Origin of the sequence: Bacillus sp. hwrm1, assembly GCF_040207805.1 — a bacterium.
GTDB classification, from domain to species: domain Bacteria; phylum Bacillota; class Bacilli; order Bacillales; family Bacillaceae; genus Bacillus; species Bacillus velezensis.
Window position 1 is genome coordinate 1,439,156 of sequence record NZ_CP157943.1, and the last position, 53,496, is coordinate 1,492,651.

The 53,496-nt window shown below is 45.5% G+C and carries 70 protein-coding genes, 1 tRNA gene and 1 riboswitch (2 of these 72 only partly in view); of the genes, 51 read left to right on the forward strand and 20 right to left on the reverse strand.

Features of this window, described 5'->3' with window-relative positions; all coding sequences use genetic code 11:
- Positions 1-114: the final stretch of a deoxyribonuclease IV gene (locus ABK447_RS07450; RefSeq protein ID WP_012118004.1), read on the forward strand. 780 nt of this gene lie to the left of the window's left edge; only the last 114 of its 894 coding nucleotides appear in the window; its start codon lies beyond the left edge, outside the window; its stop codon occupies positions 112-114.
- Between the two features lie 32 nt (positions 115-146).
- On the opposite strand, the gene ABK447_RS07455 is transcribed toward ABK447_RS07450, so the two are convergent.
- Positions 147-401 (reverse strand): DUF2624 domain-containing protein, encoded by a 255-nt coding sequence (locus ABK447_RS07455; RefSeq protein WP_003153013.1) that lies wholly within the window; start codon positions 399-401, stop codon positions 147-149.
- A gap of 118 nt (positions 402-519) precedes the next feature.
- Here ABK447_RS07455 and ABK447_RS07460 point away from each other — a divergent pair, with 118 nt between their 5' ends.
- Positions 520-1,401, forward strand: a complete 882-nt coding sequence (locus ABK447_RS07460) for a YitT family protein (protein WP_007408296.1) — start codon at positions 520-522, stop codon at positions 1,399-1,401.
- A gap of 123 nt (positions 1,402-1,524) precedes the next feature.
- Positions 1,525-1,935, forward strand: coding sequence for a Fur family transcriptional regulator (locus ABK447_RS07465; RefSeq protein WP_003153018.1), 411 nt, complete (start codon positions 1,525-1,527; stop codon positions 1,933-1,935).
- Between the two features lie 30 nt (positions 1,936-1,965).
- Here ABK447_RS07465 and ABK447_RS07470 read toward each other — a convergent pair whose 3' ends face one another.
- A complete protein-coding gene (locus tag ABK447_RS07470; RefSeq protein ID WP_007408297.1) occupies positions 1,966-2,547 on the reverse strand; it encodes a nucleotidase in 582 nt (193 codons plus the stop codon).
- Between the two features lie 133 nt (positions 2,548-2,680).
- Here ABK447_RS07470 and ABK447_RS07475 point away from each other — a divergent pair, with 133 nt between their 5' ends.
- Positions 2,681-3,058 (forward strand): DUF308 domain-containing protein, encoded by a 378-nt coding sequence (locus ABK447_RS07475; RefSeq protein WP_087920773.1) that lies wholly within the window; start codon positions 2,681-2,683, stop codon positions 3,056-3,058.
- Positions 3,059-3,091: 33 nt separating this feature from the next.
- On the opposite strand, the gene ispG is transcribed toward ABK447_RS07475, so the two are convergent.
- From ispG to ABK447_RS07490, 3 genes are all read right to left on the reverse strand, one after another.
- Complete coding sequence (ispG, locus tag ABK447_RS07480) at positions 3,092-4,210, reverse strand: flavodoxin-dependent (E)-4-hydroxy-3-methylbut-2-enyl-diphosphate synthase (protein ID WP_169510269.1); 1,119 nt, start codon at positions 4,208-4,210, stop codon at positions 3,092-3,094.
- A gap of 132 nt (positions 4,211-4,342) precedes the next feature.
- Positions 4,343-4,645: a LysM domain-containing protein gene (locus tag ABK447_RS07485; RefSeq protein ID WP_007408299.1), complete on the reverse strand. Its 303-nt coding sequence runs from the start codon at positions 4,643-4,645 to the stop codon at positions 4,343-4,345.
- Positions 4,646-4,736: 91 nt separating this feature from the next.
- Complete coding sequence (locus ABK447_RS07490) at positions 4,737-5,501, reverse strand: DUF1189 domain-containing protein (RefSeq protein WP_014418394.1); 765 nt, start codon at positions 5,499-5,501, stop codon at positions 4,737-4,739.
- A 158-nt stretch (positions 5,502-5,659) separates the two neighbouring features.
- Here ABK447_RS07490 and ABK447_RS07495 point away from each other — a divergent pair, with 158 nt between their 5' ends.
- The 9 genes from ABK447_RS07495 to pstB (ABK447_RS07535) all read left to right on the forward strand — a co-directional run bounded on the left by ABK447_RS07495 (position 5,660) and on the right by pstB (ABK447_RS07535) (position 15,111).
- Positions 5,660-6,142 carry a DUF456 domain-containing protein gene (locus ABK447_RS07495; protein WP_007408301.1) on the forward strand — a complete coding sequence of 161 codons (483 nt, stop codon included), beginning with the start codon at positions 5,660-5,662 and terminating at the stop codon, positions 6,140-6,142.
- 165 nt (positions 6,143-6,307) lie between these two features.
- Positions 6,308-6,913: a superoxide dismutase SodA gene (gene sodA / locus ABK447_RS07500; RefSeq protein WP_003153025.1), complete on the forward strand. Its 606-nt coding sequence runs from the start codon at positions 6,308-6,310 to the stop codon at positions 6,911-6,913.
- Between the two features lie 119 nt (positions 6,914-7,032).
- A complete protein-coding gene (locus tag ABK447_RS07505; protein WP_007612614.1) occupies positions 7,033-8,322 on the forward strand; it encodes an MFS transporter in 1,290 nt (429 codons plus the stop codon).
- Between the two features lie 101 nt (positions 8,323-8,423).
- Positions 8,424-10,571: a penicillin-binding protein 2A gene (gene pbpA / locus ABK447_RS07510; protein ID WP_099320057.1), complete on the forward strand. Its 2,148-nt coding sequence runs from the start codon at positions 8,424-8,426 to the stop codon at positions 10,569-10,571.
- A gap of 156 nt (positions 10,572-10,727) precedes the next feature.
- Positions 10,728-11,630: a phosphate ABC transporter substrate-binding protein gene (locus ABK447_RS07515; protein ID WP_007408304.1), complete on the forward strand. Its 903-nt coding sequence runs from the start codon at positions 10,728-10,730 to the stop codon at positions 11,628-11,630.
- Positions 11,631-11,678: 48 nt separating this feature from the next.
- Positions 11,679-12,608, forward strand: coding sequence for a phosphate ABC transporter permease subunit PstC (gene pstC / locus ABK447_RS07520; RefSeq protein ID WP_012117997.1), 930 nt, complete (start codon positions 11,679-11,681; stop codon positions 12,606-12,608).
- Entirely contained in the window at positions 12,608-13,492 is an 885-nt protein-coding gene (pstA, locus tag ABK447_RS07525; protein WP_015240223.1) for a phosphate ABC transporter permease PstA, read from the forward strand. The genes pstC and pstA overlap by 1 nt, the downstream gene beginning before the upstream one ends.
- Positions 13,493-13,510: 18 nt before the next feature.
- Positions 13,511-14,317, forward strand: coding sequence for a phosphate ABC transporter ATP-binding protein PstB (pstB, locus tag ABK447_RS07530; RefSeq protein WP_007408307.1), 807 nt, complete (start codon positions 13,511-13,513; stop codon positions 14,315-14,317).
- An 11-nt stretch (positions 14,318-14,328) separates the two neighbouring features.
- Complete coding sequence (gene pstB / locus ABK447_RS07535; protein ID WP_003153040.1) at positions 14,329-15,111, forward strand: phosphate ABC transporter ATP-binding protein PstB; 783 nt, start codon at positions 14,329-14,331, stop codon at positions 15,109-15,111.
- Between the two features lie 98 nt (positions 15,112-15,209).
- On the opposite strand, the gene ABK447_RS07540 is transcribed toward pstB (ABK447_RS07535), so the two are convergent.
- Positions 15,210-15,674, reverse strand: a complete 465-nt coding sequence (locus tag ABK447_RS07540; RefSeq protein WP_007408308.1) for an endolytic transglycosylase MltG — start codon at positions 15,672-15,674, stop codon at positions 15,210-15,212.
- Positions 15,671-16,024, reverse strand: a complete 354-nt coding sequence (locus ABK447_RS07545) for a hypothetical protein (RefSeq protein ID WP_003153047.1) — start codon at positions 16,022-16,024, stop codon at positions 15,671-15,673. The genes ABK447_RS07540 and ABK447_RS07545 overlap by 4 nt, the downstream gene beginning before the upstream one ends.
- A gap of 346 nt (positions 16,025-16,370) precedes the next feature.
- On the opposite strand from ABK447_RS07545, the gene rpmG reads away from it, so the two are divergent.
- From rpmG to ABK447_RS07560, 3 genes are all read left to right on the forward strand, one after another.
- On the forward strand, positions 16,371-16,520 hold the full coding sequence (rpmG, locus tag ABK447_RS07550) for a 50S ribosomal protein L33 (protein ID WP_003153056.1): 150 nt from the start codon (positions 16,371-16,373) through the stop codon (positions 16,518-16,520).
- A 78-nt stretch (positions 16,521-16,598) separates the two neighbouring features.
- A complete protein-coding gene (locus tag ABK447_RS07555) occupies positions 16,599-17,153 on the forward strand; it encodes a 5-formyltetrahydrofolate cyclo-ligase (protein WP_094031839.1) in 555 nt (184 codons plus the stop codon).
- A gap of 70 nt (positions 17,154-17,223) precedes the next feature.
- Entirely contained in the window at positions 17,224-17,397 is a 174-nt protein-coding gene (locus tag ABK447_RS07560) for a hypothetical protein (RefSeq protein ID WP_007408311.1), read from the forward strand.
- Between the two features lie 75 nt (positions 17,398-17,472).
- Here the strand turns inward: ABK447_RS07560 and nhaC are convergent, their stop codons facing one another.
- Positions 17,473-18,783, reverse strand: coding sequence for a Na+/H+ antiporter NhaC (nhaC, locus tag ABK447_RS07565; protein ID WP_373431976.1), 1,311 nt, complete (start codon positions 18,781-18,783; stop codon positions 17,473-17,475).
- A gap of 251 nt (positions 18,784-19,034) precedes the next feature.
- On the opposite strand from nhaC, the gene ABK447_RS07570 reads away from it, so the two are divergent.
- The 5 genes from ABK447_RS07570 (at position 19,035) to ABK447_RS07590 (ending at position 22,881) form a co-directional block, all read left to right on the forward strand.
- Positions 19,035-19,244: a YqgQ family protein gene (locus tag ABK447_RS07570; RefSeq protein ID WP_007612586.1), complete on the forward strand. Its 210-nt coding sequence runs from the start codon at positions 19,035-19,037 to the stop codon at positions 19,242-19,244.
- A 34-nt stretch (positions 19,245-19,278) separates the two neighbouring features.
- Positions 19,279-20,241 carry a glucose kinase GlcK gene (gene glcK, locus ABK447_RS07575; protein WP_060562623.1) on the forward strand — a complete coding sequence of 321 codons (963 nt, stop codon included), beginning with the start codon at positions 19,279-19,281 and terminating at the stop codon, positions 20,239-20,241.
- A gap of 82 nt (positions 20,242-20,323) precedes the next feature.
- Positions 20,324-21,451, forward strand: a complete 1,128-nt coding sequence (locus ABK447_RS07580) for a M14 family metallocarboxypeptidase (RefSeq protein WP_094031837.1) — start codon at positions 20,324-20,326, stop codon at positions 21,449-21,451.
- A gap of 72 nt (positions 21,452-21,523) precedes the next feature.
- On the forward strand, positions 21,524-22,561 hold the full coding sequence (locus ABK447_RS07585; RefSeq protein WP_094031836.1) for a hypothetical protein: 1,038 nt from the start codon (positions 21,524-21,526) through the stop codon (positions 22,559-22,561).
- A gap of 5 nt (positions 22,562-22,566) precedes the next feature.
- A complete protein-coding gene (locus ABK447_RS07590; protein WP_003153073.1) occupies positions 22,567-22,881 on the forward strand; it encodes an MTH1187 family thiamine-binding protein in 315 nt (104 codons plus the stop codon).
- 32 nt (positions 22,882-22,913) lie between these two features.
- Here the strand turns inward: ABK447_RS07590 and ABK447_RS07595 are convergent, their stop codons facing one another.
- Positions 22,914-23,087 (reverse strand): DUF2759 domain-containing protein, encoded by a 174-nt coding sequence (locus ABK447_RS07595; protein WP_003153076.1) that lies wholly within the window; start codon positions 23,085-23,087, stop codon positions 22,914-22,916.
- Between the two features lie 154 nt (positions 23,088-23,241).
- On the opposite strand from ABK447_RS07595, the gene ABK447_RS07600 reads away from it, so the two are divergent.
- A complete protein-coding gene (locus ABK447_RS07600) occupies positions 23,242-23,880 on the forward strand; it encodes an MBL fold metallo-hydrolase (RefSeq protein ID WP_015240215.1) in 639 nt (212 codons plus the stop codon).
- A 38-nt stretch (positions 23,881-23,918) separates the two neighbouring features.
- Here ABK447_RS07600 and ABK447_RS07605 read toward each other — a convergent pair whose 3' ends face one another.
- Positions 23,919-24,164, reverse strand: a complete 246-nt coding sequence (locus ABK447_RS07605; RefSeq protein WP_003153078.1) for a DUF2626 domain-containing protein — start codon at positions 24,162-24,164, stop codon at positions 23,919-23,921.
- A 237-nt stretch (positions 24,165-24,401) separates the two neighbouring features.
- Between ABK447_RS07605 and ABK447_RS07610 the strand changes: the two genes are divergently transcribed.
- On the forward strand, positions 24,402-24,782 hold the full coding sequence (locus tag ABK447_RS07610; protein WP_003153079.1) for a Spx/MgsR family RNA polymerase-binding regulatory protein: 381 nt from the start codon (positions 24,402-24,404) through the stop codon (positions 24,780-24,782).
- Positions 24,783-24,846: 64 nt separating this feature from the next.
- Here the strand turns inward: ABK447_RS07610 and ABK447_RS07615 are convergent.
- Positions 24,847-24,917: transfer RNA gene (locus tag ABK447_RS07615), tRNA-Gln, on the reverse strand.
- A gap of 71 nt (positions 24,918-24,988) precedes the next feature.
- Between ABK447_RS07615 and ABK447_RS07620 the strand changes: the two genes are divergently transcribed.
- Positions 24,989-25,819, forward strand: coding sequence for an STAS domain-containing protein (locus ABK447_RS07620; protein WP_007408317.1), 831 nt, complete (start codon positions 24,989-24,991; stop codon positions 25,817-25,819).
- 37 nt (positions 25,820-25,856) lie between these two features.
- Here the strand turns inward: ABK447_RS07620 and ABK447_RS07625 are convergent, their stop codons facing one another.
- Positions 25,857-27,158 carry a hemolysin family protein gene (locus tag ABK447_RS07625; RefSeq protein WP_021494315.1) on the reverse strand — a complete coding sequence of 434 codons (1,302 nt, stop codon included), beginning with the start codon at positions 27,156-27,158 and terminating at the stop codon, positions 25,857-25,859.
- Between the two features lie 145 nt (positions 27,159-27,303).
- Here ABK447_RS07625 and ABK447_RS07630 point away from each other — a divergent pair, with 145 nt between their 5' ends.
- The 9 genes from ABK447_RS07630 to ABK447_RS07670 all read left to right on the forward strand — a co-directional run bounded on the left by ABK447_RS07630 (position 27,304) and on the right by ABK447_RS07670 (position 32,603).
- Positions 27,304-28,254 (forward strand): magnesium transporter CorA family protein, encoded by a 951-nt coding sequence (locus ABK447_RS07630; RefSeq protein WP_007408319.1) that lies wholly within the window; start codon positions 27,304-27,306, stop codon positions 28,252-28,254.
- A gap of 193 nt (positions 28,255-28,447) precedes the next feature.
- The gene (gene comGA / locus ABK447_RS07635) at positions 28,448-29,518 is read left to right on the forward strand and encodes a competence type IV pilus ATPase ComGA (RefSeq protein ID WP_003153083.1); all 1,071 of its coding nucleotides are present in this window, start codon (positions 28,448-28,450) and stop codon (positions 29,516-29,518) included.
- Complete coding sequence (comGB, locus tag ABK447_RS07640; protein ID WP_094031834.1) at positions 29,505-30,542, forward strand: competence type IV pilus assembly protein ComGB; 1,038 nt, start codon at positions 29,505-29,507, stop codon at positions 30,540-30,542. The genes comGA and comGB overlap by 14 nt, the downstream gene beginning before the upstream one ends.
- A gap of 46 nt (positions 30,543-30,588) precedes the next feature.
- Positions 30,589-30,855: a competence type IV pilus major pilin ComGC gene (gene comGC, locus ABK447_RS07645; RefSeq protein WP_042635730.1), complete on the forward strand. Its 267-nt coding sequence runs from the start codon at positions 30,589-30,591 to the stop codon at positions 30,853-30,855.
- Positions 30,845-31,282, forward strand: coding sequence for a competence type IV pilus minor pilin ComGD (comGD, locus tag ABK447_RS07650; protein WP_043020787.1), 438 nt, complete (start codon positions 30,845-30,847; stop codon positions 31,280-31,282). The genes comGC and comGD overlap by 11 nt, the downstream gene beginning before the upstream one ends.
- Positions 31,266-31,580, forward strand: coding sequence for a competence type IV pilus minor pilin ComGE (comGE, locus tag ABK447_RS07655; protein ID WP_012117982.1), 315 nt, complete (start codon positions 31,266-31,268; stop codon positions 31,578-31,580). Before comGD ends, comGE begins: the two co-directional genes overlap by 17 nt.
- Positions 31,489-31,989, forward strand: coding sequence for a competence type IV pilus minor pilin ComGF (comGF, locus tag ABK447_RS07660; RefSeq protein ID WP_257899725.1), 501 nt, complete (start codon positions 31,489-31,491; stop codon positions 31,987-31,989). Before comGE ends, comGF begins: the two co-directional genes overlap by 92 nt.
- Positions 31,990-32,367, forward strand: a complete 378-nt coding sequence (comGG, locus tag ABK447_RS07665; protein ID WP_012117980.1) for a competence type IV pilus minor pilin ComGG — start codon at positions 31,990-31,992, stop codon at positions 32,365-32,367.
- Positions 32,368-32,423: 56 nt separating this feature from the next.
- A complete protein-coding gene (locus ABK447_RS07670) occupies positions 32,424-32,603 on the forward strand; it encodes a YqzE family protein (protein ID WP_003153093.1) in 180 nt (59 codons plus the stop codon).
- Between the two features lie 39 nt (positions 32,604-32,642).
- Here the strand turns inward: ABK447_RS07670 and ABK447_RS07675 are convergent, their stop codons facing one another.
- Positions 32,643-32,972, reverse strand: a complete 330-nt coding sequence (locus ABK447_RS07675; protein WP_012117979.1) for a DUF3889 domain-containing protein — start codon at positions 32,970-32,972, stop codon at positions 32,643-32,645.
- Between the two features lie 258 nt (positions 32,973-33,230).
- On the opposite strand from ABK447_RS07675, the gene tapA reads away from it, so the two are divergent.
- The 3 genes from tapA (at position 33,231) to tasA (ending at position 35,308) form a co-directional block, all read left to right on the forward strand.
- Positions 33,231-33,902 carry an amyloid fiber anchoring/assembly protein TapA gene (gene tapA, locus ABK447_RS07680; RefSeq protein WP_124934997.1) on the forward strand — a complete coding sequence of 224 codons (672 nt, stop codon included), beginning with the start codon at positions 33,231-33,233 and terminating at the stop codon, positions 33,900-33,902.
- On the forward strand, positions 33,874-34,458 hold the full coding sequence (sipW, locus tag ABK447_RS07685; RefSeq protein ID WP_015240205.1) for a signal peptidase I SipW: 585 nt from the start codon (positions 33,874-33,876) through the stop codon (positions 34,456-34,458). Before tapA ends, sipW begins: the two co-directional genes overlap by 29 nt.
- Positions 34,459-34,522: 64 nt before the next feature.
- Entirely contained in the window at positions 34,523-35,308 is a 786-nt protein-coding gene (tasA, locus tag ABK447_RS07690) for a biofilm matrix protein TasA (RefSeq protein ID WP_007408329.1), read from the forward strand.
- A gap of 47 nt (positions 35,309-35,355) precedes the next feature.
- Here the strand turns inward: tasA and sinR are convergent, their stop codons facing one another.
- From sinR to ABK447_RS07710, 4 genes are all read right to left on the reverse strand, one after another.
- Complete coding sequence (gene sinR / locus ABK447_RS07695) at positions 35,356-35,691, reverse strand: transcriptional regulator SinR (protein ID WP_003153104.1); 336 nt, start codon at positions 35,689-35,691, stop codon at positions 35,356-35,358.
- Positions 35,692-35,724: 33 nt separating this feature from the next.
- On the reverse strand, positions 35,725-35,898 hold the full coding sequence (gene sinI / locus ABK447_RS07700; protein WP_003153105.1) for an anti-repressor SinI: 174 nt from the start codon (positions 35,896-35,898) through the stop codon (positions 35,725-35,727).
- 176 nt (positions 35,899-36,074) lie between these two features.
- Complete coding sequence (locus ABK447_RS07705) at positions 36,075-36,869, reverse strand: YqhG family protein (RefSeq protein ID WP_076424968.1); 795 nt, start codon at positions 36,867-36,869, stop codon at positions 36,075-36,077.
- A gap of 21 nt (positions 36,870-36,890) precedes the next feature.
- Positions 36,891-38,561 carry a DEAD/DEAH box helicase gene (locus ABK447_RS07710; protein ID WP_124934996.1) on the reverse strand — a complete coding sequence of 557 codons (1,671 nt, stop codon included), beginning with the start codon at positions 38,559-38,561 and terminating at the stop codon, positions 36,891-36,893.
- Positions 38,562-38,705: 144 nt separating this feature from the next.
- A riboswitch (glycine riboswitch) is annotated at positions 38,706-38,806 on the forward strand.
- A 178-nt stretch (positions 38,807-38,984) separates the two neighbouring features.
- On the opposite strand from ABK447_RS07710, the gene gcvT reads away from it, so the two are divergent.
- Genes gcvT through gcvPB form a run of 3 tightly spaced genes read left to right on the forward strand, consistent with a single transcriptional unit; the run spans position 38,985 to position 42,914 of the window.
- Positions 38,985-40,085: a glycine cleavage system aminomethyltransferase GcvT gene (gene gcvT, locus ABK447_RS07715; RefSeq protein WP_032866432.1), complete on the forward strand. Its 1,101-nt coding sequence runs from the start codon at positions 38,985-38,987 to the stop codon at positions 40,083-40,085.
- 14 nt (positions 40,086-40,099) lie between these two features.
- On the forward strand, positions 40,100-41,446 hold the full coding sequence (gene gcvPA / locus ABK447_RS07720; protein ID WP_059368121.1) for an aminomethyl-transferring glycine dehydrogenase subunit GcvPA: 1,347 nt from the start codon (positions 40,100-40,102) through the stop codon (positions 41,444-41,446).
- Complete coding sequence (gene gcvPB, locus ABK447_RS07725; RefSeq protein ID WP_094031832.1) at positions 41,439-42,914, forward strand: aminomethyl-transferring glycine dehydrogenase subunit GcvPB; 1,476 nt, start codon at positions 41,439-41,441, stop codon at positions 42,912-42,914. Before gcvPA ends, gcvPB begins: the two co-directional genes overlap by 8 nt.
- Before the next feature lie 52 nt (positions 42,915-42,966).
- Here the strand turns inward: gcvPB and ABK447_RS07730 are convergent, their stop codons facing one another.
- Positions 42,967-43,347, reverse strand: coding sequence for a rhodanese-like domain-containing protein (locus ABK447_RS07730; protein WP_007408335.1), 381 nt, complete (start codon positions 43,345-43,347; stop codon positions 42,967-42,969).
- Positions 43,348-43,540: 193 nt separating this feature from the next.
- Here ABK447_RS07730 and ABK447_RS07735 point away from each other — a divergent pair, with 193 nt between their 5' ends.
- The 3 genes from ABK447_RS07735 (at position 43,541) to ABK447_RS07745 (ending at position 45,895) form a co-directional block, all read left to right on the forward strand.
- A complete protein-coding gene (locus ABK447_RS07735) occupies positions 43,541-44,377 on the forward strand; it encodes a biotin/lipoate A/B protein ligase family protein (RefSeq protein ID WP_094031831.1) in 837 nt (278 codons plus the stop codon).
- A gap of 99 nt (positions 44,378-44,476) precedes the next feature.
- Positions 44,477-44,905: a transcriptional regulator MntR gene (gene mntR, locus ABK447_RS07740; protein ID WP_007408338.1), complete on the forward strand. Its 429-nt coding sequence runs from the start codon at positions 44,477-44,479 to the stop codon at positions 44,903-44,905.
- A 114-nt stretch (positions 44,906-45,019) separates the two neighbouring features.
- Complete coding sequence (locus ABK447_RS07745) at positions 45,020-45,895, forward strand: patatin-like phospholipase family protein (protein ID WP_094031830.1); 876 nt, start codon at positions 45,020-45,022, stop codon at positions 45,893-45,895.
- Here ABK447_RS07745 and ABK447_RS07750 read toward each other — a convergent pair.
- Both ABK447_RS07750 and ABK447_RS07755 read right to left on the reverse strand, forming a co-directional pair.
- Complete coding sequence (locus ABK447_RS07750) at positions 45,892-46,287, reverse strand: SA1362 family protein (RefSeq protein ID WP_007408340.1); 396 nt, start codon at positions 46,285-46,287, stop codon at positions 45,892-45,894. The two genes, ABK447_RS07745 and ABK447_RS07750, sit on opposite strands and share 4 nt — an antisense overlap.
- Before the next feature lie 34 nt (positions 46,288-46,321).
- Positions 46,322-47,278, reverse strand: a complete 957-nt coding sequence (locus tag ABK447_RS07755) for a DUF1385 domain-containing protein (RefSeq protein WP_007408341.1) — start codon at positions 47,276-47,278, stop codon at positions 46,322-46,324.
- A 221-nt stretch (positions 47,279-47,499) separates the two neighbouring features.
- Here ABK447_RS07755 and ABK447_RS07760 point away from each other — a divergent pair, with 221 nt between their 5' ends.
- From ABK447_RS07760 to spoIIIAE, 9 genes are all read left to right on the forward strand, one after another.
- Positions 47,500-48,030 (forward strand): YqhR family membrane protein, encoded by a 531-nt coding sequence (locus ABK447_RS07760; RefSeq protein ID WP_003153121.1) that lies wholly within the window; start codon positions 47,500-47,502, stop codon positions 48,028-48,030.
- A 131-nt stretch (positions 48,031-48,161) separates the two neighbouring features.
- Entirely contained in the window at positions 48,162-49,223 is a 1,062-nt protein-coding gene (locus tag ABK447_RS07765) for a Xaa-Pro peptidase family protein (protein WP_003153122.1), read from the forward strand.
- A gap of 24 nt (positions 49,224-49,247) precedes the next feature.
- Complete coding sequence (efp, locus tag ABK447_RS07770) at positions 49,248-49,805, forward strand: elongation factor P (RefSeq protein ID WP_003153123.1); 558 nt, start codon at positions 49,248-49,250, stop codon at positions 49,803-49,805.
- A 145-nt stretch (positions 49,806-49,950) separates the two neighbouring features.
- Positions 49,951-50,232, forward strand: coding sequence for a YqhV family protein (locus ABK447_RS07775; RefSeq protein WP_003153124.1), 282 nt, complete (start codon positions 49,951-49,953; stop codon positions 50,230-50,232).
- Between the two features lie 77 nt (positions 50,233-50,309).
- Positions 50,310-51,233 (forward strand): stage III sporulation protein AA, encoded by a 924-nt coding sequence (gene spoIIIAA, locus ABK447_RS07780; protein WP_007408342.1) that lies wholly within the window; start codon positions 50,310-50,312, stop codon positions 51,231-51,233.
- A complete protein-coding gene (gene spoIIIAB, locus ABK447_RS07785; RefSeq protein ID WP_007408343.1) occupies positions 51,227-51,742 on the forward strand; it encodes a stage III sporulation protein SpoIIIAB in 516 nt (171 codons plus the stop codon). Before spoIIIAA ends, spoIIIAB begins: the two co-directional genes overlap by 7 nt.
- A 22-nt stretch (positions 51,743-51,764) precedes the next feature.
- Complete coding sequence (spoIIIAC, locus tag ABK447_RS07790) at positions 51,765-51,971, forward strand: stage III sporulation protein AC (protein WP_003153142.1); 207 nt, start codon at positions 51,765-51,767, stop codon at positions 51,969-51,971.
- A gap of 12 nt (positions 51,972-51,983) precedes the next feature.
- Positions 51,984-52,373, forward strand: a complete 390-nt coding sequence (gene spoIIIAD, locus ABK447_RS07795) for a stage III sporulation protein AD (protein ID WP_071392571.1) — start codon at positions 51,984-51,986, stop codon at positions 52,371-52,373.
- A 26-nt stretch (positions 52,374-52,399) separates the two neighbouring features.
- Positions 52,400-53,496, forward strand: partial view of a stage III sporulation protein AE gene (spoIIIAE, locus tag ABK447_RS07800; RefSeq protein ID WP_052827643.1) — the 5' portion only. 112 nt of this gene lie beyond the right edge of the window; only the first 1,097 of its 1,209 coding nucleotides appear in the window; it begins with the start codon at positions 52,400-52,402; its stop codon lies off the right edge, out of view.

Here is a 53,496-nt window from a genome sequence, read left to right on the forward strand (position 1 = left end):
CCGTATGTAGGCGAAGACAAGAAAAATAAGAAGCCGCCGTACCGTTTTGAAATCGAAATGCTGAAAGAAAAACAGTTTGATAAGGAGCTTCTTGAAAAAATATCAGCTCAATAAGAAAGAAAGGAGGGGCGGGTGTCCCTCCTTTCTTACCCTGAGAATTGATTGAAAAGTTCGTCAACTTTCCGCGCCGTTTCTTTTGAGGTTATCGTTTCCACTTTTTTCAGCAGGCGCAGCCGCTCCTGTTCATCAAAAATATTGATGTTTTTTCCGTGCATCAGAGCCGCTACCTCAGCCGCTTGACTTCTTGTAATGCTGATCCCGTATTGCTTGGAATATTTCAGCAGATCGTCCGCAGTGACTTGATTGAGCCGCTGCAAAATAATTCTTTGTATTAAAATCATCGATACTTTCACCTCTTTAGACATAATGTATTGAGCAGATCATTAAAATGTTACAGCTTTTAATGGTAAAATAAAGTTGCTTACTGTTTAAAATAGTTATTATAGGAAAGGAGATTTTATGACCCCAAATAAACAGCATAAAAGAGAATCATTTTTACACTTTATCTTCAGGGTCATTATGATTCTGATCGGGGCGGGTTCAGCCGCCGTAAGTATTGAATTGTTTCTGGTCCCTAATAATTTTATCGACGGAGGCATTATCGGTGTTTCATTAATTTTAGACCACCTCTTTATGTCCAATCCCCTCCTCAATTTTGCCTTATTCGTTGTGTTACTCAACATTCCATTTATGATTTTCGGATATAAATATATCGGAAAAACATTTCTCATCTCTACTGTTATCGGAATCGTCGGTTTAGCGCTGATTGAATCCTCATTGCACCATGTGGAGGCCATTACGACCCAGCCTATTTTGGCGACGGTATTCGGGGGGCTTTTGCTCGGTTTCGGGGTAGGCCTTGTCATCCGAAACGGAGGCTCGATGGACGGTACTGAAATCCTCGGTATCCTTCTCACGAAAAAGCTGCCCTTTTCAGTCGGGGAATTCGTTATGCTCATCAATGTGTTTATTTTCATTTGGGCCGGTTTTGTGTTCGGTCCGGAGCAGGCAATGTATTCTTTCATGACTTATTATATTGCCATGAAAACGATTGACGCCGTCATCCAGGGGCTTGATGAAACAAAAGCGGTCATTATTGTTGCAGAGCAATATGCTGAGATCTCAGATGCTATATTGCACCGGCTTGGGCGGGGAACCACCAAACTTCAGGGTAAAGGCGGATATACGGATGAAACCAAAGAAGTCATTTACGCGGTCGTGACAAGGCTTGAAGTGACTAAATTGAAATCCATTGTGTTTGAAATTGATAAAAACGCCTTTATTACGATCATGAATACCCATGAAACGAGGGGCGGTAAGTTCAAAACCGCGATTCACTAGGCTTTCATTTACTTTTCATCATTTTATAGGTATAATTTGATACATCATAAGAAAATGGCCTGCTGTTCAGACAGCTGCCATTTTCTTTTTGGAGCGATACCGTGTTGTAAAGGGGAGGTCCTCATGAACGTACAAGAAGCGTTGAACCTGCTGAAAGAAAAAGGGTATAAATATACGAGTAAGCGAGAAGACATGCTGCAGCTTTTTGCTGATTCTGATAAATATCTGACCGCCAAAAACGTGCTTGCCGCATTAAATGACGACTATCCGGGTCTGAGCTTTGATACCATATACAGAAATCTTTCGTTATATGAAGAACTCGGCATTTTGGAAACGACGGAGCTTTCCGGAGAAAAACTGTTCCGTTTTACATGCTCTTATACCCATCATCATCACCATTTTATCTGTTTAACCTGCGGGAAAACGAAGGAAATTGAGTCCTGTCCGATGGATAAGCTGCACGATGATTTGGAAGGGTATGAAATCAGCGGCCATAAGTTTGAAATTTACGGCACCTGTCCGGCGTGCCGATAAAAAACCTCCTGCTTATACAGGAGGTTTTTTTCAGCTTTTGACATGCTGAAAGCTATGTTTGTTTTTATTAATCCAGGCGACGGCTTCAAGCCAATTCTGCACCCTGATAATATTGGAATCGATGGGGAGCTGATTATATGGGGAGTTAAAAAGGATAACCGGAATGCCTGCTTCTTTTGCGATCATTGTCGCATTGCCGTGGTGATCTTCGAAAAATAAATCAATGCCGTGTTTTTTGACGGCTTCCACTTTGTGATGGCCTCCGACAAGCTCAATGTGATCGTAATGAATGTCCCGGTTTGCAAACCAGTCCAGCGTAACATCTTCTAAGTGGCCGCGTCTTGCCGTAATGTAGATCAGACGGTGCTCTTCTTTCAGTCCGTCCAGTGCCTGCTTGGCAAATTCCGCGAGCTTCGCTTCTTTATATATGGCTGCTTCATGAACGTTCATCCATTCCCAAAATTCCTCGTCTGTAATGTTCAAAAGCTTCGTCAGATCATAATCAGTCATATCATCCAAGGTAATGGAAAGATGAAATGAGCGGTTTAAATAAGGGACAAATGTATCCTGTGCCGTAACTGTGCCGTCAATATCTATACCTAACCGTAACATGTCCACACTCCTATAAATTCATCCCTTCAAGTGTAACATAAACAATTAACAATACCAGAAAAGTTTAGCAAACATGAATCCGTAAAAAACGCGGAAACTAAAAAAGCTCCTTTCATAAAAGAAAAAGGGGGAATTGAAGGTGGCATACGATTACGAAAATCGAAAAGGCAACGACTACTATGTGGATCATGGATCGGAAGGAACCGATATCACGCGTGATGTTTATTCAGAAGAAACAGCGGCCGAAATTTCAGAGCCATATCGTGCTTCTGACCGGGCAGCAGACCGTGATGATAACCGGGACGGAGTAAGTGAAGGCCGGGGGATAGGGTATGCAGCATTGGCTATTTCTATCATTTCCCTGTTTGTGCTCCCTGTTTTATTAGGGGCATGCGGCATTATCGTCGGCTATATCGCCAGAAGAAGAGGAGCAGGCGCTTTAGGCGGATGGGCGATGGGAATCGGTATTGTTTCCCTTGTCCTCGGCATCTTCATTACACCGTTTTTTTAACACAACGCAAAAAAAAGCTTGGCGGAATATCCGTCAAGCTTTTTGTGTTTCTTGTTCTGCTTTTGCTTTTTCCGCTTCAAGCTTTGCGTAGTGTTCTTCTGCCAGCTTGTCGATTTCTTTTTTCAGCTCTTCGACCATGGTTTCTTCAGGGACTTTGCGGACGATTTGGCCTTTGCGGAAAAGAAGTCCTTCGCCGCGCGCGCCGGCAATCCCGATATCAGCTTCTCTTGCTTCGCCCGGTCCGTTAACGGCACATCCGAGAACGGCTACTTTAATCGGCGCTTTGACTTTAGAAATGTATTCTTCCACTTCATTTGCGATGCTGATGAGATCAATTTCGATCCGTCCGCATGTCGGGCATGAAATAAGCGTAGCCGCGTTTGAAGCAAGACCGAATGATTTCAGCAGTTCTCTGGCTACTTTTACTTCTTCAACCGGGTCGGCGCTCAGAGAGATCCGGAGCGTGTTTCCGATTCCTTTGCTTAAAATCGCTCCGAGTCCGGCCGCGCTTTTTACCGTTCCGGCAAACAGCGTGCCCGATTCTGTAATTCCGAGGTGGAGCGGATAATCAAATGCTTTTGATGCTTTTTCGTATGCTTCTATGGCTAGATTGACGTCAGACGCTTTCATGCTGACGATGATGTCGTGAAAGTCAAGGTCTTCCAGGATTTTGATATGATGAAGCGCACTCTCAACCATCCCGTCAGCAGTCGGATAGCCGTATTTTTCTAAAATGCGTTTTTCCAAAGAACCCGCGTTTACGCCGATCCGGATCGGAATTCCTTTTTCCTTCGCTGCTTTTACGACGGCTTCCACTTTTTCGCGGCGGCCGATGTTTCCCGGGTTGATTCTGATTTTGTCGGCCCCGCCCTCAATTGCTTTTAATGCAAGCTTGTAGTCAAAATGAATATCGACAACGAGAGGGATGGAAATTTGTTTTTTGATGTCGGCAATCGCGTTAGCGGCGCGTTCGTCCGGACATGCCACCCGGACAATTTGGCAGCCGGCTTCGGCTAAACGGTTGATTTCCGCAACTGTTGCTTCTACGTCGTGTGTTTTGGTCGTCGTCATACTCTGAATGACGACTTCGTTATTTCCGCCTATTGTTAAAGGTCCCACTTTGACGGGACGCGTTTTTGTACGATGTGTGATTTCACTCACTTGTCAATCGCTCCTTAATTGTAGTTACCGCTTTTGCAGGCTGAGCCTTTTACATGTCAGGCAACTTCTATTTACATGTTATATTGTAACAGTGTATTTGCCGAACTGACAAGAAATTAACGTTTAATTGCGGTAGACGGGGAATTTATAAGCGGTGCCTGCCTGAATTGCGTTTGCTTTTACATTCGGATTCAGCGCTTCAAAATCTTGCGCAATATCATCTGGCGCTTTATGTGCGCCGACTATCGACATCACCGTATCGCCTTTTTTGACCGTAACCGTTCTGTATGAAGATTCCTGTCGGGCTGGCTGTGCCGCCGCTGCGTATGCTGGAAGGTCTTGAGAAGGGATCGTGCCGATTTTAAGATCGTAAAAGATAATGAATATCACAAATAAACTGCCGAATACAAAAGTAAGCCGCTTCATTCCAACCGCCTCCCGCATACATTTTTACTTCATTGTATGCTTGTCCCATTTTGTTCATGACAAAAAAGAAGACCGCCGGGGGCAGTCTTTGTTACACAGCTGTTTTTCTTGGCGGTATCTCTTTTAAGACGAGGAAAAGGATGATAAAGTTTACAAACCAATTCACTAAAAATTCACTCGGCACTGTAATAACAAGCGCGCGCATGATCGTAAAGAATATGGTCGAAAGTGTAATGGAATAAGCCGAAAGCTTCCAGAGCTGCTGGTAATTCAATGTCTTTCTTTGCGCATTTTTCAATATCAGTCCGATGACGGCGAGAAATGATACTTCAATGAATTTTCCGGCCGCTGTCATGATGAACAGCAGAACGGACAGGACGGTGACGATCATTGTTTTATTTTGGTTTAATGCTGATATGATTTCTTTTTTTGTGATATCAGCAGGCATCAGCGAATAATTCATTTCTGTCGCCTGTCCGTCTACAGCAAGCACCATTTTATTTTTCAAAATGCCGATCGCATTTTGTTTGGCCGCTATTTGTTTCGCGCCGTAAGCATCTGTCGGATCAAACACGATGACGAACCCGTTCGCTTCCGTTTCCTTAGAGGCGGACGCTTTCGTCTGCAATTCTCCGTTTGAAATGCTGAAATCAGGGAAATCTTTCTTTAACACGGTTTTGAAACCGTTCATTGAGTTTACGGTGCCGGAGCAAAGGTAATAAGCGCTTGGCAGCGTAAAAAGGACAGACAGCAAAAATACATAAAGGATCGCTTTTCCTATCCCCTGAAACCGTGTTTTTGCAATATCTGCCGGAGAGTATGTACTTTTCAATAAAGCCGTAAATATGTTCAACATCTTCACTTCCTAGCCTAAACTGGTATATGTTGCTTATTGTATCGTTCACAGGGGATGAACACAAGTGAGAGTATTTAAAGCGGTGATAAGGAATCATACATAATAAGATAAAGCGGGAAGCGGTGATCGCCCGCAAAACAAAGGAGGGTGTTTTTGTTATGAGTGTTTTGTATTGGCTGATGATCATTGCGGTCTTCGTCATTGCTTTTATCGGGCTTGTATATCCGGTGATTCCAAGCGTTATTTTTATTGTGGCCGGTTTTCTTCTCTACGGATTTTTGTTTTCCTTCAGTCCTTATTCTTACCTGTTTTGGCTCATTGAGGCGGTATTTGCCGCCGTTTTATTCGCAGCTGACTATGTGTCAAATTTACTTGGCGTTAAAAGGTACGGAGGAAGCAGGGCGGCAATCTGGGGAAGCACGATCGGATTATTGATCGGGCCCTTCGTTATTCCCGTGGCGGGCATTATATTAGGCCCGTTTATCGGTGCTCTCTGCGCTGAGGTGTTTGTTCATCAAAAGGATATCAAGTCTGCGGCAAAAGTGGGGCTCGGCTCGTTAATCGGCTTTTTAACAAGCGTGGCGGCAAAAGGCGTCATTCAGCTCTTTATGATCGGGTATTTCTTATGGACGGTGCTTTAGAAAGGTTTAATTTCGGCCGTGAACGGATAAAGTGTAATATGTCTGCTGGAATCGCCGGATTGTGAGCTTTTTCATTGATTACCACGCTTTCTTTTGTTACATTGAGATTAGAAAAGTTCGCGTTAAGCGGCATTTCAGTACATATATTTAAAGGAGGAAAAAATTATGGCTTACAAACTTCCAGAATTGCCTTACGCTTATGATGCTTTAGAACCTCATATCGATAAGGAAACGATGACGATTCACCATACGAAGCACCATAACACATACGTGACAAACCTCAACAAAGCGATCGAAGGATCAGCGCTTGCAGAGAAATCTGTAGATGAGCTTGTTGCTGATTTGAACGCAGTGCCGGAGGACATCCGCACGGCAGTCCGCAACAATGGCGGCGGACATGCAAACCACTCTTTATTCTGGACTCTTTTATCTCCGAACGGCGGAGGCGAACCGACTGGTGAGCTTGCTGAAGAGATCAAAAGCACGTTCGGAAGCTTCGATCAATTTAAAGAAAAATTCGCGGCAGCAGCTGCAGGCCGTTTCGGTTCAGGCTGGGCTTGGCTCGTTGTAAACAACGGCAAACTTGAAATTACAAGCACGCCAAACCAAGATTCACCGCTTTCAGAAGGTAAAACACCTGTTCTCGGCCTTGATGTTTGGGAGCACGCGTACTACCTGAACTACCAAAACCGCCGTCCTGATTACATTTCAGCTTTCTGGAATGTTGTGAACTGGGATGAAGTTGCCCGTCTTTACAGCGAAGCAAAATAATTGAGTTGAATGATCACAAGGTCTCCCGCGGGAGGCCTTGTTTTTTTATTGACTTTGATTCCTTTTACATATCTCAGTTTGAGTGAGACAAACTAATGTGTAGTAAAGGGGAGTCAATGATGAGCAAAATAAAAAAAATTATCGGCGACATCGAAATAAATAAAGGGCTGCTGCTGTTATTGACGATTGGCGGCCTTTACTCATTGGGCATCGCGCTGTCAAATACATTTGTCAACGTGTATTTGTGGAAGCAGTCGGGAAAATTTATTGATTTGGCCATATACAATTTGTCGGTCGTGACGATGCAGCCGATTACCTTTCTGCTGGCTGGCCGGCTGGCTAAAAAAATTGACAGGGTGTTTATTCTAAGGTTCGGCGTTATCTTTTTGGCCGCTTTTTATTTAAGTGTGCTGCTTGCCGGAGAAACTGCGGCTTCCCGTCTCGTTTTGATAGGGGCCGTGCTCGGAGTTGGATACGGCTTTTACTGGCTGGCTTTTAATGTGCTGACTTTCGAAATCACGGAACCGGAAACGAGAGATTTTTTTAACGGGTTTTTAGGCATTTTGTCTTCATCGGCGGGTATGATCGGTCCGATTGTGGCCGGATATGTCATTTCAAGACTTGAAAACAATACGGGTTATACAATCATTTTCAGCCTGTCGCTCGGCTTATTTGCCCTTGCCGTGGTCATGAGCTTTTTCCTGAAGCGGAGGGAGTCGAAAGGCCGGTTTATGCTGAAAAAAGTTTTTGATGAGCGCCACACGAATCTGAATTGGCGCCGGATTACCAACGCGCACTTTTTTCAAGGCTTGAGAGAAGGGATTTTTGTTTTTTTAATCAGCGTATTTGTATTCATTGCGACAAACAGTGAGCTGGCGCTCGGAACATTCGGTCTCGTCAATTCCGCGGTTTCTTTTTTTGCCTATTATTTTGCATCAAGGCTCATCAAAAAAAGAGCGCGGAAAAAGGCGATTCTTATCGGCGGATTGATCTTGTACGGCGCCCTGTTTCTCATAATTTTTAAAATGAGCTTCACGACGCTCCTTTTGTACGGAGTGTTTATTGCGATCGGCTATCCAGTTCTGCTCGTGCCGTATGTCTCGCTTACATATGATGTGATAGGCCGGGCGCGGCTTGCCAGAAAAGCCAGAATTGAATACATTGTGCTCAGGGAGTTATTTTTAAATGCGGGCCGGATCGTTTCCATCCTTTGTTTCCTTGTCATCGTTACATTGTTCAAGGAAAAAGTGGGAATACCGGCGGCGCTCGTGCTGCTCGGAGCCGGGCATCCGCTGATTTATTACTTTATAAAAGACATCAAACTGGATACGGAAACTTCGGATGAAACAGTAGAAGAAGACCGACAAAAACAGGCGGCGGAACCGAATTTTATAAAAGGAGAAAGATAAAAGGGTTATCTGTAGAAAAATATCGAAAAAACCTTTAGAATGAAAAATGGCACCTGAACAGAAGGTGTCATTTCTTTCTGTAAATAAGAAAAGGTGATGTCATGAGGAGAAATAAAAAGAAAATAGCTGTAAACAAAGAAAAGAAAAAATCACTGCCGATCCGGCTTAATTTTTTGTTTTTGGCCGCGTTTCTTATTTTCACTTGGATTATCGTCGAGCTTGGCATCAAGCAGATCGTTCAGGGTGATGATTATAAAAACGCCGCTAATAAGCAGGAGGAGTCTGATGTCAGCACGGCGGTTCCGAGAGGGAAAATTTACGACCGGAACCTAAATCCCATCGTAACGAATAAAGCATTAAATGCGATTACATATACACGTTCAGCCTCAACCACCCAGGCGCAGCGTTTGAAAATCGCAAAAAAACTGTCGGGTATGATTAAGGTAAGCACCAAAAAGGTGACTGAGCGGGATAAAAAAGACTATTGGATGTTAACGAGGCCTGGTGAAGCGAAAAAACTGATTACGGCCGAAGAAAAGCAAAAAGCTGAAGACAAAAAACTGTCTGACGATGATTTATATCAGCTTCAGCTGAAACGCATCACAGACAAACAGCTGAATGAGCTCACTTCAAAAGACATGCAGATCCTTGCGATCAAAAGGCAGATGGATTCAGGCTACTCCCTGACGCCTCAATACATCAAAAATGAAGGGGTGTCGGCAAAAGAAATGGCCGTCGTCAGCGAACATTTAGATGAACTGCCGGGAGTTGACGTGACGTCTGACTGGGAACGGTCTTATCCTTATAAAAGCCTGATCCGGACATTGCTCGGCAGTGTATCCAGTTCGAACGAAGGTCTTCCGTCCAACCTGCTGGATCACTATCTGTCACTCGGCTACAGCCGGAATGACAGGGTCGGAAAAAGCTATTTAGAATATCAATATGAAAGCCTGCTGCAGGGTCAAAAAGAGAAAGTGCAGAACTTAACCGACTCATCCGGAAATGTCACGGGCAGCAAAGTGATTTCAAAAGGACAGGCCGGCAAAGACCTTGTTTTATCCATTGATATGGACCTGCAGAAATCCGTTGAAAAAATCATTGAGAAAAATTTAAGATCGGCAAAAGCGAGACCGAGCACGAAGCTTCTTGATCGGGCCTTCGTCGTCATGATGAACCCGAAAAACGGAGAAGTGCTGACGATGGCCGGCAAACAGATTACGAATGACCATGGAAAGTACAAAATTAATGATTATGCCCTCGGCGCAATGACTTCCTCCTACGCAATGGGATCGGCGGTCAAAGGAGCGACGGTGTTGACCGGACTGCAGACGGGCGCGATTAATTTGAACACCGTTTTCCAGGATGAACCTATGTATTTCAAGGGAAGCAAAAACCCGAAAAAATCATGGACGAATTTAGGTCCCGTAGATATCCAAAAAGCGCTTCAGGAATCGTCAAACGTGTTCATGTTCAAAACGGCGATTGCCGTCGGTAAAGGGGAATACAAAAAAGGCCAGTCCCTGCCGCTTGATATGAAGGCATTCGATACTTTCAGATACTACTTCAATCAGTTCGGACTCGGAGTTAAGACGGGAATTGATCTCCCGAATGAAGCGACCGGGTACCAAGGGTCACAGCGAATTTCCGGTCTTCTGTTAGACTTTGCCATCGGACAGTATGATACGTTTACACCGCTGCAAATGGCGCAGTATGTATCTACAATCGCCAATGGAGGCTATCGTTTGAAGCCTCAGCTTGTAAAAGAGGTCAGGCAGCCTGATTCGAAAAAAGGAATCGGAGCCGTTGTAGAGTCTGTTCAGCCCCAAGTACTGAACAAGATTGATATGAATAATGCAGATATTAAAGAAGTGCAGGCAGGTTTCAGACGTGTCATGACAAAAGGGACAGCCGCAACTGATTTTGCGACGGCGACATACAGTCCTGCCGGTAAAACGGGTACGGCGCAATCTTTCTATGACGGTCCGGACAAATCAGAGACGGGTGAAGGAACGTATAATACGACTCTTGTCGCTTATGCACCTGCGGATAATCCGGAAGTGGCTATTTCTGTAGTCGTTCCTTGGGCCTATATTGATTACAGCGATCGATATTCGATTACGAATGATATAGGAAGAGCAGCTCTGGACAAATACTTTGAGCTGAAAAAGAAACAAGAAGATAATAATACGAAGCAGAAAAACGAAGATAAAATTCAGGAAGACGCTGAAAACGGCAATACAAATCACTAACAGAAAAACGCTCACAACTTGTGAGCGTTTTTTTTTATACAAAAAAACATCCGGATTTACAAAACCTTAACACTTGATTTATACGCATTTTACAAGAACCCTTTACTCTAGACCTGTAGGACAAATTACACATTAAATGCAGGGGGAATTCAGGAAATGAAAAAAAACAAATGGATGCTTATGCTTCTGATGGCTGCTGTTATGATTGTTGCTGCAGCATGCGGAAATGCAAAGGAAAGCGGCAAGACAGACAGTCAATCTGCAAGTGAGGATAAAAAAGCATCAGGTTCTTTAACCATTTCTGGTTCATCAGCCATGCAGCCGTTAGTACTGGCAGCGGCGGAAAAGTTTATGGAAAAACATCCGGATGCTGATGTGCAGGTGCAAGCGGGAGGTTCAGGAACAGGTCTTTCGCAAGTGTCTGAAGGGGCAGTGCAAATCGGCAACTCAGATGTCTTTGCTGAAGAAAAAGAAGGCATTGATGCAAAAGCCCTAAAAGACCACCGAGTAGCGGTAGTGGCGATGGCGGCTGCGGTCAACCCCGGTGCGGGCGTAAAGGATATAACCAAAAAACAGCTGACAGACGTCTTTACAGGAAAAATTAAAAACTGGAAAGAGCTTGGCGGTAAAGATCAAAAAATTACACTCGTGAACCGTCCTGATTCATCAGGAACACGCGCTACGTTCGTCAAATACGCGCTTGACGGAGCAGATCCTGCTGAGGGCATTACAGAGGATTCCTCCAATACAGTCAAAAAAATCATTGCGGAAACGCCGGGAGCTATCGGTTATCTGGCATTCTCTTATATAAACGATGACAAAGTAACGCCTTTATCGATCGGAGGCATCAAACCGGAAGAGAAAAACGTCGTCACAGGCGAGTATCCGATTTGGGCTTACGAGCACTCTTATACGAAAGGTGAAGCGTCAGGCCTTACAAAAACGTTTCTTGACTATATGAACAGCGATGAAGTACAGAAAAGTATCGTAAAAGATCAGGGCTACATCCCGATCTCTGATATGAAAGTCACACGTGACGCAAACGGCAAGCAAAGCTGAGGGGAGGGCGGGCTCCCCGCCTCTTCTTCCTTATAGGAGTGTAAACAAATGATAAATCACAGAGAAAAAGAGTCTGTAAGCGAACGCTTAATAAGCTCAAAACAAAACAGGCAAATGGATGAAGTCCGCGGAAGGGTGATTGTGTCTGTGTGTGCCGCGATTATCATTGCGGCATCAGCGGCGATCACAATTTTTCTCGGCATTAAGGGGCTGCAATCTTTTTTTGTAAATGGTGTAAGCCCGATTGAGTTCTTAACAAGTCTGAATTGGAATCCAACCCAGGCAAAACCTGAGTTCGGCGCGCTGCCTTTTATTTTCGGATCATTTGCGGTCACGGTTCTGTCCGCTCTGATCGCAGCGCCCCTCGGAATTGCGGGTGCCGTGTTTATGACGGAAATTGCGCCGACTTGGGGAAAAAAGGTGCTGCAGCCGGTAATTGAGCTGCTTGTCGGCATTCCGTCCGTCGTTTATGGATTCATAGGTCTTACAGTATTGGTTCCGTTTATCGGCTCATTTAAATCAAGCGGAACGGGTCACAGCCTTCTGGCGGGGACGATCGTACTCTCGGTAATGATTCTGCCGACTGTTACATCGATTTCCGCTGATGCGCTTGCGTCACTTCCGAAACATCTTCGCGACGGTTCATACGCGCTTGGTGCGACGAGGTGGCAGACAATCAGAAAGGTGCTTATCCCGGCGGCGTTTCCGACATTGCTGACCGCCGTCGTGCTCGGGATGGCAAGAGCGTTCGGAGAAGCACTCGCCGTACAGATGGTTATCGGAAATACAAAGCTTCTGCCGGAAAGCCTGCTTGATACGGCGGGAACATTAACGACGATTATTACGTTAAACATGGGCCATACCACATACGGCAGTATTGAAAATAATACGTTATGGTCTATGGGGCTCGTTCTTCTCATCATGTCGTTTCTGTTTATATTGCTCATACGCTACTTGTCGTCTAGGAGGAAAGTGTAATGAACCGGAAAATAACGGATAAATTGGCCACCGGTGTATTCGGGTTATGCGCCGCTGTAATTGCGGCGATTTTGGCAGGATTGTTTTTGTACATTCTTATTCACGGCGTCTCTGAAATCTCCTTGCATTTTCTTACGTCAAAATCGAGCGCCATTGCGTCAGGCGGCGGAATACGGGATCAGCTTTTTAACTCCTTTTACATTCTGTTTATCACCATGCTGATCACGATACCGCTTGGAGTGGGGGGCGGCGTCTTTATGGCTGAATATGCGCCCCAAAATAAAATCACTGATTTTATCAGAACGTGTATTGAGGTGCTGTCTTCGCTTCCGTCCATTGTCATCGGGATGTTCGGCATGCTGATGTTTGTAAACCTGACCGGATGGGGTTACACGATTATCGGGGGCGCGCTCGCATTAACGGTCTTTAACCTTCCCGTTATGGTCCGGGTGACGGAAGGCGCGCTCACTGCAGTTCCTAAGGAGCTGAAAGAAGCTTCTCTCGCTTTAGGCGTATCGAGATGGCATACCGTCAAAACGGTGCTGGTTCCGAGTGCGATTCCTTCGATTTTAACCGGTGCCATTCTCGCATCCGGAAGAGTATTCGGAGAAGCGGCCGCATTGTTATTTACAGCGGGACTGACAACGCCGCGGCTGAACTTTACGGATTTGAACCCGTTTTCTGAATCATCTCCTTTCAACATTTTCAGGCCGGCTGAGACGCTGGCGGTTCATATATGGAGTGTCAATACGCAGGGAATCATCCCTGACGCCGAAGCGATTGCAAACGGCGGCTCGGCGGTGCTGGTGATTTCGGTGCTCTTGTTTAACCTTTGTGCAAGATGGCTCGGATCTGTCATTTATAAAAAGCTTACGGCAAATTAATCGGAAAGAGGCGAAAACATGATTGATCACATCATCAGGGAACAAGCGGAACAGACAAAGCGTTCGCCGGAGTCTTCAATTTTGGAAGTGAAGCATTTATCAATTTATTACGGTGACAAACAAGCGGTTAAAGATGTAAACATGGATATTGAAAAACATGCGGTGACGGCTCTGATCGGTCCCTCCGGCTGCGGGAAATCAACATTTTTGAGACAGATTAACAGAATGAACGATGCCATTCCTTTTGCAAGAAGCGAGGGAGAGATCCTTTATGAAGGGCTGAATATTTTGGGGGAAGCGATTAATGTCGTGTCTCTCAGACGGGAGATCGGTATGGTGTTTCAAAAACCGAATCCGTTCCCGAAATCCATTTACAATAACATCACACATGCGCTGAAGTATGCGGGGGAACGCAGGAAAGCCGTTTTGGATGATGCGGTCGAGGAAAGCTTAACGAAGGCGGCGCTTTGGGATGAAGTCAAAGACCGGCTTCATTCATCGGCTCTTTCGTTATCTGGCGGCCAGCAGCAGCGTCTTTGTATCGCCCGTACGCTTGCGATGAAACCTGCCGTGCTACTTTTAGATGAACCGGCCTCAGCTCTGGACCCTATTTCAAACGCCAGAATCGAGACGCTTTTGACAGAACTGAAAAAAGATTATTCGATTATTATCGTTACGCATAACATGCAGCAGGCGCTGAGGGTGTCTGACCGAACGGCTTTCTTTTTAAACGGGGAAGTGGTGGAATACGGGCAGACAGAACAAATTTTCACGAGTCCTAAAGCGCAAAAGACAGATGACTACATTAACGGAAAGTTCGGATAGGGGGAAGGACTGTGAGCCTTGTGAAGGAAGCGGTGCACACACAGAATTTATTTGATATTCACGGCATGAACGTATGGTACGGAGCCCATCAGGCTTTAAAGGACATTACGATCGGTTTTGAGGAGCGGAAGGTAACTGCGATCATCGGTCCGTCCGGCTGCGGGAAATCCACTTTTATTAAAACATTAAACTTAATGCTGCAAATGGCCCCGAATGTCAAAGTGACAGGCGACATGATCTATAACGGGCGCAATCTGCTGAAAGAAAAGACGGATGCGGCAGAATTAAGAAAACAGATCGGTATGGTGTTTCAAAAAGGCAATCCGTTTCCCCAGTCAATATTTGAGAATGTCGTGTACGGTCCGAGAATTCACGGCGAAAAAAATAAAAAGAAACTGCTTGAAATCGCCGAGGAATCTTTAAAGGCAGCTGCGCTCTGGGATGAAGTGAAAGATCGCCTTCACCAGCAGGCGCTTTCACTGTCAGGCGGTCAGCAGCAGCGGCTGTGCATCGCAAGGGCGCTCGCCACAAAACCGGACGTCCTTCTGATGGATGAACCGACGTCTGCTCTTGATCCCGTGTCCACGCGGAAAATAGAAGAGCTGATTTTGACATTGAAAGAAAAGTATACAATCGTCATTGTGACGCACAACATGCAGCAGGCTGCGAGGGTCTCTGATCAAACCGCGTTTTTCTATATGGGCGAACTGGTAGAGTGGGGCGATACGGGCAAAATATTTTCTCAGCCGGATCATCAAAAAACACATGATTATATCACCGGAAAATTTGGATAAAAAAACGGGCCCGGCCATTGACCGGGTCCGTTTTATACTGCCTATTAAAAAAGCCTGCCGGCCGTATCCATCTGAATGGACGATGCCTGCAAGCTTTTTTAGCGGGTTAATGTTTTGACGATTTTTTTAAAGCTCATATCTGAGTCGACTTTGAAATGGCCGGCGCGGATTTCTTTATGGTAGCCTGCGTCAATGACGTAATCATTAAAGTCCTTCGCTGAAGGAATAATCCCTTCTTTTTCAAGAATGGATGACACATCAGCAGTGCTCATTCCGTCTTTAATCGTCAGTTTGTATGTTACTTTTTTCTTTTTGGCGTCTGTGTTTTGGTCGTTGTTTAACGATTTTTCTTTAGAATCAAGCAGTTTTTGATAGTCATCCCGGTTGACGGAGACTTTTTGCTGATCGTCGAGGTAGCTGTTTACTTCTTTTTCTGTCAATGCTGTTTTTTCGGTTTTAACGGCGGCTGCCTGGTCATGGTCAGTCAAATAGAAGACAGCGGCGAGAACGGCCGTCGCTAAAATCATGCCTGCTGCAAAAGCCTGAATGCCCCGTTTTGTCATACGAGCACCTTCTCATTATCTTTAATAATGGTATTGACGTCCTCGACAGACACGTGCTCCGCTTTTGCGATGGCTTCCGCAGACATTCCGTTGTTATATTTTGAAATGATTTGTTTGGCGATTTTTTGGTTAATGCCGCTGCTTTTGGCTTTGCGGATCACGAGGTTGGTTTCCAGCAATTCTTCTTCAAGCACCGTCATTTTCTTTTTCAGCTTGTAAATTTCCTGCATGGCGGAAAGCTGAAGCGTTTCAAGCTCCTGTTCCACGTCTTTCATCGGATCTCTTTGAGAATATGAGAATGCAATAAGCGCTATACTGACGATAAACAACGCAATAATAGCAATTTCCACGTTTCATCACCTTCTATTATTAATTTGCCCTTCTTTTTTATACCATAAAACGCCGCCATTCTAAAGGAAATAGAGAAAAAAACGGAATTTTGTCGGGAAATCTTTTTTATTCGGGGAGCAAACGGTTATTTCTCTATAGATTTCGTATCAGAAAGTCCTTTTTTGTCCTGTTTCGTCATATTTTCCCTTCATCTGACGCAAGCTCATTCAGAGGATCAGAAGCATAAACTGATGTTTTCTGCACTTAAACAACATTTCATGTAAATCACTCTAGCATTCCGTCCATTATAGTGGTATTATATATAAGTCTGAATAAGTAAATGATATTTAGTTTGGAGGGAAAATAATGCGCGTTAATATTACTTTGGCTTGCACTGAATGTGGTGAGCGTAACTATATTTCTAAAAAGAACAAACGCAACAATCCGGACCGCGTTGAATTTAAAAAATATTGCCCACGTGATAAAAAATCTACGTTACACCGTGAAACAAAATAAGCTGTTTAAAACAGCGGAAAAAGCTGGAGCTTTCAATAAAGTTCTGGCTTTTTTGTCTTTCAGGGAGGTTTGAGAAACGTGAAAGCACAAATCAGAACCGCTATAAAAGCAAAGCTTTCTGACATGACAGAAAGTGAATGGGAAAAAAAATGCCGCAGCATGCGTGAAACGCTGTTTTCTTTAAAAGAATGGAAACAGGCCCGCGTGATCGCCGTTACCATCTCGACACGCCTGGAAATTCCGACACGGCCGATTATTGAACAGGCCTGGAAAGAGAAAAAACAAGTCTGTATCCCAAAATGCTTTCCGCAGACGGGAGCGATGGAGTTCCGTACATTTTCTGCGTATGATCAGCTGGAAACCGTATATGCGGGCCTCAGTGAACCGATCGAGAGCCAGACGGAAAAAGCCGCCCAAAATGACATTGACCTTGTGATTGTGCCCGGCGTGGCTTTTGACCGGGAAGGCTTCAGAATCGGATACGGCGGAGGATATTATGATCGGTACCTCTCCGGTTATAAAGGCCGTACCGTGTCGCTTCTCTTTGACTGCCAGCTGACAGACCGCATTCCCCGCATGCCCCACGATATTCCGGTCGATATGATCGTGACTGAATCTGAAACCATCGCTTAATCGCATAAAAAACTTCTTGCACCGGAATAATTCTCGCTGTTTGACAAACGATAGGGGCAGGAGGGATAAGATGAAAAAATTGTTGATCTACTCATTATGCGCCGTATCTGTTTTAGCCGTTTACCAAAACCGCTACCGTCTGATGAACAGCGTGCTCAGCCAGCCGGGGATCAGACGGTCATTCATTCATTTCTTTTTAAAAATACCGTTTATCAGAAACAAATTCATTCAGCAGGCATTTTAAACAAATCCCGTTTTTCAGCGGGATTTTTTGCATAAGAAAACCTGCCGGTAAAAAACGGCAGGTTTTCTCGTATTGTCAGCTTTTTTTCAGGAAACCGAGCAGAATTGAGATCATAGGAGAAATGTACAGGAAAAAGGTAAACGGCAGGTAGTCGATGACGGGAACCCCTAATGCGCTTGCCATAAAAGCGCCGCTTACTCCCCAGGGAATCAGCGGGTTGATCAATGTTCCGCCGTCCTCAAGCGACCGCGCAAGGTGAATTCGCTTAATGCTGAGCTTGTCATATAAAGGTTTATAAGATTGACCCGGAATTAAGATCGACAAATACTGCTCACCTGTCGCAAGGTTTACGCCTATACTTGAGAAGACGGTCGCCATGACAAGACGTCCTTTCGTATGCACGCCTTTTATCAATCCTTGAAGCAGCGCCGCGATCAGGCCCGTTTTTTCCATCAGGCCGCCGAGCGCAAAGGCGATCATGATCAGAGAGACTGATCCCATCATCGATTGGAGCCCGCCTCTGTTGATAATGCTGGCCACAGCCTGGTCGCCGGTTTTAAACGCCGTCCCGCTTTGCAGGGCGGATATAAATCCTTGAATGCTGCTGTCAGGAATAAAAACAGCAGTCAGAAGCCCTGCGGAAATAATACCGGCGGTAAGCACCGGAATCACGGAAATCCGTCTCACAGCTAAAATGATCACCAACAGAGGTGAAAGAAGCGACCAAGGCGTAATGTGCACGGCCTCTTTCATTCCGGAAATGACCGCCTCAATATTTTGCGTTGAAGCGGCATTTATTGAAACCGATGAACCGAGAATATAAAAAAGAACAATCGTGATCAGCAGTGCCGGAACGGTAGTGCCCATCATATGGCGAATATGCTTAAAAATCGGAATTTCGCCGATTCCGGCGGCAAAATTCGTCGTGTCGGACATCGGTGACATTTTATCACCGAAACAAGCCCCGCAAATGACTGCTCCCGCCGTCCATTCGAGCGGAACTCCCGCCGCGCTTGCTACCCCTAACAGCGCGACGCCGATTGTACTGACAGTTGTCAGACTTGAGCCGACAAGCGTGCTGATAATCATGCAGGAAAATAATGCGGTCAAAAGCAGCTGACTCGGCTGTATAATTGACAAAGCGTAAACGGTGACGGTGGGAATGGCGCCGCTGTACATCCAGGCGCCGATCAGCATACCGATCAAAGCCAGTACGATAATCGGCTGCACACCGTTTTTCAATCCGCTGACAATTCCTTTTTCAAGACTCTCCCACGAGAAACCGAGCCACAAACCTGCCAGAGACAGAATAATGACGCAAAAGAACAGCGGCATATGCGGCTCTGTATGAAAGAAAAACAGGCAGGACATAATGACTGCTAACATCAAGACAAATAAACTGATGGCTGAGATGAACGTCAGCCTTTTTTCTTGTTTCAAAACAACACCCCATCAAACTTTAATCCTTTTGTGCTTTTGGGCACGAAAGTATTGTAACAGAAAAACGCATAAATGAGTGTTTTTTTACAATTGTGAATATACAATTTATGAAAATAATACAAGGATATTTTCTCCAATCGTTTTTTGCTTGACGCCCGGATCAGTGATGAAATACGCTTATACTAAGAAGAATAGAAATGGTGAAGCAGATGAATTCATTTTATGACGTGCAGCAGCTGTTTAAGTCATTCGGACATATCGTTTATTTCGGTGACAGACAAGCCGAAATTGACTTTATGAAAGATGAATTAAAGGAAATGTACTTGTCAAACGTGATTGAAAGAGAATTATGGCAAAAAGCCGCCGGTGTTCTTCAGAGAGAATCGGAGCGGATCAAAGGCAGATAACAAAGCAGGATTTTAATAAGAAAAGGAGATTATTATGGAAGATACATGGTTTGCGGGGATTGATCTTGGCGGGACAACCATCAAGCTGGCCTTCATCAACATGTACGGTGAAATTCAGCATAAATGGGAAGTTCCGACCGATAAATCAGGAAACACAATTACGGTCACGATCGCCAAAGCGCTTGACCAGAAGCTGGAAGAACTGAACAAGCCGAAACGGATCGTAAAATGGATCGGAATGGGAGCGCCCGGACCCGTGGAAATGGCGACGGGAGTGGTCTATGAGACGACAAATATGGGGTGGAAAAACTATCCGCTGAAAGACCATCTCGAGGCGGAAACGGGTATTCCGGCCGTCATTGAAAACGATGCCAATATCGCGGCGCTCGGAGAAATGTGGAAGGGTGCAGGTGACGGGGCCAAAGATGTCATTTTAGTGACGCTCGGAACCGGAGTCGGCGGAGGCATCATCGTCAACGGAGAAATCGTTCACGGTAAAAACGGGGCCGGCGGAGAAATCGGTCATATTTGCAGTATTCCGGAAGGAGGAGCTCCGTGCAACTGCGGAAAATCCGGCTGCATCGAAACGATTGCGTCCGCAACCGGCATCGTCCGCATCGCGAAAGAAAAGCTTGCGGCTGTTTCCGACTCTTCGCTCTTACAAGTGCGCGATCTGACGGCACGTGACGTGTTCGAAGCGGCTAAACAGCAGGATAAGACAGCGCTTGAAGTCGTCGATTATGTCGCAAAACATTTAGGCCTCGTGCTCGGAAATCTGGCAAGCGCCATGAATCCGACGAAAATCGTGCTCGGCGGAGGCGTGTCCAAAGCGGGTGAAATCCTGCGGTCAAAAGTGGAAGAGACTTTCAAAATCACCGCATTCCCGCGTTCTGCGGAAGCGGCGGATATTTCGATTGCGGCACTTGGAAATGACGCCGGAGTCATCGGCGGGGCGTGGATTGCCAAAAATGAATGGCTCAAACATCAAAACTGCTGAAGAAAGTCTGCCTGCCCATATCGCGGGCGGCTTTCTTTTTTTATCTCCCCTGTCATATAGTTTTTAAAAAAGGGGGATGAACATGGCGGGAATTCGTGTCAAACCTGAATTGAAACAGCATATGAAAGATATTGCAAAGGTGCTTTCAATTGATGAAAAACTGTTGAAAGCCGCTGATAAAACGGCGGAAAACGATGAATTATTTTGCCCCGGCTTTGCCGTGAGCGGGCAGTCAGAGGGTCCGCCGCTTGAGACGCTGAGCGGGCTTTCGCGATACATCCGGCACTGTGAAAGGACTCTTTCCGCTGATCAATGGGTGAAGGAAGAAAAGGTGTACGGGTCCCAATCGGTTTATGAAGAAATTGAGAAAATAACGGATGTCTTTCCGTTTGTCACGTGCCGTAAAATCGGCAGTTCCGTATTGGGAAAGCCGCTTTATGAGCTGAAAATAGGTGCGGATACGGCTGAAAGAAAAGTCCATGTAAACGCCTCATTTCATGCCAATGAATGGATCACCACCTCGGTCGCGCTTAAATGGTGTAAAGAATATTGCGCGGCATTATGCGAAAATAAAACCGTTTTCGGGCACTCTGCGCTTGATATATTCAGCCGGACATCATTGTCATTCGTTCCGCTCGTAAATCCCGACGGTGTTGATCTCGTACTTTACGGATGTGAAGATTTATCAGAAAAAAATGAATTTCTTAATGAATTAAATGAGCAGCGCCCGGATTTCCGCGAATGGAAGGCGAATATAAACGGTGTGGATTTAAATAAACATTTCCCATCCAATTGGGATATTGAACAGAGGCGCAAACCGAAAGCCCCTTCATACCGTGATTTTCCGGGGACGGCGCCGCTCACTGAACCGGAGGCGCAGGCAATGCACCGGCTGATAACGGAACAGCCGCCTGACCGGATGATCGCGCTTCATACGCAGGGAGAAGAGATTTATTGGGGATACGAAGGATGTGAACCCGAGCAATCATCCCGGATGATTCGGGAGTTTGAAGCGATAAGCGGAAACCGCTATCAAGGCGTAAAAACCATTGACAGCCATGCCGGTTTTAGGGATTGGTTTATACAGCAGTATGGAAAAGAGGGCTATACCATTGAGCTCGGGAAGGGAAAAAACCCTTTGCCTTTTCATCAGTTTGCTGATATTTATCAAGCGACGGAAGGTATTTTGTGGAGGTCGCTTGTTTTTTGAGACATCTGTGAAATTTCTCATTTGTTTACATAAACAAATATGGGACAATAGAAAAGAATGGAGGGAAGGCTGGTGAGATACTTGGTTTGTGTTCTGCTGTCAGCACTCGTTCTGTGTTTAGCGGCCTGTGAACCATCTCATCAGCAGCAAGACACAGGCGTTTCGGCAAAATCGGCAGAACAGAAAATCGTTCCGCTCAGTAAAAAGGAAGCGGAGAAAACGGAAGGATGGCTGGATAACAGAACGATCCTGTATACAGCACATCATCAGCTGATGAAATATGATCTTTTCAGCGGAAAATCCGAACGGCTCTATGAAACAAAGGGCAATATTGTCAATGTAAAGATATGCCGGAAAAAACAGCTGATTCTCGTACAGGTGACAAGCAGCGGTCAGACTGAGCTTGTGCTTATGAACAAGCAGGGGAAAAGACTTTATCACAAAGCCTTTAACTCTTATGAGCTGGAGACGGCTTGGAATCCGTATGACCCGTATCAAATGATGATTACCGTTTTTACTGAAACATGGGACTTCACTGCCTATACGGCCGATATGAACAACGGCATTTTAAAAAAGAGTCCCGTTCAGGCCCCTTTTGTCCATTGGACCTCCACTGATGAATTCCAATATATCAAGCAAGGAAAAACGGAGGAAGAGGGTCCTTTATATTCTTATCACTTGCAGACAAAAAAAGAAAAAAGAGTGCTTCATCACGTCATCTGGGCCGATTCCCGCCCGGGCATGACGATTGCCGTCAGACAAACGGATCAATCGGACGGAGACGGCGAGTTCCTTTTCCAAAAGCCGGCATCCGTGACGCACCGCTTTCCTCTCCAAAAAAAGTATGAGAGCTTCGCGCCGATGGAGTATGATTACGATCAGACACACAAGCGGTTTTACATATTTAAGCCTGAAGGCCGCTCTTACAATCTGATCAGCTTTGACTTAGGAGACGAACGGGAGCGGACGGTGCTCAAAAACACGGAAATGGAGCCGATTCAGATCTCTCCGAACGGGGAATACGCTTTATACGGCTTTACGTATGACCGTCTGATTTCACTGAAAACAGGCATGACAGAACCAATCATAACAAATGAAAAAGGAGTTTGAACCAAATGGCAATTGCAGATGTCACAATCATTCCGATCGGAACAAAAACACCGAGTGTCAGTGAGTATGTAGCTGATGTGCAAAACATTTTGGAGGGTTACAAAGCTGCCGGCAAAATCAAATTTCAGCTCACGCCGATGAACACTTTGATTGAAGGTGAGCTGAGCGACTTATTCGCAGTCATTCAGGACATTCACGAAGCCCCGTTCCAAAAAGGGCTGCACAGAGTGGCGACAAATATCCGCATTGATGACAGACGTGATAAAGAAACGACACTGGAGAGCAAAATCAAAAGTGTCAGCAAACATTTGCAGCAATAAAAAATAAGCCTGTATCCATTGGATACAGGCTTTTAATGTGCAGTCGGATAGCCGCTGGTTACAACGGTCATTACGGTAAACCAGCCAAACACGCCCAGCGTGGCGGCGGCTAACAAAAATCCCAGGATATTTCTCTGTCTGACAGCCCGCAGGACTCCTAATACAGCTAATAATGCGACAAGGCCGAAGATTACAACAAGTAACATCATGCTCCTCCTTTGTCATTGGAACCTGAAAATCTTTCCATTTCATTTTAACCGTTTTCATTTTGTTTGTCGATAGCGTTTTCCCGGCCGCATTCATTGAATCTTCCGCAGAAAACCTTCATAATAAGGGCATATACATAAAGAGGTGATGAAAGTGAAATGGAGACGAATGCCGGCCGGTCCGATTCAGGCAAACGCGTATTTTCTTGTCAGTGAGGATCAGTCCTGTCTTATTTTTGATCCGGGCGGAGAAGCGGACAAAATCAACAATTACATAAAAGAAAACAATCTGAAGCCGCTGGCCATCTTACTGACGCACGCCCATTTTGACCATATCGGCGCGCTTGACGAAGTAAGAGACAGATGGGATGTTCCCGTATATCTTCACAAAAATGAAGAAAAGTGGCTGGAGGACTCTTCCTTAAACGGATCGGGCATATTGCGGGGCATCGCCGTAACGGCACGGCCCGCCGAACGGCTCATCGAAGGCGACGGCATTTTGGACATCGGGCCTTTCCATTTGGAGACATTGTTTACGCCGGGACATTCACCGGGAAGCGTTTCTTATTATGTGAAGGACGCGGATCTGGTGATTTCAGGTGATGTGCTCTTTCAGGGAGGCATCGGCCGAACTGATTTACAGGGCGGAAGTCAGGACGTATTGCTTGATTCCATTCATCAAAAACTGCTCACGCTTCCCGGACATACACTTGTGTTAAGCGGGCACGGGCCGGAAACGGATATTCAGACAGAGCAGGAGCGAAACCCGTTTATCAATGGTTTTTCACTGTAAATGAAAAAAGACAGACCATAACGGTCTGTCTTTTTCTGTCAGTGGGTTCCGCCGCCCGGTGTCATAATAAAAATAGAGTAATATGTAAATCCGGCGAAAAATACGGTTAAGTAAGCTCCGAAAATATAAATATACATCCGCTCAGTCAGATTCAAATAAGAAAGAAATACGAAAAAGATCGTCTGTCCAAAAAACAAAAGTGAAGCGTCTTTCATGCCCCCTAAAAAAAACATGACTGCAAATATCCCCGTCCAAAATCCTAACACCCGGAACATGCGATTCATTCCTTATCCCCTCCCGAGAGTCTATCTGAAGTTTATTATAATAGATCGGCACTCAAAATGTAAACATTTTCATGATTATATTTATTGTGGAATTTATGTCTTTCCCTGTGTTTTATATCTTATGCCGCTCTCTCAAAAAGATCCGAAAAATCTTTTTGGAAATATGTTTAATGAAAAAAAGTTCAGGGTACTTATGTTAACAAAGAGACGGATTATCCGAGGGAGGAATTTTTAAAAATGAAAGAACTTATTTTTTATTCATACCCGAGCTGCACATCATGCCGAAAAACGAAACATTGGTTAAAAGCCCACAATGTTGACTTTCAAGAGCGCCATCTATTCAGGGAGACACCGACAATTGATGAATTGAAGCAGATCTTATCATTAACGACTGAAGGAATTGATGAAATATTGGCGACGAGAAGTCAAACATTTAAAAATCTCAACCTGAACATTGAAGAAATGACTGTAAATGAAGTGCTGAAGCTTTTGACTGAGAAGCCGAAACTGCTGCGGCGTCCGATTCTGATCGATCGCAATAAGCTCGTTATCGGATACAATCCGGGAGAACTGATGAAGCTGACGAAGAAAAAAACGGTACATCAATCTGTATCATAAGAGAAAAACGAAGATCCGCTGATCAAAATTTATCAGCTAATCTTCGTTTTTTGCGGTTGCGGGACTGGGCTAGCTGGATTCGAACCAACGATCACGGAGTCAAAGTCCATTGCCTTACCGCTTGGCTATAGCCCATCGGATGTAATTACAGTATGTGCGTCCGGCGCCGATTTATACATACAAAGGAATTTGAATGGAGGAGACACGTGAAACATTTGAGTGAAACATTATCTCGAACCTTAATTGAAGAATCAGGTGAAATCACACGCCAGTGGCTGCTCATACCAAAATCGGGGCGGCCTTCAGATGATCAGAAAGCGGAAATGCAGCACCGTCTGTTAATTGAAATCGTTGCCGGCATTTTATCGGAAAAAGACGGCGGAGAAGAGGAGCTGACAAAATGGGCGCTTCAGTTCGCAAGGGACCGGGCCGTCCATGAAGTACCGGTCTATGAAAGCGTCACGAGCTTTAAAGAATTCCGGAGATTGGTCTGGAACCGCATACAGACGTGCTGTGAAACAATGTCTGAGAAGCCTGGGGCGAATGCGGTATTCCATTGGGGAGAGAAGCTGAACAAAGCAATTGACCATATGATTGAAGTATTTACAGAGGAATATTATAAAGTGACGGTTACACAATTAAACGCCCAAAAAGAAATGATTAACGAACTAAGTGCGCCGATTATGCCGATTGCCGACGGTATTGGAATTTTGCCGCTCGTCGGCGAAATTGACACCTACCGGGCAAAAATGATTTTGGAATCGGTGCTTGACCAATGTTCTTCACTCCGTCTTTCTTATTTATTTTTAGATATATCAGGTGTGCCGATTGTGGATACGATGGTCGCTTATCAGATTTTTAAAGTGATTGACAGCACAAAACTTCTTGGCATAGAAACGACAATCTCAGGCATCAGGCCGGAAATCGCGCAGACCGTCGTGAAGCTCGGCATCGATTTTTCTCAGGTGAAAACGGAGCAGAGTCTGGCGAAAGCGCTGGCAAAAAACGGATTTATCGTAAAAGAATCATTAAGATGATAAAAAGCTGAATGGCCGGGAGGGATGTCTCCCTCAGCTATTCAGCTTTGTCAGCTTCAATCGTAATGATATGATGGCTGTCGATTTCTTTTACCGTAAATGTGTAGCCTTCAAAATCAATGGTGCTCCCGGGCTTCGCGTCAATATGCTGAGTAAGAAACCAGCCCCCGAGTGTATCGACTTGATCAGCCGTAATCTCTGTTCCGAGTACATCATTGACGTCGCTGATCAGCAATTTGGCGTTCAGGAGATAGCGGTTCTTCCCAAGCTTTTGAACGGAAGGTGTTTCATCCGTATCAAATTCGTCGCGGATTTCGCCGACGATCTCTTCAATGATGTCTTCCGCCGTTACTAATCCCGCGGTTCCGCCGTACTCATCAATGAGAATGGCCATATGGGCGTGTTCCCGCTGCATTTTAACGAATAATTGATAAATCGGAATCGTCTCAATCACATGGATCGCCGGCTGGATGTAAGGGCTGAGTTCGTGTTTTGTAAACGCCGCTCCTTCTGACAGGAATCTGAATAAAACTTCTTTTATATTGATGATGCCGACTACATGATCTTTATCTCCTTTTACTACGGGATACCGGGTATATTTATTTGTTTTGATAATGTCCCGGAGCATATGTCCCGATCCGCTGTCTAACGGCAGACTCACCATTTCATTCCGGGGCACCATAATTTCTTTGGCAGTGCGCTTATCAAATGTAAAAATGTTATTTACGTAATGCAGCTCGCTTTTTTTAATCATGCCGCTTCGATAGCTTTCGGCAAGGAGCACCCGCAATTCCTCTTCCGTATAAGCCATTTCATGTTCGGAAGCAGGCTTCAAGCCGAACATGGCTGTAATCAGGCGGGCGGAATGATTGAGCAGCCAGATGAACGGAAACATTAACTTATAAAACAAAATCATCGGTCTGGCAGACAAAAGTGTAATCCGCTCGGCTTTTTGGATAGCAAAACTTTTCGGGGCGAGTTCGCCGATAACGACATTCACATATGTAACCAGCAGAAAGGCGATGATCAATGACAGGACTTGGGCAACCGCTTCGTGAACTCCGGTCTTTAAAAATAACGGCTGAAGCATTGCTTTGACTGTCGGTTCACCCAGCCAGCCGATTCCCAAAGCGGTGACGGTGATGCCCAATTGGCATGCCGATAAATATTCATCGAGGTGTGTAATGACATGCTTGGCTGCTTTTGCTCCTTTTACATCTTCCTCAATGAGCTGATTAATGCGGGAGCGCCTTGCTTTAACGATTGAAAACTCTATGGCGACAAAACACGCCGTTAATAAAATAAATAGTACGATGGCAGACAGTTTGATGATATACAATGTAACGCCTTCCGCGAAGGAAGGCTTGCACCTCCCTTTTTTCGGAATAATACCACTGTAGAAAGCTGCTCAAACATCGAACCTGGTTTAGCCTGCTTCATTTACGGTAATAAAACAAGAAAGCGATACTGGAGGATGACAAGAGATGAAGGTACATTCGGGTGCGGACTGGCTGTGGTACCAGCTCGGTCCGCATGAAAAAACAGAAGCGAAAAAAATGATTCATCACAATCACTGGCCGCAATGCGAAAAGTGGTTTGAACATGAAAATCATATAAACTTTCTGCGCTCAGATACAAATGATCAGAATAATGAAGCGGTTTTCGGTTCTTTAATCTATCATCAAGGATTAGATGATGAAAAAAACCATACCGTATTTCACTTTTATATTACGAGAGACTTCTTTTTTACGATTAATTTTGATTTTTCGCTGCTGCGCGGTGTAAAAGAAAAGCATGCCACACAGCAGATTCAAACCTGTGAAAATCCGATTGAAGGCTTTTTTGTTCTGCTGGGAGAGCTGATGAATTCCTATCTGATCGGACTGGATGAATTTGAAGTCAAGCAGCGGACGCTGAAATGGCAGATTCATGATGACAACAGCAAAGGAATCTTGGAAAATGTGCATAAACTGCGCCATGAGCTGTTCATTTGGAAAGGCCTTACACTGGGGGCTAAAAAAGTGGAAATGGCTTTAAAAGAAGCTTTTCTTCCGAAGAATGACAGGCAGAAAGATTACCTCAGAGCTCATCAAAAGATGGAAAGAGGAATTACATATATCAATGAGTTTGATCAGGAATTGAGCAATCTGCTGCACGCCGAGGAAGTCATTACCTCCCAAAGAGGAAATGAAATTGTGAAAGCCTTGACGATCTTTACAACTCTCTTTACACCGATGACGGCGCTTGGAGCTCTCTGGGGGATGAACTTTGATAACATGCCGGAGCTTCATTGGAAATATGCGTATATTTGTTCCATCGTGCTCATTATTGTATCAACCCTGCTGATTTATATTTATCTGCGGCAGAAAGGCTGGACAGGGGACATTTTGAGGGAGCATCAAAAAAAATATTTGCGGAAAGAAAAGAAACGCTAAGAAGAGCAGGCATACGCCTGCTTTTTTTTGATGGCTGAAAATGGCCGAATGGTTCCCGATTTCATTCGGTAAATCAATGTCAGGGGGCTTATTTTTTATTATTTTACGTTTTACACACTGTAAAACGCATAATCTCTCCTTTGCCGGCTTCTGTGTATCTGATTTACAATACGTGCGGAAGGAGGGAAGTCTTGTGAAAAATATTGAAACATACAGCAGGAACATCATAAACGAGGCCTATACGGCAAGGGCTTCAGATATACACATTGTGCCGAGAGAAAAGGATGCTTTCATTCATTTTCGCATCGGCCATGCTCTTGTGAAAAAAAGAGTCTTAAAAAAAGAGGAATGCGTAAGGCTTATTTCTCATTTTAAGTTTTTATCGGCCATGGATATAGGAGAAAGACGTAAGCCGCAAAACGGGTCATTGTCTCTGCCGCTTCCGACGGAAACCGTTCATTTAAGAATGTCAACCTTGCCGACAATGAATGATGAAAGTCTTGTCATCAGGCTTTTGCCTAAGCGGCAGATTCCCCCTCTGGATAAACTGTCCTTATTTCGGGGGGCAGGCGCCGCACTATTGTCCTTTCTGAAGCATTCGCACGGCCTGCTTCTGTTTACCGGCCCCACCGGATCTGGAAAAACGACCACTCTTTACTCGCTTGTCAACTATGCAAAAAGGCATTTCAACCGGCGTATTGTCACGCTTGAAGACCCCGTAGAAACAAGAGATGAGGATGTGTTGCAAGTTCAGGTGAATGAAAAAGCCGGAGTCACATATTCCGCCGGTTTAAAAGCGATTTTAAGACATGATCCCGATATGATCATCTTAGGGGAAATCAGAGATGCCGAGACGGCTGAAATCGCAGTCCGCGCGGCCATGACGGGACACCTCGTTCTTTCAAGCCTGCATACAAGAGATGCTAAGGGCGCCATATACAGGCTGCTGGAGTTCGGCGTGAACATGACAGAAATTGAACAAACCGTCATTGCTATTGCCGCTCAGCGTCTGGTTGATTTAACATGTCCGTTCTGCAAAGAGGAAAACTGTTCCGTGTACTGCCGGATGTACAGGCAGACACGCCGTGCGGGCATTTATGAACTGCTCTACGGGAAAAACCTCACCCAATGCTTTCAGGAAGCAAAGGGAGAGCACGCCAATTTTCAATATCAGACGCTCCGCAGGCTGATCAGAAAAGGAATCGCGCTCGGCTATGTCACGACCGACAATTACGATCGGTGGGTGTATCATGAAGCGGATTAAACGAACCTGGCCCTTGAAGGATCAAGCGGCTTTTTTGAAAAGGCTCGGTGAAATGACGGAAAAAGGATACAGTCTGATTGAAGGGCTCAGGCTGCTGCAACTCCAGCTGCATAAACGTCAGCTTGCAGAGCTGACGGACGGAATCCGCCGGCTGAGGGAAGGTGATGCGTTTTACCAAGTGCTTGAGACACTGTCTTTTCACAAAGAAGCCGTCTCTATCTGCTATTTCGCGGAGAAACACGGGGAATTGCCGGGGGCGATGAAACAAAGCGGCGACTTGTTACAGAGAAAGCTCATGCAGACGAATCAAATCAAAAAAATGCTCCGGTATCCGATGTTTTTAATTTCTTCCGTCTGTGTCATGTTTTATATCCTGCAAAGTTTAATTGTTCCGCAGTTTGCTGGGATTTATCAATCAATGAATATGAATACTTCCGGTGCGACTGCTTTCATCTTTGCGTTTTTTCGGCATTTTCATGAAGCCTGCGCACTGGCGCTGTCCGCCGCTTTCTGCTTGTTTTTGTACGTTTGGTTCTTATGTAAAAAAAAATCCCCGCAAGATAAAATGCTGATTGTTGTGAAAATACCACTATTAGGAAAAGCGGCCGTTCTTTTTAACAGCTACTTTTTCTCTTTACAGCTCAGCAGTCTTCTGAAATCCGGCCTATCGATCTATGACAGCTTAACAGCTTTTAAAGAACAATCTTTTCTGCCTTTTTATCGTGAAGAAGCAGAGATGCTCATTACACGTCTGAAAGCCGGAGAAACCATAGAATCCGCTCTTTCCGGGCATCCGTGTTATGAAAAAGACCTTGCGGCTGCAGTCAGCCACGGACAGGCAAACGGCCTGCTTCACCGCGAACTTTATACGTACAGCCAGTTTATGATGGAGCGTCTTGAACAAAACGCGGCGAAGTATACCGGCATTCTCCAGCCTGTCATTTACGGTGTTGTGGCCGGTATGATTTTAATTGTCTACATGTCAATGCTGATGCCGATGTACCAGATGATGAACCAAATGTAAGGGAGTGCTTCGTCTGAAAAATCAAGATGGATTTACTTTAATTGAAATGCTGATCGTTTTATTTATCGTTTCCATTCTGCTTTTAATCACCATTCCTAACGTTACAAAACATAATCAAAGCATTCAGCATAAAGGCTGTGAAGGACTGCAGAATATGGTGAAAGCCCAAGTGACGGCGTACGAAATCGATCATGAAGGTAAAATGCCGGATATGAACGATTTACAATCAGAGGGGTATATCAAAAAGAATACAGCCTGCCCGAATGGTAAACAGATCTTAATTAGTGGCGGAGAAGTTACAGTTGAACAATAACAGGCGGACAGAAAATGGGTTTACCCTTCTTGAAAGCCTGATTGTGTTAAGCCTGGCGTCCGTCCTGCTGACGGTTTTGTTCACGACGGTTCCGCCGGCCTACACCCACCTTGCCGTGCGGCAAAAAACAGAACTGCTCCAAAAAGATATTCAGCTTGCTCAGGAAACGGCTATCGCAGAACATAAAAGAACAAAAATCACTTTTCTTCCAAAAGAGCATAAATACAAACTGCAGTCAGGCGGAAGGATTGTCGAGCGTTCTTTTGACTCGCTTCACATTACACTTGTGACTTTACCGGAGAGCCTTGAATTTAACGAAAAAGGCCATCCGAATTCGGGAGGAAAGATTCAATTGAAGAGCGCCGGGTTCACCTATGAGATCACAGTTTACTTAGGGAGCGGAAATGTTCATGCTAAACGGAAATAAGGGGTTCTCTACTATTGAAACACTATCAGCAATGGCCATTTGGCTGTTCCTTATGACGTCTATCATTCCGGTCTGGACGGGCATGCTGACAGATGGTCTGAAAATAGAAGATCGCCAGGAAGCGTACCAGCTTCTTCAGAAACATATCAGCACTTATATGATGACCGGAAAAAAGCCGCCGTCTCCCGGTGTGAAGTGGAAGGAGGATGGTGAGTATTACAAAGTGTGTACGGCTGACCGCAGCGAAAAAGAAATGTGCCTCAGCATTCTCAAAACAGACTGGCTTTACGCTTCTTAATGTTTTGTTCTCCTTGGCAGTCTGTCTTTTCCTATCAGGCACCTTGGGCCCGATTTTACATCTGTTTTTATCAAACCGGGCCGATAACGGCGGATTAGACAGCCGGGAGCATCAAATTGCCGTTCAGCAGATCATGAACGAATGTAAACAGGCTGAGGCTGTGAAGCCGGAGGACGGCGGACGGGCGTTAGCATGCCGGAAAACCGGGGGCGAAGAAGTGCGTTTTGAAATTTATCATAAGATGATAAGGAAAAGAGTAAACGGAAAAGGCCACGTGCCGATCCTGCAAAACGCGGCATCATTAACGGCTGATGTGAAAAACGGCCTGCTCTTATTAGAGATCTCAAGCGTTGCAGGTCAAAAGAATCAGGCGGTCATTCCGGTTTACAGCTCTTTTAAAGGTGATTAAATGTACAAATCTGACGGTTTTATATATCCCGCGGTTCTGTTTGTTTCTGCCGCAGTTTTACTTGTCATCAGCTATACTTCGTCTGATTTCATCACCCGAAAAACATTTGCAAAAGAGGCCGGGGAGTACTGGATCGGAGAGAATCTGCTCCAAAACGGCGTGCTGCTGTCAAGCCGCCATATGACACAGGGACAAAAGGTCCAAACTGGTACACAGCGTTTTCCGTATGGCACCGTTTCTTTTCACATCACGGGGAGTGATCGCCGGGAAACGGTTCAGGTTACAATTCAGGCGGAAACAACGACAGGAACGAGACGGGAGGCTCACCTTTTGTTCGATCAGAAGAAGAAACAGCTGATTCAATGGACGGAAGTATAAAAAAGAGGCGGCGGGACAACACTTCATAGTAAAGACAGCACTATGAGGTGAGAGCCGTGAAAACAAATGATTATGTAAAATATATGACTGAGCAATTCGTTAAATATTTCGATACGCCGAAACAGGAACGGAGAGAGCGAAAAGAAGTGCGGAAAGAAAAGAAAGTGCCGGCTTCTCAGCACTGGTTCGGAATATTGCCGTATAGTTTTAAGCTGTGGATGCAGCGGAAAAAATAAAGTGAATCACACGAAAGGTCCTCCTGATACAGGAGGGCCTTATTGGTATTCCTCAATGACGGCAATTTTATTTACCTTTTGGCTGTAGGGATTAAAAGAAATCGTAACAAACACGCCAAATTCTTTTGCGCCATCCCGCAATGTCAAGTGGTATTGCTTGACTGCTTCGTCCGTTCTTTTCCGATCCCACACCTTTTGAATAAATAACGTTTGGGCGAGCGGATATCTTTTTTTAGCTTCCTTTTCTGCTAACTTTTCCCATTTTGATTTATGGTGAACAGCATAATAAGGCACCGTTTCCGCCTGAGCTGTTCCTGAAACCCCGAAAACAAGAAGAGAAAGGCAAATCAGACTTTGTTTGATCATCATTCTTCGTCCTTTCGCTGTATATACTTTCCATTTTGTTCTAGGCACCTCGTTATTTTCTCACGTTTTATTAGAAAAAATTCCAAAAAGGTGTGTAATTTGAAGCAAAACGCTGTTTTTAAAAGATACCATTCTTAAAAACGAACAATTTGACCGATTTTGACATTTTTCAAGACGATAATCCTTGATTATACTTTGTTCATACAGTTCTTTAAAGAGAACGGTTGTCATATTTATTAACAGTTTTACAGGGGGTAAGGCATGTTCCGATTGTTGCGAATGGAAAAAAAGGGCAAGGTGAGATGGCGGATGATGCTATTTTTACGGCTTTCGTTCATTTTTTGCCTGTCCGTGACGATATGTGCTCAGTTCACAGGTGATACAAGTTCCTCCTTCAATGATGTAAAAAGCTTCAGTCTCCAGGTTCAAACGTGCGGAGATTTTCAATATACGGATGACGATTGCCGTTATGACGAACGCTGGGATCAAAGTGATTTACATATAACAAATCAAACTGATACGTCAGGCACCGTGTGTGCGCCGCTTCAGCTCTATGCCGAGCTGGAGAATAAGGGAAAAGAGCGGACTGTTTCTGACTGGAAATGGGAGCTCCATAAAATTGCTTTTCAGCAGCAGCCTTTACGAAACGGCAATGTTGTGGATAAAGGGCTTATTACTGATAAAAAAAGCAAAACGATTTATAAAATTGAGTCAAAGCGGTCTTTGCAGCCGGGCATATACGCATTCAAGGTTTACAAGCCTGAAGGGTATCCGGCGGACGAAGAAAAATTTGAGTGGTCAAAACCGATGAAACTCGTCAAATGCCGGGAACAGGCGACCGTTTCCGATCTAAAGAAAACGGAGAAAGAGCCGGCTGAGCCGGTAAAAGAAAGCGGGGAAGAACATGAAAAAAACGCTGAAACTGATCAGTAATATTTTGTATGCCGTCATCTTCAGCTTGATTATTGTGCTGACGTTAACGGTGATTTCGACCCGGGCTTCCGGGGGTGAGCCGGCCATCTTCGGCTATACGCTGAAATCCGTGCTGTCGGGTTCAATGGACCCGGAATTTAAGACGGGTTCGCTCATAGCGGTAAAGAAAATTTCTGACGTGAATGACTTAGAAAAAGGGGATGTGATCACCTTTACGCAAGATGACGGAACAGCCGTCACACACAGAATAATCGGGATCACGAAAAAGGACGGGAACCTGCTGTTTGAGACAAAAGGGGACCATAATGCCGCCCCGGATGCCGCACCCGTTCAAGCTGAAAAAGTGGCGGCCCAGTATACGGGATATCAGCTTCCGTATGCCGGATATGTCATCCATTTGGCCAGCCAGCCGATCGGAACGGCGATTCTGTTAATCGTTCCCGGCGTCATGCTTTTGATTTACTCAATAACAGTCATTGTCAGCGCCCTCCGCGATATTGAGCGGAAAACGAAAGCGCTGGAAGAACATGCGAAAAAGGGAACCATCTCCACATGAATACGGTTGCAACCTGGCGACAGGATTTGATAACAAAAATAAAAAGTAAGGGGAGAGTACAAACATGGGTATGAAAAAGAAATTAAGCTTGGGCGTTGCCTCAGCCGCACTCGGTTTAGCATTAGTAGGAGGAGGCACATGGGCCGCATTTAATGATGTGAAGTCGACAGACGCTACATTTGCGTCAGGAACACTTGATTTATCGGCTAAAGAACAATCAGCCAATGTCAATTTGTCAAACTTAAAACCAGGTGATAAATTGACGAAAGATTTTGAATTCAGAAACAATGGTTCACTTGCTATTAAAGAAGTGCTGATGGCTTTGAATTTTACTGACTTTAAAGGAGCAAAGAAAGGAAATGAATCTGCGGAGGATTTCCTCAGTCAGTTTGAAATTACGGTTCTGACAGTCGGTAAAGAAGGGGGCAACGGCTATCCTAAAAATATCATTTTGAAGGCGGCCAGCCTGAAAGACTTATACTTAATGTCAACAAAACAGGATAAAGCAGCTGCCGAAGCGATCAGCAAGCACATTGATCCGAAATTCCTGAGTGAGAGCGGAAAAGTCAATGTAGCAACCATTAACGGCAAAACAGCTCCTGAGTACGACGGAGTTCCGAAAACGCCTGCTGATTATGACCAGGTGAGAATGGAAATCCAATTTAAAAATGACACCGCAAAAACTGCGGACGGATTAAGTGTGCAAAACAAGTTCCAAGGCAATGCGATTTCTCTTCAATTCTCTTTTGAAGCAACGCAATGGAACGGCTTGACCATTACGAAAGATCATACGGATAAAGACGGTTACGTCAAGGAAAATGAAAAGGCTCACAGTGAGGATAAAAACTAATCCGAAAGTCGGACAGTTAAAAGAGGAGTTGTGCACATATGGCGGCACTACTCCTCTTTTTGCGCTTTTCTCCATTTTTGATAATCTAAAAATTCACGAAATTGTTTTTTTGATACCCCGGATGTCATCGCATCGCGAACTAATTTCTCCCATTCACTATCTAATTGACCATCGTATTCGGTTTCATGTTTTTCATCAAGTAAAGTATGAACCGAGACGTCCAGAACAGCGGAGACTTTTTCGAGAAATTGAATGGAGGGGTTCGTCTGTAAATTTCGTTCTATTGAGCTTAAATAAGACTTCGCTACCCCAGCTTTTTCAGCTAGTTCTGATAGTGAGTAGCCTTTTTCTTTTCGGTATTGTTTAATACGCTGGCCAATCAATGTCATCACCTTCCTTGTGATATTATAGCACATTCAGAAAGGATTTACGGTATGACTTCTGGCTGCCTGGATATGTTGAGAAGACTTTTTATGCGAAAGCAGGTATTTGCGTATTTCTTCTAGGCTGATATTTGCTTTTTGGGCTTCTAATATCAGCTCAACCCATTCCTTATCTAATTGCGAAAATTCCATTTTTGCATTTTTCATGCATTTTCTCCTCCTAAAATACTTGTTTATGTATTTCAGCCAATCCGCCCATGACCTTATCTTTACATGTCTGGAAGTGATTCATCGCATGCGAAACGCCAGAAATTTTTTCTATATACTTTTATTATAATATAGAATTTCCAGAAAAAACGGGAAAGGTGTCGAATGGATAACGCTTATCCAGAAAAATTACTTTGCAGGAAAAATAAACCGCCGTTTTCAATCTGAATGTGAATTTTCGGCTGATATAAGGCTTTCAGCGCTTGTTTTTCCAAATGGTATTCCTCAGGTTTTTCCTCTGTCTGCTCATAAAACTGATCGAGCAGCCTGAGGTCCTTTTTCCATCTGGCGATCGCGCTGTCAGCCCAGTCTGACGGCTCTTTGGCGGCAGCGTCTTTTAAGTAATGCTCCATTCTTTTAATTCCGCTTTCCGGCTTAATCATCGGCGATATGGTAAAGCAATAGTCTGATATTTGCGAGGTCAGCGGAAGCGGTGCAAGCTTCTGCTGAAACCCCTCTATAATTGTTCCAGAAACAAGATGCAGGCCTAAAGACAAAAGTCTGTCTTTTTTCATGTCGGATTGGTATGAAATCACTACATTTAATCCAAGCCAGGGCTGAAGCGGCACTCTGGCTCCGGCTGATACAATTTTCTCATATATTCTTGTAAATCTCCCATTTTGTTTAACTGCTTGAAAGATTTGAAAGAGGCGCGGGGCTCCAAAGTAAATAAATTCGCCGTCCATATCCTCCGGAGCCGTTTCTTTATCAGTGATGAACGTAATCTTCATCGGGTTCGGTTCGCCGCCCGTTTTTTCACGCCAATGCCAATAAAACGGGCGGTTCATAATTTGTTTGTCCATCTCGACCGTCAACTGAACCGTCATAAAACCCGGCCCTTGTTCTGTAATCGGACAGTGGTTCGCTTCAAAAAAGCGCAGTAAAAATTCGTGAACCTCCTGCTGTCTCATGTCGCGCTTCCTCCTTTTAGATTAAGATCCTTTTTTTCTGGCGGGCTTTTCCGTACCGTATGACAGAAAAGAGGTGAGATTGTCCATTTTGATTCTCATTTCTTCCTCTGTCAGCGAATGGCATAAAATATCATGCAAATGGTCTTCAAAATTGCTCACTTTGATTTTTGTTAAGATGTCATCTAATTCTCCGACGACATTTTCAAATAAATGAATTTTGTCATACAGAAGTTTTAAGATATGCTCTTCAACCGTATGTTTTGTCGCCATATTGTAGATATGGACATCTCTTTCCTGACCGAGTCTGTGAATCCTTCCGATTCTTTGTTCAAGCCGCATCGGGTTCCACGGGAGGTCATAATTGATAATATGGTTGCAGAATTGCAGGTTGATCCCTTCGCCTCCGGCTTCTGTAGCGATCAGCACCTGCACTTTGCCGCGGAAGAGATCCTTCATCCAGTCTTTTTTTCCGCGTTTAAATCCGCCTCTGAACGGAACGGAGCTTATGCCGTTCTGCTGAAGGAACCATTGCAGGTAAATCTGTGTCGCCCTGTATTCAGTAAAAATAATGACTTTGTCATTAATCTTTTGGATCAAGTCAACAACTTGAATCGCTTTTGAGTTTTGCGTGACTTGATTGATGCGGTCCATTAAATCAGCGATCGTCTGTTCATCGAATGCGGGCGCTTGTTTGTCTTTTTGGTCAAGCATTTTTTTGAGCGTCATATACACGGCTTCCCTGCTTGAACAGCATTCTCTTTGCAGCGTCATAATGGAAAATGCGCTTGCGGGCTTTTCCGTGCCGTTTTTCAGTGCGGCGATGTCATCGTAAAGCGCCTGTTCCGTCGGTGAAAAGGTGATCGGCACTGTTTCCACGTGGCGCTTCGTCCATGTAAGGCCGGTGTCGCTCCGCGTGTTGCGGATCATCACCTTATTGACGAGCTCTTTCAAATGCTCATGAGCGTCAATCCCGTCCTTCTGATTGAAGGTTTCTTGAAATCCGCTTTCGTTTCCTAAATGGCCGGGCTTTAACAGTGACACTAAATTGAAGATTTCTTCGATCCGGTTTTGAATCGGCGTCGCCGTCAGAAGCAGGCAGTATTTCTTCACAAGACTTCTCGCAAATTCATAATTTTTCGTTTTGCTGTTTTTGAGCTTGTGCGCCTCGTCAATAATGACGAGATCATACGGAATAGAAAGCACAATGTCTTTGTGAGGCGAGCGTTTGGCCGTATCAATAGAAGAAACGACGATATCGCACTGTTCCCACACATAGCTTTTCTTCTGTTCAACAGCGGGTATTAAAAACTTCTCCTGAAGCTCTTTCACCCACTGGGAAACGAGTGATGCCGGCACAAGAATCAGGATTTTTTTGGCCAGCCCGCGAATCATATATTCTTTTAAAATCAGGCCCGCTTCCACCGTTTTTCCGAGCCCCACTTCATCAGCCAAAATCGCCTTGCCGTTCATTTTTTCAACGACTTTCTGCGCGACCTCAAGCTGATGGGGAAGCGGAGTGAAATCGGGCAGGTATAAAGGAGCCCTCAACCCTTCAAATTCAGGAATGGCAAGGGTCTGCTGGACTTCAGCCGACAGTTTGTACATCTCCCAATTTGACCAGGGACCGTCCGTTTTCAGCCGCTCAGAAAACTCTCCCGGCCAGTTTGCATCAAATATGATCTCTGCTGTCATATGTAACAAAACCGCCTTTCTTTTAAAAAACTGATTTATCATAATTTTTGTTGCCGGACGTAAATGAGGGTGGTAGGATATAAGTAATGATTTCACTAAAAGATATTGCTTTAGTATGTCCATAAAATTGGTAAATATGAGCGAATGACAGCAAGGGGAGAGACTCGGACGAAAGATGGGCGTCCGGGCGCCGAAGGAGCAAACTGCGGAGTGAATCTCTCAGGCAAAAGAACTCTTGCTCGACGCAACTCTGGAGAGTGTCTGCACTTAGAAGCAGCAGACCACCAAAGGGGACGTCTTTATGATATGTTCATAAAGTAAACTTTCAGGTGCCGGGACAGAGAAACCTTCATTTTCATGAGGTGTTTCTCTGTCCTTTTTTATATGTTTTTACAATGCGCCAATGACTGAAGGGGGAAGATGATGCTGAAACGAACACCGCTTTATGACGTGTACAAAGAATACGGCGGAAAAACGATTGATTTTGGAGGATGGGAGCTGCCGGTTCAATTTTCTTCTATTAAAGAGGAGCATGAAGCCGTCCGCACAAAAGCGGGCCTGTTTGATGTGTCCCATATGGGAGAAGTTGAAGTATCCGGTAAAGACGCCCTGTCTTTTCTGCAAAAAATGATGACAAATGACGTTGCCGATTTAAAGCCGGGAAACGCGCTTTATACCGCCATGTGTTATCCTGACGGCGGTACGGTCGATGACTTGCTGATCTATCAGAAAAGCGAGAGCTGCTATCTGCTCGTGATTAACGCGTCTAATATTGAAAAAGACATCGCTTGGCTGACGGAACATGCGGAAGGCGATGTCACGCTGACGAATCAGTCTGACGGGATTTCACTGCTTGCCGTTCAGGGGCCGAATGCTCAGTCGGTTCTTACGAAGCTGACTGAATGTGATTTGTCCTCCTTAAAGCCGTTTACGTTTATTGATGGGGCGGACGTTGCCGGACGACAAGTCCTGCTTTCAAGAACAGGCTATACCGGTGAAGACGGATTTGAGTTATATTGCCGCAATGAAGATGCGGTTCATCTATTTAAGGAGATACTTGCAGCGGGAGAGCATGAAGGCCTCGTTCCGTGCGGCCTCGGCGCCCGTGATACGCTGAGATTTGAAGCGAAGCTTGCTTTATACGGTCAGGAATTGACGAAAGATATTACACCGATTGAAGCCGGAATCGGATTTGCCGTGAAACACAAGAAAGATTCCGATTTTTTCGGGAAGTCTGTATTGCGCGAACAGAAAGAAAAAGGAGCCCCGCGAAAGCTGGTCGGACTTGAGATGATTGAAAAAGGGATTCCGAGACACGGGTACGCCGTGAAAAAAGACGGTGTTCCGATCGGTGAAATCACGACAGGCACGCAATCTCCGACTTTAAAGAAAAATATCGGCCTTGCCTTAATCAAAACGGAATTCAGTGAAGTCGGAACGGAAGTAGAAGTGGAAATCCGTAAAAAAACGGTAAAAGCGAAGATTGTCCGCACACCGTTTTATAAACGTCCAAAACAGAGCTGAAAAAGGAGAGTCATATGAAGCATCGATATTTGCCCGCGACAGAACAGGATAAAAAAGAAATGCTGAAAGCCATCGGCGCAGAAACAATTGATGAACTGTTTGCCGATATTCCGGAAAATGTACGGTTTCAAAAAGACTACCAAATTAAAAAAGCAAAATCAGAAACAGAGCTGACGAGAGAGCTGACGAAGCTTGCGGCGAAAAATAAAGACGCTGTTACATATGCATCTTTTCTGGGCGCAGGAGTGTACGATCACTACCAGCCGGTTATCGTCGATCATGTGATATCCCGATCAGAGTTTTACACGGCATATACGCCTTACCAGCCTGAAATCTCACAAGGAGAGCTGCAGGCGATTTTTGAATTTCAAACGATGATCTGTGAATTAACGGGAATGGATATCGCAAACTCCTCTATGTACGATGGGGGAACGGCGCTGGCGGAAGCGGCGATGCTTGCGTCGGGACATACGAAAAAGAAAAAAATCGTCATTTCCGCAGCCGTTCATCCGGAATCGCGGGATGTTTTGAAAACATACGCAAAGGGCCAATATATTGAGGTTGTAGAGGTGCCCGCGAAAAACGGCGTCACAGATCTTGAAGCATTGGAACATGCCGTTTGTGATGAAACGGCCGCCGTGATCGTCCAGTATCCGAACTTCTTCGGACAAATCGAGCCGTTAAAGGACATTGAGCCGCTCGCACATAAAGGAAACAGCCAGCTGATTGTTTCTTCAAACCCGCTCGCGCTCGGTATTTTGACACCGCCCGGGGCATATGGAGCTGATATCGTCGTCGGGGACGCGCAGCCTTTCGGCATACCTGCGGCGTTCGGCGGCCCGCACTGCGGCTATTTTGCAGTAACGAAAAAACTGATGAGAAAGGTTCCGGGCCGGCTTGTCGGCCAAACGGAGGATGAAAACGGGCGAAGAGGTTTTGTTCTCACTCTTCAGGCGCGCGAGCAGCATATCAGAAGAGACAAAGCCACGTCTAACATTTGTTCAAATCAGGCGCTGAATGCTTTAGCGGCTTCAGCCGCGATGACGGCGCTCGGAAAAAACGGCGTCAAAGACATGGCCCGCCAAAATATATTGAAAGCTGATTACGCGAGACGCCAAGCGGAAAAAGCCGGCTTGCACGTAGCATTTGACGGCCCGATATTTAATGAATTTGCCGTCAGGCTGAATCTTCCCGTCAAGGAAGCAAACCGGCGGCTCCTGCAAGACGGCATAATCGGCGGATATGACTTAGGCCTTGCGTATCCGGAACTGAATCAGCATATGCTCATTGCCGTCACAGAGCTGAGAACAAAAGAAGAGATCGATTCGCTTATTGCGGGATTGGGGGATCAACATGAATAATCAAGATCAGGCGCTTATTTTTGAAATGTCCCGCGAAGGGCGTATCGGTTACAGCCTTCCGGAGCTTGATGTGCCGGAAACAGAGCTTGAAAGCCTTCTTCCCGGTGACTATATCCGCGATGAAGACGCAAAGCTGCCGGAAGTATCAGAGCTCGATATTATGCGGCATTATACCGCTCTTTCTAAGAGGAACCACGGAGTTGATTCAGGCTTTTATCCGCTCGGCTCCTGTACGATGAAATACAATCCGAAATTAAATGAAAAAATTGCCCGGATCGCAGGTTTTTCCGCCATTCATCCGCTTCAGGACGAGGACACGGTTCAGGGGGCGCTTGAGCTTTTATACGATTTAAGCGGACACTTGGAGGAGATTACGGGCATGGACGAGGTGACGCTGCAGCCTGCGGCGGGCGCTCACGGCGAATGGACCGGCCTGATGATGATCCGCGCCTACCACGAAGCGCGGGGAGACTTCGGACGGACGAAAGTGATTGTCCCTGATTCAGCCCACGGTACGAATCCGGCATCCGCCACGGTCGCCGGTTTTGAAACGATTACCGTTAAGTCAAATGAGCACGGGCTGGTTGACATTGAAGATTTGAAAAGAGCGGTAAACGAAGAAACAGCGGCGCTGATGCTGACGAATCCGAACACCCTCGGGTTATTTGAGGAAAACATTACGGAAATGGCTGAAATCGTCCATCAGGCCGGCGGAAAGCTTTATTATGACGGAGCGAATTTAAATGCCGTTTTAAGTAAAGCAAGACCGGGAGATATGGGATTTGACGTCGTTCACCTTAATCTGCATAAAACATTTACCGGGCCGCACGGAGGGGGAGGACCGGGCTCAGGTCCGGTCGGAGTGAAAAAAGAATTCATTCCGTATCTGCCGAAACCTGTTCTTACGAAAAAAGAGGGCCGTTTGACTTTTGACTATGACCGGCCGCAGTCGATCGGGCGTGTAAAACCTTATTACGGCAACTTCGGCATTAATGTCAGAGCTTACACGTATATCCGTTCCATGGGGCCTGACGGCTTAAAAACTGTGACCGAAAACGCGGTTTTAAATGCAAATTATATGATGAGAAGACTCGCGCCTTATTTTGATCTCCCGTATGACCGTCATTGCAAGCATGAATTTGTGTTATCGGGAAGAAGGCAGAAAAAGCTCGGCGTACGAACGCTTGATATTGCCAAACGGCTTTTGGATTTCGGCTATCATCCGCCGACTGTGTATTTTCCTCTCAATGTTGAAGAAAGCATCATGATCGAACCGACGGAAACGGAATCAAAGGAAACGCTAGATGCGTTTATAGATGCCATGATTCAAATTGCGCGGGAAGCGGAGGAATCGCCTGAAATCGTTCAGGAAGCGCCGCATACAACAGTTGTCAAAAGAATGGATGAAACCAAGGCGGCAAGAAAGCCCGTTTTAAAATACGAACGTACACTTGACGGCATCCGCTGACACGGTGTAAAAAAAAGAGCTGTCCGTTTTATACGGAAGCTCTTTTTTATGATTAGTTTTTTGCTTTAATTTTTCCGCCCCATTTTTTAAATCCGCCTTTCAGGTTGTAAATATCTTTACAGCCGTGTTTGCGGAGCGTCTGTGCCGCGCGTCCGCTGCGGACATTGTTTTGGCAGTACAGATAAACGGGTTTATCAGGACGGATTTCACTTTTGCGCTGTTTCAGCTGTGACAGCGGAATGTTGCGCGCGCCGAGAATATGGCCGCCTTCAAATTCATTCGGTTCACGGACGTCAATCAGCTGCGCTTTTCTGTAGCCCGCGCGGAATTCCTCTTCCGTAAGTGTTTTCATTAAACGCTGCTGGTAAAAATACGACACGATCATATAAACGATAAACGCCGCAACAATAATTAAAGCAATCATATTAGACAATGCGATTCTACTCCTTTAACTTATAAAATCAAAACCCTGCTTCCTGAAAACAAGGCTTACCGGACGTTTTGGGACAAATACTATTATAGTAAAGCATGAAGCGATTGTCATCCTTAATGAAACGAAATATTTTTCATTTTCAAGGCAGTTTGTTAAACTGATTTTATTAAAACGATAAAGAAGGGTTCAGTGTATGGAAAAAGAAACATGGCGGTTTATTGACTCAGGGAATGAAAGCCCGGCATTTAACATGGCGCTGGATGAAGCGCTTTTATATTGGCACAGCCAAAAAAAAATTCCTCCGGTGATCCGTTTTTACGGCTGGAATCCGGCAACTTTGTCTGTCGGGTATTTTCAAAATATTAAGAAGGAAATTAACTTTGACGCAGTACATAAACACGGCCTCGGGTTTGTCAGAAGACCGACAGGCGGACGGGGTGTTCTGCATGATAAAGAATTGACATACAGCGTAATCGTTTCAGAGGATCACCCGGAAATGCCGGCCACGGTGACAGAGGCGTACCGGGTGATTTCAGAAGGTATTCTGCAGGGATTCAGAAACCTTGGACTTGATGCCTGCTTTGCGATTCCGCGAACGGAGAAAGAAAAAGAAAGCTTGAAAAATCCGCGCTCGTCCGTCTGCTTTGATGCGCCTTCGTGGTATGAACTGGTCGTCGAAGGACGGAAAGTTGCCGGAAGCGCACAGACACGCCAAAAAGGCGTCATTCTTCAGCACGGTTCCATCCTGCTTGACATTGATGAGGATAAGCTGTTTGATCTGTTTTTATATCCGAGCGACAGAGTCCGTGAGCGCATGCAGCGGAATTTCAAAAACAAAGCGGTAGCCATCAACGCCTTAGCGCCGAAACGGGTAACGATGGATGAGGCCAGAATCGCTTTTAAAGCCGGTTTTGAGGAAGGGCTGAACATTCATCTTGAGCCTTACACACTCACGTCTGAAGAGCTTGCATTTGTCAATGAGCTGGCTGAGACGAAATACGCAGCTGATGAATGGAATTATAAGCGCTGATAAGGCTTGACAGACCGGAAGCATCCTTGTTTTTTCATGACCGTTAGTGTAAACTTGTAATGGTTTATAAAGTTAAGGTGCTTTTTGGGAGGGTTACTTATGACAACACCAAGTATGGAAGATTATATTGAACAGATTTATATGCTGATAGAAGAAAAAGGATATGCACGGGTTTCTGATATCGCGGAAGCTTTGGCAGTCCACCCCTCCTCTGTAACGAAAATGGTTCAAAAACTAGATAAAGACGAGTATTTGATTTATGAAAAATATCGCGGGCTCGTATTGACGTCAAAAGGCAAAAAGATCGGCAAACGGCTCGTATACAGACACGAATTGCTTGAGCAGTTTTTAAGAATCATTGGTGTTGATGAAGAGAAGATTTACAATGATGTTGAAGGAATCGAACATCATCTGAGCTGGAACAGCATTGACCGCATCGGCGACCTCGTTCAGTATTTTGAAGATGACGAAAGCCGGAAAAAAGAACTGAAATCCGTACAGAAAAAAACCGAAAATCCCGGTGAATAAAGGGCAGCCCGAAATGGGGCGCCCTTTTTTTAATGTCTTCATTCTTTGGTCTATTTCGCCCAGCCGTTTCTTAAAATAATAATACACCTTGAGATGGAAGGGAGAGGGCGCGCTATGCAGATTGACGGCGTATTTTCGGGCGGGGGGATAAAAGGGGTGGCGCTTGCCGGCGCTTATGAAGCGCTGGAAGAAAAGGGCTTTCGCTTTGAAAGGCTCGCCGGAACAAGCGCCGGCGCGATTATTGCCGCATTTATCGCTGCGGGCTATACGAGCAGAGAGGTTCATTCCATCATAGATGAGGTTGACGGAAGGCAATTGCTTGATCAGAGATACTCGTTCCTCCCGCTGAAAATCCTGCGGTGGGTGTCGATATATTGGCGCCTCGGACTATACAGAGGCGATATGCTGGAAAAGTGGATTGCGGATAAATTAAAAGCGAAGGGCATCATCGCGTTCGGCGATTTGAAAAAAGGCTCGCTCCGTCTCATCGCTTCAGATCTGACGAACGGAAAGATGATCGTGCTTCCTGACGATCTTCCCCGCTATGGATTAAATCCGGAGATGTTCCCGGTTGCCAGAGCCGTCAGAATGAGCTGCAGCATTCCTTATTTTTTTGAACCGATAAAACTGAAGACCGAAAAAGGCACCTCAACGGTCGTTGACGGCGGCGTGTTAAGCAATTTCCCGATTTGGCTGTATTCAAAAGAACGCAAACGGCCGGTCATCGGAATTTCGCTTTCGCCCAACGAAAAAGAGCGCCCGAAAAAATCAATCCGCAACGCTTTTGAGCTGTTCGGGGCTTTGTTTGAAACGATGAAAGACGCTCATGATGCCAGGCATATCGCGACAAAGTACGAACAGAATATTATTTTTATTCCGGTGGAACATGTGATGGCGACGGAGTTTCATCTCACACCGCAAAAAAAACTAGCTCTCATTGAGCTAGGAAAAAGCAGAACAGAGCAATTTTTGAAGCAATGGAGCTATTAAAAAAGCGCTCTGTTTTTCTTTTTATTCTTTTTGCCTTCTATGACGGTAAGCTGGGTCTGGCTTTTTTTCTTAAGAATCATCGGCTTCGGTCTGCTGCTGCTCGGCACGCTCCGCAAATGGCTGACCCGGCCTCTGTGTCCGGCGCGGTGCTTCGCTTTTTGCTCCTTCATTCGGAGCCGCGATTGTCTGGCCGCTTTTCTGAAAGCGGTTCCGTCACGGCCGGTGCGGCGGTTCAGGACCGTCCTCACGATAAAATAAATAATGATGCCTGCGATAATAACGGTGATCGCTCTTGAAATCATCTGCCCGGGGTTGGTTACCGCTGCATAAATGAAACCGAATGCGCCAAGCGCTATCAATACAGCAAAAAAAGGTTGTACACGATGATTCATAACTGCCCACCTCCAAAATAATAACGGTAACTGTTCAGATTACGTTGTGAGACGGCTTTTCGCTCTGTTCTGAAATGTCTTCCAGTCTGAGAAGCTCGTTAAAGCTTTCTATGGCAACCTCGACCTGGTCATCCGCCGGTTCCTTTGTCGTTAAAAGCTGCAGCCACAGGCCGGGATAACCGAGCACTTTCAAAACGGGGATATTCCGCACTCTGTTCGTCAGCTGGAGCACTTCAAAGGAGATGCCGAGAACGACCGGTATAAGCGCAATCCTGTCTAAAATCCGCACCCAAAGCGGATCTGTCGGAACGAGTAAATAGATGAACATGCCGACAATGATCGTAAATAAAATAAAGCTTGAACCGCAACGGTAATGAAGCCGTGACTGCTTCTGAACATTTTCTATTGTAATTGGCAAATTCTGTTCATAACAGTTTATGACCTTATGTTCGGCTCCATGATATTGAAACACTCTTTTAATTAACGGCGTCATTGATAAAAAATAAATGTAGCCGAGAAGCAGAATAAGCTTAAACAGACTTTCGATTCCGATCTGCGCGGCGTCTGAGGAAAATACGGGCCTTACAAGCTCCGCTAAGAAGACCGGGACGAGCGTAAAAACGAATTTGCTGAACAAAAACGACAGAACGCCGATCACCGCCAGGCTGAAAAACATCGATAAGCCCGAACCCTTCTTATCTTCCTGCTCCAGCTTGGCGTCATCTTGAGGGTCAAGCCCGTAACGTTCGCTGGAAAAGTTTAAATGCTTTGTGCCGTTGGCGCTCGCCTCAATGATGGCGACGATTCCCCGCAAAAAAGGAATCTTTTTTAAAGCCGAAAGCTTGGCGTTCGGCACTCTCGGAAGCTTGAAAAAATCAATGCTTCCGTCATTCCTGCGGATGGCGGTAACATAATTTTTTCTGCCGCCGAACATGACCCCTTCAACGACAGCCTGCCCGCCGTAAGCAGGGGGCGTTTTTTGTTTGGACATTGTTTATCAACCTGCCTGTTTTTTTAGGATTTACTAACCATTTCCTTTCACTCTATTGTACAGGAAACCGCGGTAAACCTCTAGTTAGACAGCCGGAAAATCAATGCTTTTTCTACATGCAGTATACCCCGTTTCTTTAGATTTTACTCATTGAATGAAAATATGGCGCAGTTTTTTATGACTTTTCAATTTTGGGGCAGTCTATGACTGGAGGTGCCATGATGACAAGCGAAAAACATTCAGAACAGGAAGAAAAAAAGAAGCAGGATGATGATCAGCAGCCTGTTTCATTTACCGGCAGAATTTGCGGTATCGGATTTGCCGGCGGTGTATTTTGGAGTTTGATCGGCTATCTCGGGTATGTCTTTCATTTTTCAGAGATCAGCCCCAACATGATTCTTCAGCCGTTTATGATCGGAGAATGGAAAAAACAATGGCTCGGCACGATGGTCAGCATCGTTGTCATCGGATTCATTTCAATTGCCGGGGCGTTTATTTATTTCGTCTGCCTGAAACGTTTTAAAACCATGTGGCCGGGGATGGTGTACGGCGTCATTTTATGGTGTGCGGTTTTTTTCTTATTCAATCCGATTTTCGAAGATGTGAAATCCGTCACTGAATTGAAATCAGATACAATCGTGACGACGCTTTGCCTTTACATTCTGTACGGTTTGTTTGTCGGCTACTCAATTTCCTTCAACTACAATGAACTTACGTCAGACAAGCTTGCAAGGGCGCTCGGCAACAAGTGAATAAGTGTATAATCCCTGTCCGGTATGGTAAAATGTTCACGAGAAGTGAACATTTTTTATGCTGAAAACCGGGCGGGGATGCTCCCGCGTTGTCAGGCGGCAGTCAAGAATCGGCGAGGAGGAGAAAGGGAATGAAACTTGAGAAATTGCGAAATCTTTTCGGTCAGCTGGATATAGACGGAATGTTGGTGACAAGCTCCGCCAATCTGCAGTATATGACGGGATTTACGGGTTCGTCAGGCCTTGCGGTCATATCGAAAGAACGTGCGGCATTTATCACGGATTTCCGTTACACCGAGCAGGCGAAGACGCAAGTGAAGGGTTTTGACATTATCGAGCACGGCGGAAGCTTAATCCAAACGGCTGCGGATACGATTCTTGAGTACGGCATTAAAAAACTCGGCTTCGAGCAAAACAGCATGACGTACGGAACATATGCATCCTACCAAGCGGTGCTGCAGGAAGCGGAGATGGTTCCCGTCGCGGATTCCGTTGAAAAGTTGCGCTTGATTAAGTCAAGTGAAGAGATTAAGATATTAGAGGAAGCTGCGAAGATTGCGGACGATGCGTTTGAACATATTCTGACGTTTATCAAACCGGGCATCTCAGAGATTTCAGTTGCAAACGAGCTTGAATTTTATATGAGACGTCAAGGAGCAGACGGCTCTTCCTTTGATATGATCGTCGCCTCGGGAGTCAGATCCAGCCTTCCCCACGGAGTGGCAAGCGGCAAATTGATTGAAAAGGGAGACTTGGTCACGCTCGATTTCGGCGCTTATTATAAAGGCTATTGTTCTGATATCACACGCACCGTCGCGGTCGGAGAGCCAAGTGATAAACTGAAAGAGATTTATCAGGTCGTATACGATGCCCAAGCGCTTGGTGTCCTGCATATTAAACCCGGCATGACGGGAAAAGAAGCGGACGCCCTGACGAGGGATCACATCACCGCAAAAGGCTACGGACAGTATTTCGGCCATTCGACAGGACACGGGTTTGGAATGGAAGTCCATGAATCACCGGGGCTGTCTTTCAGGTCATCGGCCGTTCTTGAGCCGGGCATGGCGGTAACGGTTGAGCCGGGCATATACATACCGGAAGTTGGGGGCGCAAGAATCGAAGATGATATCATCATCACTGAGGACGGCAACCGGACAATTACGCATTCCCCTAAAGAATTAATTATTTTGTGATCGGAATATAGGAGGACATCAAACATGATTTCAGTTAACGATTTTCGTACAGGACTAACGATTGAAGTAGACGGCGGCATTTGGCGCGTCGTTGACTTCCAGCACGTAAAGCCGGGAAAAGGAGCGGCATTTGTCCGTTCTAAATTGCGTAACCTCCGCACGGGCGCTATTCAGGAGAAAACATTCCGTGCAGGTGAAAAAGTCGCGAAAGCTCAAATCGAAACAAAAACGATGCAGTATCTTTATGCCAACGGCGATCAGCACGTGTTCATGGATACAAGCTCATATGAACAGCTTGAATTGAACGAAAACCAAATCGAAGAAGAATTGAAATATCTTCTGGAAAATATGTCTGTGCACATCATGATGTATCAGTCTGAAACGCTCGGTATTGAACTGCCGAACACAGTTGAACTGAAAGTTGTTGAAACAGAGCCGGGAATTAAAGGCGACACGGCGTCAGGCGGCACAAAACCTGCCAAAACGGAAACAGGTCTTGTCGTAAACGTACCGTTTTTCGTGAACGAAGGCGATACGCTTGTTGTAAATACATCAGACGGCTCTTACGTGTCAAGAGCGTAGTCAAAGAAATTCGGAGTCTGCTCCTTTTACGGGGCAGGCTTTTTTTGCGTTCTGCCTGAATCTTTCTTCTATATGAAAATAGTGAGACTACTTCCGTCAGCTAGAGCATATAGTGTAACAAAATGCTTGAAGTTGGGGGATTGCAATGAAATTTTTGTTCGGTTCAATCAATTCTACTGTTTTAACGATGGCCGGTTTACGAGTTTTGTCCTCGCTCATTGAATTATCGGCCGCTATTATCATGCTTTTGACAAACGACATCAGAAAGGCGGTTGTGGTGAATAGTATTTTGGCAATCGTCGGCCCGCTGATCTTTATCATCACAATGACGATCGGCATTTATCAGATTGCCGGACAGCTCTCATATGCAAAATTAATATTGATTTTTGCGGGAGTCGTGCTGATTTTGGCCGGTGTGCATAAATAGAGGGCCGGGGTGTCATAAAGTCTGTCCCGGATCATACATTTTAGAGAAGCCAATCGGTAAAAAAGGAGGAGACTCTATTGAATGAGATTACAGAGGTTCTCCCTGAATTATTGAGAGATGCCATCTCCGCCGTGCCCGAAGAAGCGAGGCGGGATACAGAAGAAATCAGAATCCGCGTCGACAGGCCGGTTGAACTGATCCAAAAAGGACAACCTTTGTATTTGTCATATGTCTGTACGGCCGGCGACGCACAGCTGATCCTCAGCCGGCTCAGCAATTACAGTATGTACACGCTGGAAGAAGAGCTGAAAAAAGGATATATCACAATCAGAGGAGGCCACCGTGTGGGGCTGGCCGGAAGAGTCATCGTCGAAAACGGAGCCGTCAAAGGACTCCGGGATATTACTTCTTTTAATATCCGAATCGCCCGGGAGAAGCTGGGAATCGCAGAACCGCTCATTCCTTTCTTATGGAAAGAAAACTGGCTGAATACGCTGATCATCGGTCCTCCGCAAACGGGGAAAACGACCTTGCTTCGTGATTTGGCCCGGCTTTCCAGCACCGGATCAAAACGCATTCCCGCAAAAAAGACAGGTATCGTAGATGAACGTTCGGAAATTGCCGGCTGCCTGCGGGGCATTCCCCAGCACAGTTTCGGCCGCAGAATCGATGTCCTTGATGCCTGTCCGAAGGCGGAAGGGCTGATGATGATGATTCGCTCTATGAGTCCTGATGTCATAATTGTGGATGAAATCGGGAGAATGGAAGACTCACAAGCGCTGCTGGAGGCGCTCCATGCGGGCGTATCCGTCATCGTATCTGCGCACGGGTGGAATATGAAAGACTTGGTAAAGAGGCCGTCGCTGAAAATGCTTTGGGAGGAAAACGTGTTTGACCGGTATGTTGAACTGTCAAGGCGCCGCGGTCCGGGAACGATCAGCAGGATGTACGGAAAGGACGGGGAACCTGTTCCGCATGCTGAAAGCGTGATGACATGCTGAAGCTTTTGGGTGCCGTGTTTATTCTGACAGCGACGACTTGGACCGGATTTGAGATCGCCAAAATGTATATAGAAAGGCCGAGGCAGATCCGTCAGCTGCGCGCGGCGCTCCAATCGCTTGAAGCGGAAATCATGTTCGGACATACACCGCTGCATACCGCCTCGGGACAAATTGCCGCACAGCTTTCCAAACCTGTATCGTTATTGTTTCAAGCTTTCAGCAGAAGGCTTGAGCAGGGAAGCGATTCCGCCAAAACGGCTTGGGAACAGAGCTTGAAACATAATTGGTCGTCCATGGCGATGAAAAAAAGCGAATATGATGTGCTGAAGCAATTTGGAGAGACGCTCGGGCTCCATGACCGTGTTTCACAGCAGAAACATATCAAGCTTGCGCTTACACATTTGGAAGCGGCGGAAGCGGATGCCGGACGGGCGCAGGCGAAAAATGAAAAAATGGTGAAAAGCTTAGGATTTTTAGCCGGACTGTTACTCATTCTTCTATTGATGTAAACATGAGGGGAGCAAACATAAAATGGGAGTCGACGTAAATGTCATTTTTCAAATCGCCGGAGTCGGTATCGTGGTTGCGTTTCTGCACACCATACTTGACCAAATGGGAAAAAAAGAATACGCCCAATGGGTGACGCTGCTTGGCTTTATCTATATTTTATTTATGGTGGCGACGATTGTCGATGACCTGTTCAAAAAGATCAAAGCTGTGTTTCTATTCCAAGGATAGGGGGGCTTACAGATTGAGATTGTTCAAATTGTAGGTTTAGGCCTGATCGCCACATTTCTCTCCCTGATCGTAAAAGAACAGAAACCGACTTTCGCGTTTATGATTGTCGTCTTCAGCGGCTGCGTGATCTTTCTTTATCTCATCGACCAGATTTACGACATTATCAGAATGATAGAAAAAATAGCCGTCAATGCAAATGTCAATATGGTCTATGTGGAAACCATTTTAAAAATTATCGGCATCGCCTACATCGCTGAATTCGGAGCGCAGCTGACAAAGGATGCGGGCCAGGGAGCGATTGCTTCGAAAATAGAGCTGGCCGGAAAAATTTTGATACTGGTAATGGCCGTGCCGATACTGACCGTTATTATTGAAACGATTCTCGGACTTATTCCTTCTTAATCATAAATGGAAAGGGGGCACAAAAAATGAAGCGCTTTCGGTGGGCGGGGGCTTTTTTGTTCATCCTCTTATTTTTTCAGACTGAATGTGTACAAGCTGCCGGAACAGACGGTGCGGCGCAGGAAACCGCAGTTCACCAAGAAACGGCTGATGAAGTGGCGAAAAAGCAGGCCGAAGCGCTGAAAACAGAAGGTATCGGAAAGTTTTGGGACGACATTATGACAGAATACGGCGGTCTTTTGCCTGAAAGCCAAAAGGGAAGCATCATCGACTTTATTAACGGAGAAAAAACGTTCTCGCCAGAGGCGTGGCTGAAGGCCTTATTTTCCTACCTGTTTCATGAAGTGCTCGCAAACGGAAAACTTCTGGGCACTTTGATCCTTCTCACCATTTTTTGTGTCATTCTGCAGCTTCTGCAAAATGCGTTCCAGCAGAGCACCGTCAGCAAAGTGGCTTATGCAATCGTCTACATGGTGCTGATTATTCTCGCTTTAAACAGCTTTCATGTTGCTGTCAATTATGCCAGTGAAGCGATCCAGACGATGACAAGCTTCATTCTCGCGCTCATCCCGCTTTTACTCGCGCTTTTGGCGTCTTCCGGGGGAGCCGTCTCCGCAGCTTTTTTTCACCCCGTTATTTTATTTCTGATGAATACGAGCGGCCTTCTCATTCAAAACATCGTCATGCCGCTTATCTTCCTGTCAGCGATTTTAAGCATCGTCAGCACGATGACGGATCAATATAAAGTCACGCAGCTTGCCAATCTGCTCAGAAATATCGCGATCGGAGCGCTTGCCGTATTTCTCACCGTGTTTCTCGGCGTCATCTCCGTACAGGGGGCTTCGGCTGCCGTGACGGACGGGATTACGCTCAGGACTGCAAAATTTATAACAGGCAATTTTATTCCCGTACTCGGCCGGATGTTTACGGATGCGACGGATACGGTCATCAGCGCCTCGCTCCTATTAAAAAACACCGTGGGAATCCTCGGAGTCGGAATTTTGATCTGCATCTCCGCGTTTCCGGCGATCAAAGTGCTCTCGCTCGCTTTTATTTATAAGCTCGCGGCCGCTATTCTGCAGCCGCTCGGAGGCGGGCCCGTCATTACGTGCCTCGGCGTCAT

What these genes read in the sequence shown, in the direction of transcription:
- ABK447_RS07455 (WP_003153013.1), bottom strand. Translation starts at nt 401, where the DNA reads ATGATTTTAATACAAAGAATTATTTTGCAGCGGCTCAATCAAGTCACT.
- ABK447_RS07460 (WP_007408296.1), top strand. Translation starts at nt 520, where the DNA reads ATGACCCCAAATAAACAGCATAAAAGAGAATCATTTTTACACTTTATC.
- ABK447_RS07465 (WP_003153018.1), top strand. Translation starts at nt 1,525, where the DNA reads ATGAACGTACAAGAAGCGTTGAACCTGCTGAAAGAAAAAGGGTATAAA.
- ABK447_RS07470 (WP_007408297.1), bottom strand. Translation starts at nt 2,547, where the DNA reads ATGTTACGGTTAGGTATAGATATTGACGGCACAGTTACGGCACAGGAT.
- ABK447_RS07485 (WP_007408299.1), bottom strand. Translation starts at nt 4,645, where the DNA reads ATGAAGCGGCTTACTTTTGTATTCGGCAGTTTATTTGTGATATTCATT.
- ABK447_RS07490 (WP_014418394.1), bottom strand. Translation starts at nt 5,501, where the DNA reads ATGTTGAACATATTTACGGCTTTATTGAAAAGTACATACTCTCCGGCA.
- ABK447_RS07495 (WP_007408301.1), top strand. Translation starts at nt 5,660, where the DNA reads ATGAGTGTTTTGTATTGGCTGATGATCATTGCGGTCTTCGTCATTGCT.
- sodA (WP_003153025.1), top strand. Translation starts at nt 6,308, where the DNA reads ATGGCTTACAAACTTCCAGAATTGCCTTACGCTTATGATGCTTTAGAA.
- ABK447_RS07505 (WP_007612614.1), top strand. Translation starts at nt 7,033, where the DNA reads ATGAGCAAAATAAAAAAAATTATCGGCGACATCGAAATAAATAAAGGG.
- pbpA (WP_099320057.1), top strand. Translation starts at nt 8,424, where the DNA reads ATGAGGAGAAATAAAAAGAAAATAGCTGTAAACAAAGAAAAGAAAAAA.
- ABK447_RS07515 (WP_007408304.1), top strand. Translation starts at nt 10,728, where the DNA reads ATGAAAAAAAACAAATGGATGCTTATGCTTCTGATGGCTGCTGTTATG.
- pstC (WP_012117997.1), top strand. Translation starts at nt 11,679, where the DNA reads ATGATAAATCACAGAGAAAAAGAGTCTGTAAGCGAACGCTTAATAAGC.
- pstA (WP_015240223.1), top strand. Translation starts at nt 12,608, where the DNA reads ATGAACCGGAAAATAACGGATAAATTGGCCACCGGTGTATTCGGGTTA.
- pstB (WP_007408307.1), top strand. Translation starts at nt 13,511, where the DNA reads ATGATTGATCACATCATCAGGGAACAAGCGGAACAGACAAAGCGTTCG.
- ABK447_RS07540 (WP_007408308.1), bottom strand. Translation starts at nt 15,674, where the DNA reads ATGACAAAACGGGGCATTCAGGCTTTTGCAGCAGGCATGATTTTAGCG.
- rpmG (WP_003153056.1), top strand. Translation starts at nt 16,371, where the DNA reads ATGCGCGTTAATATTACTTTGGCTTGCACTGAATGTGGTGAGCGTAAC.
- ABK447_RS07560 (WP_007408311.1), top strand. Translation starts at nt 17,224, where the DNA reads ATGAAAAAATTGTTGATCTACTCATTATGCGCCGTATCTGTTTTAGCC.
- nhaC (WP_373431976.1), bottom strand. Translation starts at nt 18,783, where the DNA reads ATGTTAGCAGTCATTATGTCCTGCCTGTTTTTCTTTCATACAGAGCCG.
- ABK447_RS07570 (WP_007612586.1), top strand. Translation starts at nt 19,035, where the DNA reads ATGGTGAAGCAGATGAATTCATTTTATGACGTGCAGCAGCTGTTTAAG.
- glcK (WP_060562623.1), top strand. Translation starts at nt 19,279, where the DNA reads ATGGAAGATACATGGTTTGCGGGGATTGATCTTGGCGGGACAACCATC.
- ABK447_RS07580 (WP_094031837.1), top strand. Translation starts at nt 20,324, where the DNA reads ATGGCGGGAATTCGTGTCAAACCTGAATTGAAACAGCATATGAAAGAT.
- ABK447_RS07590 (WP_003153073.1), top strand. Translation starts at nt 22,567, where the DNA reads ATGGCAATTGCAGATGTCACAATCATTCCGATCGGAACAAAAACACCG.
- ABK447_RS07595 (WP_003153076.1), bottom strand. Translation starts at nt 23,087, where the DNA reads ATGTTACTTGTTGTAATCTTCGGCCTTGTCGCATTATTAGCTGTATTA.
- ABK447_RS07605 (WP_003153078.1), bottom strand. Translation starts at nt 24,164, where the DNA reads ATGAATCGCATGTTCCGGGTGTTAGGATTTTGGACGGGGATATTTGCA.
- ABK447_RS07610 (WP_003153079.1), top strand. Translation starts at nt 24,402, where the DNA reads ATGAAAGAACTTATTTTTTATTCATACCCGAGCTGCACATCATGCCGA.
- ABK447_RS07630 (WP_007408319.1), top strand. Translation starts at nt 27,304, where the DNA reads ATGAAGGTACATTCGGGTGCGGACTGGCTGTGGTACCAGCTCGGTCCG.
- comGB (WP_094031834.1), top strand. Translation starts at nt 29,505, where the DNA reads ATGAAGCGGATTAAACGAACCTGGCCCTTGAAGGATCAAGCGGCTTTT.
- comGC (WP_042635730.1), top strand. Translation starts at nt 30,589, where the DNA reads ATGCTGATCGTTTTATTTATCGTTTCCATTCTGCTTTTAATCACCATT.
- comGE (WP_012117982.1), top strand. Translation starts at nt 31,266, where the DNA reads ATGCTAAACGGAAATAAGGGGTTCTCTACTATTGAAACACTATCAGCA.
- comGF (WP_257899725.1), top strand. Translation starts at nt 31,489, where the DNA reads ATGGTGAGTATTACAAAGTGTGTACGGCTGACCGCAGCGAAAAAGAAA.
- comGG (WP_012117980.1), top strand. Translation starts at nt 31,990, where the DNA reads ATGTACAAATCTGACGGTTTTATATATCCCGCGGTTCTGTTTGTTTCT.
- ABK447_RS07675 (WP_012117979.1), bottom strand. Translation starts at nt 32,972, where the DNA reads ATGATGATCAAACAAAGTCTGATTTGCCTTTCTCTTCTTGTTTTCGGG.
- tapA (WP_124934997.1), top strand. Translation starts at nt 33,231, where the DNA reads ATGTTCCGATTGTTGCGAATGGAAAAAAAGGGCAAGGTGAGATGGCGG.
- sipW (WP_015240205.1), top strand. Translation starts at nt 33,874, where the DNA reads ATGAAAAAAACGCTGAAACTGATCAGTAATATTTTGTATGCCGTCATC.
- tasA (WP_007408329.1), top strand. Translation starts at nt 34,523, where the DNA reads ATGGGTATGAAAAAGAAATTAAGCTTGGGCGTTGCCTCAGCCGCACTC.
- sinI (WP_003153105.1), bottom strand. Translation starts at nt 35,898, where the DNA reads ATGAAAAATGCAAAAATGGAATTTTCGCAATTAGATAAGGAATGGGTT.
- ABK447_RS07705 (WP_076424968.1), bottom strand. Translation starts at nt 36,869, where the DNA reads ATGAGACAGCAGGAGGTTCACGAATTTTTACTGCGCTTTTTTGAAGCG.
- ABK447_RS07710 (WP_124934996.1), bottom strand. Translation starts at nt 38,561, where the DNA reads ATGACAGCAGAGATCATATTTGATGCAAACTGGCCGGGAGAGTTTTCT.
- gcvT (WP_032866432.1), top strand. Translation starts at nt 38,985, where the DNA reads ATGCTGAAACGAACACCGCTTTATGACGTGTACAAAGAATACGGCGGA.
- gcvPA (WP_059368121.1), top strand. Translation starts at nt 40,100, where the DNA reads ATGAAGCATCGATATTTGCCCGCGACAGAACAGGATAAAAAAGAAATG.
- gcvPB (WP_094031832.1), top strand. Translation starts at nt 41,439, where the DNA reads ATGAATAATCAAGATCAGGCGCTTATTTTTGAAATGTCCCGCGAAGGG.
- ABK447_RS07735 (WP_094031831.1), top strand. Translation starts at nt 43,541, where the DNA reads ATGGAAAAAGAAACATGGCGGTTTATTGACTCAGGGAATGAAAGCCCG.
- mntR (WP_007408338.1), top strand. Translation starts at nt 44,477, where the DNA reads ATGACAACACCAAGTATGGAAGATTATATTGAACAGATTTATATGCTG.
- ABK447_RS07745 (WP_094031830.1), top strand. Translation starts at nt 45,020, where the DNA reads ATGCAGATTGACGGCGTATTTTCGGGCGGGGGGATAAAAGGGGTGGCG.
- ABK447_RS07750 (WP_007408340.1), bottom strand. Translation starts at nt 46,287, where the DNA reads ATGAATCATCGTGTACAACCTTTTTTTGCTGTATTGATAGCGCTTGGC.
- ABK447_RS07755 (WP_007408341.1), bottom strand. Translation starts at nt 47,278, where the DNA reads ATGTCCAAACAAAAAACGCCCCCTGCTTACGGCGGGCAGGCTGTCGTT.
- ABK447_RS07760 (WP_003153121.1), top strand. Translation starts at nt 47,500, where the DNA reads ATGACAAGCGAAAAACATTCAGAACAGGAAGAAAAAAAGAAGCAGGAT.
- ABK447_RS07765 (WP_003153122.1), top strand. Translation starts at nt 48,162, where the DNA reads ATGAAACTTGAGAAATTGCGAAATCTTTTCGGTCAGCTGGATATAGAC.
- efp (WP_003153123.1), top strand. Translation starts at nt 49,248, where the DNA reads ATGATTTCAGTTAACGATTTTCGTACAGGACTAACGATTGAAGTAGAC.
- ABK447_RS07775 (WP_003153124.1), top strand. Translation starts at nt 49,951, where the DNA reads ATGAAATTTTTGTTCGGTTCAATCAATTCTACTGTTTTAACGATGGCC.
- spoIIIAB (WP_007408343.1), top strand. Translation starts at nt 51,227, where the DNA reads ATGCTGAAGCTTTTGGGTGCCGTGTTTATTCTGACAGCGACGACTTGG.
- spoIIIAC (WP_003153142.1), top strand. Translation starts at nt 51,765, where the DNA reads ATGGGAGTCGACGTAAATGTCATTTTTCAAATCGCCGGAGTCGGTATC.